This window comes from Granulicella aggregans, assembly GCF_025685565.1.
In the GTDB taxonomy this organism is placed as follows: domain Bacteria; phylum Acidobacteriota; class Terriglobia; order Terriglobales; family Acidobacteriaceae; genus Edaphobacter; species Edaphobacter aggregans_B.
The window spans coordinates 57,672-115,342 of record NZ_JAGSYE010000003.1; the positions used below are offsets into that span (position 1 = coordinate 57,672).

The 57,671-nt window shown below is 60.5% G+C and carries 43 protein-coding genes and 1 tRNA gene (2 of these 44 cut by a window edge); 13 read left to right on the forward strand and 31 right to left on the reverse strand.

The annotated features are described in order from the left end of the window. Nucleotides 1–825: the 5' end (the start) of a cohesin domain-containing protein gene (locus OHL18_RS15655; RefSeq protein ID WP_263375817.1), read on the reverse strand. 1,614 nt of this gene lie to the left of the window's left edge; only the first 825 of its 2,439 coding nucleotides appear in the window; the start codon lies at nucleotides 823–825; its stop codon lies beyond the left edge, outside the window. Between the two features lie 347 nt (nucleotides 826–1,172). Here OHL18_RS15655 and smpB point away from each other — a divergent pair, with 347 nt between their 5' ends. Continuing rightward, nucleotides 1,173–1,712 carry an SsrA-binding protein SmpB gene (smpB, locus tag OHL18_RS15660; RefSeq protein WP_263375818.1) on the forward strand — a complete coding sequence of 180 codons (540 nt, stop codon included), beginning with the start codon at nucleotides 1,173–1,175 and terminating at the stop codon, nucleotides 1,710–1,712. A gap of 205 nt (nucleotides 1,713–1,917) precedes the next feature. On the opposite strand, the gene OHL18_RS15665 is transcribed toward smpB, so the two are convergent. After that, the gene (locus OHL18_RS15665; RefSeq protein ID WP_263375819.1) at nucleotides 1,918–4,602 is read right to left on the reverse strand and encodes a beta-glucosidase family protein; all 2,685 of its coding nucleotides are present in this window, start codon (nucleotides 4,600–4,602) and stop codon (nucleotides 1,918–1,920) included. A gap of 151 nt (nucleotides 4,603–4,753) precedes the next feature. Between OHL18_RS15665 and OHL18_RS15670 the strand changes: the two genes are divergently transcribed. Then, nucleotides 4,754–6,262: a leucyl aminopeptidase gene (locus OHL18_RS15670; protein WP_263375820.1), complete on the forward strand. Its 1,509-nt coding sequence runs from the start codon at nucleotides 4,754–4,756 to the stop codon at nucleotides 6,260–6,262. An 82-nt stretch (nucleotides 6,263–6,344) separates the two neighbouring features. Here OHL18_RS15670 and OHL18_RS15675 read toward each other — a convergent pair whose 3' ends face one another. The 12 genes from OHL18_RS15675 to OHL18_RS15730 form a co-directional block, all read right to left on the reverse strand. Continuing rightward, nucleotides 6,345–7,088, reverse strand: coding sequence for a hypothetical protein (locus OHL18_RS15675; protein WP_263375821.1), 744 nt, complete (start codon nucleotides 7,086–7,088; stop codon nucleotides 6,345–6,347). A 58-nt stretch (nucleotides 7,089–7,146) separates the two neighbouring features. Continuing rightward, entirely contained in the window at nucleotides 7,147–7,824 is a 678-nt protein-coding gene (locus OHL18_RS15680) for a hypothetical protein (protein ID WP_263375822.1), read from the reverse strand. A 617-nt stretch (nucleotides 7,825–8,441) separates the two neighbouring features. After that, a complete protein-coding gene (locus tag OHL18_RS15685; protein ID WP_263375823.1) occupies nucleotides 8,442–9,053 on the reverse strand; it encodes an RNA polymerase sigma factor in 612 nt (203 codons plus the stop codon). A gap of 48 nt (nucleotides 9,054–9,101) precedes the next feature. Continuing rightward, nucleotides 9,102–9,482, reverse strand: coding sequence for a RidA family protein (locus tag OHL18_RS15690; protein ID WP_263375824.1), 381 nt, complete (start codon nucleotides 9,480–9,482; stop codon nucleotides 9,102–9,104). A gap of 15 nt (nucleotides 9,483–9,497) precedes the next feature. Further along, nucleotides 9,498–11,015 (reverse strand): glycoside hydrolase family 1 protein, encoded by a 1,518-nt coding sequence (locus OHL18_RS15695; protein ID WP_263375825.1) that lies wholly within the window; start codon nucleotides 11,013–11,015, stop codon nucleotides 9,498–9,500. 87 nt (nucleotides 11,016–11,102) lie between these two features. Beyond that, nucleotides 11,103–13,100 (reverse strand): arginine--tRNA ligase, encoded by a 1,998-nt coding sequence (locus tag OHL18_RS15700; protein ID WP_263375826.1) that lies wholly within the window; start codon nucleotides 13,098–13,100, stop codon nucleotides 11,103–11,105. A 49-nt stretch (nucleotides 13,101–13,149) separates the two neighbouring features. Then, on the reverse strand, nucleotides 13,150–14,184 hold the full coding sequence (locus tag OHL18_RS15705; RefSeq protein WP_263375827.1) for a lysylphosphatidylglycerol synthase transmembrane domain-containing protein: 1,035 nt from the start codon (nucleotides 14,182–14,184) through the stop codon (nucleotides 13,150–13,152). 121 nt (nucleotides 14,185–14,305) lie between these two features. Continuing rightward, a complete protein-coding gene (locus OHL18_RS15710; RefSeq protein WP_263375828.1) occupies nucleotides 14,306–15,610 on the reverse strand; it encodes an aspartate aminotransferase family protein in 1,305 nt (434 codons plus the stop codon). A gap of 54 nt (nucleotides 15,611–15,664) precedes the next feature. Continuing rightward, entirely contained in the window at nucleotides 15,665–17,764 is a 2,100-nt protein-coding gene (locus OHL18_RS15715) for a DUF3857 domain-containing protein (protein ID WP_263375829.1), read from the reverse strand. Between the two features lie 69 nt (nucleotides 17,765–17,833). Beyond that, nucleotides 17,834–19,759: a DUF3857 domain-containing transglutaminase family protein gene (locus OHL18_RS15720; protein WP_263375830.1), complete on the reverse strand. Its 1,926-nt coding sequence runs from the start codon at nucleotides 19,757–19,759 to the stop codon at nucleotides 17,834–17,836. Between the two features lie 297 nt (nucleotides 19,760–20,056). Next, entirely contained in the window at nucleotides 20,057–23,743 is a 3,687-nt protein-coding gene (bcsA, locus tag OHL18_RS15725; protein WP_263375831.1) for a UDP-forming cellulose synthase catalytic subunit, read from the reverse strand. After that, complete coding sequence (locus OHL18_RS15730) at nucleotides 23,740–25,902, reverse strand: cellulose synthase operon protein YhjQ/BcsQ (RefSeq protein ID WP_263375832.1); 2,163 nt, start codon at nucleotides 25,900–25,902, stop codon at nucleotides 23,740–23,742. The genes bcsA and OHL18_RS15730 overlap by 4 nt, the downstream gene beginning before the upstream one ends. Nucleotides 25,903–26,172: 270 nt before the next feature. Between OHL18_RS15730 and OHL18_RS15735 the strand changes: the two genes are divergently transcribed. Beyond that, a tRNA-Lys gene (locus OHL18_RS15735) sits at nucleotides 26,173–26,248 on the forward strand. Nucleotides 26,249–26,280: 32 nt separating this feature from the next. Here the strand turns inward: OHL18_RS15735 and OHL18_RS15740 are convergent. The 4 genes from OHL18_RS15740 to OHL18_RS15755 are packed head-to-tail and all read right to left on the reverse strand — an operon-like array spanning nucleotide 26,281 to nucleotide 31,115. Further along, nucleotides 26,281–27,483, reverse strand: coding sequence for an ATP-grasp domain-containing protein (locus OHL18_RS15740; RefSeq protein WP_263375833.1), 1,203 nt, complete (start codon nucleotides 27,481–27,483; stop codon nucleotides 26,281–26,283). A 56-nt stretch (nucleotides 27,484–27,539) separates the two neighbouring features. Then, entirely contained in the window at nucleotides 27,540–28,520 is a 981-nt protein-coding gene (gene rfaD / locus OHL18_RS15745) for an ADP-glyceromanno-heptose 6-epimerase (protein ID WP_263375834.1), read from the reverse strand. Beyond that, nucleotides 28,517–30,016 (reverse strand): bifunctional D-glycero-beta-D-manno-heptose-7-phosphate kinase/D-glycero-beta-D-manno-heptose 1-phosphate adenylyltransferase HldE, encoded by a 1,500-nt coding sequence (hldE, locus tag OHL18_RS15750; RefSeq protein ID WP_263376562.1) that lies wholly within the window; start codon nucleotides 30,014–30,016, stop codon nucleotides 28,517–28,519. Before hldE ends, rfaD begins: the two co-directional genes overlap by 4 nt. A gap of 28 nt (nucleotides 30,017–30,044) precedes the next feature. Continuing rightward, complete coding sequence (locus OHL18_RS15755) at nucleotides 30,045–31,115, reverse strand: glycosyltransferase family 9 protein (RefSeq protein WP_263375835.1); 1,071 nt, start codon at nucleotides 31,113–31,115, stop codon at nucleotides 30,045–30,047. A 163-nt stretch (nucleotides 31,116–31,278) separates the two neighbouring features. Between OHL18_RS15755 and OHL18_RS15760 the strand changes: the two genes are divergently transcribed. From OHL18_RS15760 to OHL18_RS15770, 3 genes are all read left to right on the forward strand, one after another. Then, on the forward strand, nucleotides 31,279–31,929 hold the full coding sequence (locus OHL18_RS15760; protein ID WP_263375836.1) for a DUF4254 domain-containing protein: 651 nt from the start codon (nucleotides 31,279–31,281) through the stop codon (nucleotides 31,927–31,929). Between the two features lie 151 nt (nucleotides 31,930–32,080). Continuing rightward, nucleotides 32,081–32,644, forward strand: coding sequence for a TPR end-of-group domain-containing protein (locus OHL18_RS15765; RefSeq protein WP_263375837.1), 564 nt, complete (start codon nucleotides 32,081–32,083; stop codon nucleotides 32,642–32,644). Between the two features lie 129 nt (nucleotides 32,645–32,773). After that, on the forward strand, nucleotides 32,774–33,874 hold the full coding sequence (locus tag OHL18_RS15770) for a gluconeogenesis factor YvcK family protein (protein WP_263375838.1): 1,101 nt from the start codon (nucleotides 32,774–32,776) through the stop codon (nucleotides 33,872–33,874). A gap of 34 nt (nucleotides 33,875–33,908) precedes the next feature. Here the strand turns inward: OHL18_RS15770 and OHL18_RS15775 are convergent, their stop codons facing one another. The 8 genes from OHL18_RS15775 to OHL18_RS15810 all read right to left on the reverse strand — a co-directional run bounded on the left by OHL18_RS15775 (nucleotide 33,909) and on the right by OHL18_RS15810 (nucleotide 42,746). Beyond that, nucleotides 33,909–34,418, reverse strand: a complete 510-nt coding sequence (locus tag OHL18_RS15775; RefSeq protein WP_263375839.1) for a GNAT family N-acetyltransferase — start codon at nucleotides 34,416–34,418, stop codon at nucleotides 33,909–33,911. 4 nt (nucleotides 34,419–34,422) lie between these two features. Beyond that, nucleotides 34,423–35,223, reverse strand: coding sequence for a hypothetical protein (locus tag OHL18_RS15780; protein WP_263375840.1), 801 nt, complete (start codon nucleotides 35,221–35,223; stop codon nucleotides 34,423–34,425). A gap of 24 nt (nucleotides 35,224–35,247) precedes the next feature. Next, on the reverse strand, nucleotides 35,248–36,000 hold the full coding sequence (locus tag OHL18_RS15785) for a PspA/IM30 family protein (protein WP_263375841.1): 753 nt from the start codon (nucleotides 35,998–36,000) through the stop codon (nucleotides 35,248–35,250). Between the two features lie 89 nt (nucleotides 36,001–36,089). Then, a complete protein-coding gene (locus tag OHL18_RS15790; RefSeq protein WP_263375842.1) occupies nucleotides 36,090–37,283 on the reverse strand; it encodes a substrate-binding domain-containing protein in 1,194 nt (397 codons plus the stop codon). Nucleotides 37,284–37,308: 25 nt separating this feature from the next. After that, on the reverse strand, nucleotides 37,309–38,988 hold the full coding sequence (locus OHL18_RS15795; protein ID WP_263375843.1) for a vWA domain-containing protein: 1,680 nt from the start codon (nucleotides 38,986–38,988) through the stop codon (nucleotides 37,309–37,311). Nucleotides 38,989–39,084: 96 nt separating this feature from the next. Then, nucleotides 39,085–39,972, reverse strand: coding sequence for an MBL fold metallo-hydrolase (locus tag OHL18_RS15800; RefSeq protein ID WP_263375844.1), 888 nt, complete (start codon nucleotides 39,970–39,972; stop codon nucleotides 39,085–39,087). A gap of 27 nt (nucleotides 39,973–39,999) precedes the next feature. Next, on the reverse strand, nucleotides 40,000–40,752 hold the full coding sequence (locus OHL18_RS15805; protein ID WP_263375845.1) for a DUF928 domain-containing protein: 753 nt from the start codon (nucleotides 40,750–40,752) through the stop codon (nucleotides 40,000–40,002). Nucleotides 40,753–40,799: 47 nt separating this feature from the next. Beyond that, on the reverse strand, nucleotides 40,800–42,746 hold the full coding sequence (locus tag OHL18_RS15810) for a CHASE2 domain-containing protein (RefSeq protein WP_263375846.1): 1,947 nt from the start codon (nucleotides 42,744–42,746) through the stop codon (nucleotides 40,800–40,802). A gap of 213 nt (nucleotides 42,747–42,959) precedes the next feature. Between OHL18_RS15810 and OHL18_RS15815 the strand changes: the two genes are divergently transcribed. Then, nucleotides 42,960–44,528 carry a GlcG/HbpS family heme-binding protein gene (locus OHL18_RS15815; RefSeq protein ID WP_263375847.1) on the forward strand — a complete coding sequence of 523 codons (1,569 nt, stop codon included), beginning with the start codon at nucleotides 42,960–42,962 and terminating at the stop codon, nucleotides 44,526–44,528. A gap of 176 nt (nucleotides 44,529–44,704) precedes the next feature. Here the strand turns inward: OHL18_RS15815 and OHL18_RS15820 are convergent, their stop codons facing one another. Then, nucleotides 44,705–46,069 (reverse strand): cytochrome c family protein, encoded by a 1,365-nt coding sequence (locus OHL18_RS15820; RefSeq protein WP_263375848.1) that lies wholly within the window; start codon nucleotides 46,067–46,069, stop codon nucleotides 44,705–44,707. A gap of 209 nt (nucleotides 46,070–46,278) precedes the next feature. Between OHL18_RS15820 and OHL18_RS15825 the strand changes: the two genes are divergently transcribed. The 4 genes from OHL18_RS15825 to OHL18_RS15840 all read left to right on the forward strand — a co-directional run bounded on the left by OHL18_RS15825 (nucleotide 46,279) and on the right by OHL18_RS15840 (nucleotide 52,657). After that, entirely contained in the window at nucleotides 46,279–48,042 is a 1,764-nt protein-coding gene (locus tag OHL18_RS15825; RefSeq protein ID WP_263375849.1) for an NADH-ubiquinone oxidoreductase-F iron-sulfur binding region domain-containing protein, read from the forward strand. Next, nucleotides 48,039–50,336: a cyclic nucleotide-binding domain-containing protein gene (locus tag OHL18_RS15830; protein ID WP_263375850.1), complete on the forward strand. Its 2,298-nt coding sequence runs from the start codon at nucleotides 48,039–48,041 to the stop codon at nucleotides 50,334–50,336. Before OHL18_RS15825 ends, OHL18_RS15830 begins: the two co-directional genes overlap by 4 nt. Beyond that, on the forward strand, nucleotides 50,337–51,218 hold the full coding sequence (locus OHL18_RS15835; protein WP_263375851.1) for a hypothetical protein: 882 nt from the start codon (nucleotides 50,337–50,339) through the stop codon (nucleotides 51,216–51,218). It begins immediately after the preceding gene. A 71-nt stretch (nucleotides 51,219–51,289) separates the two neighbouring features. Continuing rightward, a complete protein-coding gene (locus OHL18_RS15840) occupies nucleotides 51,290–52,657 on the forward strand; it encodes a cytochrome c3 family protein (protein ID WP_263375852.1) in 1,368 nt (455 codons plus the stop codon). A 249-nt stretch (nucleotides 52,658–52,906) separates the two neighbouring features. On the opposite strand, the gene OHL18_RS15845 is transcribed toward OHL18_RS15840, so the two are convergent. Then, on the reverse strand, nucleotides 52,907–53,512 hold the full coding sequence (locus tag OHL18_RS15845; RefSeq protein ID WP_263375853.1) for a DUF4126 domain-containing protein: 606 nt from the start codon (nucleotides 53,510–53,512) through the stop codon (nucleotides 52,907–52,909). Between the two features lie 259 nt (nucleotides 53,513–53,771). Beyond that, nucleotides 53,772–54,275, reverse strand: a complete 504-nt coding sequence (gene nuoI / locus OHL18_RS15850) for an NADH-quinone oxidoreductase subunit NuoI (RefSeq protein ID WP_263375854.1) — start codon at nucleotides 54,273–54,275, stop codon at nucleotides 53,772–53,774. 60 nt (nucleotides 54,276–54,335) lie between these two features. Here nuoI and OHL18_RS15855 point away from each other — a divergent pair, with 60 nt between their 5' ends. Continuing rightward, nucleotides 54,336–54,923 (forward strand): molybdopterin-binding protein, encoded by a 588-nt coding sequence (locus tag OHL18_RS15855; protein WP_263375855.1) that lies wholly within the window; start codon nucleotides 54,336–54,338, stop codon nucleotides 54,921–54,923. Between the two features lie 68 nt (nucleotides 54,924–54,991). After that, complete coding sequence (locus tag OHL18_RS15860; protein WP_263375856.1) at nucleotides 54,992–55,381, forward strand: hypothetical protein; 390 nt, start codon at nucleotides 54,992–54,994, stop codon at nucleotides 55,379–55,381. A gap of 22 nt (nucleotides 55,382–55,403) precedes the next feature. On the opposite strand, the gene OHL18_RS15865 is transcribed toward OHL18_RS15860, so the two are convergent. After that, nucleotides 55,404–56,177: an acyloxyacyl hydrolase gene (locus OHL18_RS15865; RefSeq protein WP_263375857.1), complete on the reverse strand. Its 774-nt coding sequence runs from the start codon at nucleotides 56,175–56,177 to the stop codon at nucleotides 55,404–55,406. Beyond that, nucleotides 56,174–57,671 carry the 3' portion of a UbiD family decarboxylase gene (locus OHL18_RS15870; RefSeq protein ID WP_263375858.1) on the reverse strand. The gene runs 101 nt beyond the window's last position, so the window shows 1,498 of its 1,599 coding nt (coding positions 102–1,599); its start codon lies beyond the right edge, outside the window; its stop codon occupies nucleotides 56,174–56,176. The genes OHL18_RS15865 and OHL18_RS15870 overlap by 4 nt, the downstream gene beginning before the upstream one ends.

Below are 57,671 nucleotides of genomic sequence, written 5' to 3' on the forward strand. Positions count from 1 at the left end.
GTTCGCGGTACTGGTATTGCTCAGGTAGAAGGTTTGCACCGCCATCTCGTCGAGGTCGGTGCGCTTCTGCCGGGTGTTCTGGGCGACAAAGATCGTATTCGCCGTCACCGGCTTGTAAAACGTGTTCGAGATCGTTCCCACGATGCGCAAAGCATCCGAGAGAGTCACCGTCGTCAGATCCACCGGAATGCGCTTCGAGGTATAGTCTGGGTCGAAGAGAACATTCAGGCCAGCGGCCTTGCCGATCGCCTGGTAGATAACCTTTGTGTCCTCAATCATATGCAGCGTGATCGGATCGTTCGATACCGGCTTCAGTTCGACGATTCCGCTTACCGATCCAATCTTCTGCTGCGCCTCATTTTGTCCCCCGATCTTTCCCGGAGAAGGCATCTGCGCGGCCGCCTTCGGGTTGCGGATGATGTCGATCTCCTGCTGCGCGGTCTGGTTCGACGGATCGATCTCGAGCGCGCGGGTAAACTCCATCAGCGCGGCCCCAGAGTCTCCTCCCTGGAGGTAAACACGGCCACGGTCCACGTGCGCTGCACCTGCTTTGAAGCGCATGTTCTCGTAACGAGTCTTGAAGCGGATGTCTTTGGGTGCTTTCGCGGCGGCCTTCTTGTAGTCCTCGAAGGCGGCATCGTAGTCCTGCCGCGCCTCGGCTGCCTGGCCGCGCTTGTTCCAACCCGCTGCCGACTGCCCCTGGGCCGTGCGGCCCGAGAGTCCAACGGTCAGCGCAAGTCCGCCCACGATCAACAAAGATGCCGGAAGACCACCCAGAACGACGGGGAGACGCCTCGAAAGATATGTGCTGAACCAGCGTCCCATGTTGCTGATGGCTTCCTTTGCTTTTCCGTTAGGTTGAAGTGACCGGCGCGGCACGCTGGCAGTCGGCGGTCCAGGGAACGTTCTCTCCGGCGGGGCGATCGATGCCGTTGATTCGGCTGAGTATAGCATTTGAGGTGCACAGTTCTTGTGTTCAGATGCGGTTGGCTATCCCATTACGGGCCGTTTCGGCTTTTGCCGCCGACTCCTTTAGCCCCGGCCTCAACATATTCTTTCTCTATAAGATAGTGACCCGCAAGCTGTTTGACGTTCCAGCGTCGAAGTCGCCACTGCCTCTTTCGTGCTACTGACCAAAGTGGTACCCCATCCTGCTAAACTTAAAAGTTCTGATGCCTCGTTCTCTATCCAATCCGACCGTCGCCCACCAACCCAAGCCGGTGGTGAAGGAAAAGGACCGCGATCCTGTCGCCGCTGGCCTGCGCGATGCCGCCTATAACCGATCGGCGAGCCATAACTACTTCCTTACTGACAAGTTCGAAGCCGGAGTGGCGCTGCGCGGCACCGAGGTCAAGAGCATTCGCGAAGGAAAAGCCAACCTGAAGGACGCCTACGGCCTGCTCAAAGATGGCGAATGCTTCCTGCTGAACGCCCACATCGGTCCCTTCTCCCACGGCAACGCCATGAACCACGAATCCCTCCGCACCCGCAAACTTCTGCTGCACAAACAAGAGGTGAGGAAGCTCGAAGGTATGACGAAACAGAAGGGCTTTACGCTCATTCCGACACGTCTTTATTTTCGGCATGGACGGGTGAAATGTGAGCTTGCTTTGGCTAAGGGCAAGCAGGAATGGGACAAGCGCGCGACCGAGCGCAAGCGCGAAGCGGATAACGAGGCCAAGTCCGCCATCGCCCGCAGCCAGCGGCGATAGCAGCCTAAATACCGGTAGCTCGAAATTGCCCTTTTTCAGCGCGGATTCGGCGTATTCACAGGCCAATTCGGGAGTCGATGGCGGAATTCCCAATGTTTTTGCAGGCAGGATGTTCTATCTGCGGTTCACACCGGTTAATGTTCCACGTGGAACATTAACCGGTGTGACATGAAAGCGGTAATACTTCCGTAAAAGATTGTCCGACTTACTTCACCTCCGCCTTCAAGGTCAGGTCGCGCGACGAATCCCCCACCCATACCATCCGCGTCCCTTCAGGCCTAATCCACGTCTTCTTCTCGACCGACCAGTACTCAAACGCGCGCGGAGCAATCGTCAGTTTGACCTCACGCTCCTCACCCGGCTTGAGCGAGATCCGGTCGAATGCCGCCAGCGTCTTCGGCGCGAACTGCACGCCTTCAGGCTTCGACTTCGGTGCTTCGAGATAGACCTCTGCCACTTCATCGCCCGCGACCGCTCCCGTGTTCTTTACCTTCACGGAAACTTCAGCACCACCGCCTGCACTCGGCTTCACCTTCACGTCCGACATGGCGAACTTCGTATACGACAGCCCGAACCCGAACGGGAACAGCGGCTCAATCTTCTGGTCGTCGAACCAGCGGTAGCCGACCAGTACGCCTTCCGAGAAGGTCGTCTTGCCATCGACGCCCGCTGACGACCGCTCCGGATGAGCAGGCGAGGTTGCCGGATAGTCCCCAAGCGTCTTGCCCCAGGTCATCGGCAGCTTGCCGCCGGGATTCGCCAGCCCGAGCAGGATCTTCGCCTCGGCTGGTCCACCCTCGTCACCGGTCCACCACATCTCCACCACGCCCTTCACCTTATCGATCCAGGGCATCGCCACCGGCTGGCTCGAGTTCAGAACAACCACCGTGTTCGGATTCACCGCAGCGATGTCCTCAATCAGCTTGTCCTGATCTCCCGGCAGTCGGAAGTGCGGCTTGTCACGCGTCCATACAAAGACGACAGCGGTCTTTGAAGACTTCGCCGCCGCAACCGCCGCATCGTGATCGCGCTCGCGAGCCTCGGGAGTGGACCAGTTCAGGCGAACCTGCACCGGAGCGCTGGAGGTGTCGAGGGACGTCCTGATCTCGATTGCGTGTGCTCCCTTGGTGAGTTGGATTGAGCGCCGGACGTTGTCGAGACCGTCCGTGGTCGGAAGACCGCCGTCCTGGGTGGCGTACTGGATGTCGCCGTGCACTGCGCCCTTGGCAGCGCCGGTGCGGCCGATCTCCTTGCCGTCGATGCTGAGGATCGCGCGGGTTCCGAGGACCTGCAGGTAGAGCCAGTAGTCCCCATCAGCGGGGACGGTCAGGTCGCCCTTCCATATGGCTACCGTGTTGGGCGGCAGCGGCTTACCGTTCGTCTGCGTAAAGTCCACCGACAAATCGACCATCGCGCTGCCCGAAGCGTCCGTCCGCTCCAATCCAGGCTGTCCGCCGTGGCTCAAAGCGCTGGCAGGGATGGTGGCTCCAGTGAGATCGTCGGCCACGGCGAAGTTGACCTCCGTCTTTGGCGCGAGCTTTTTCATGGCTGCCAGCGGCGATACTTGCCGGGCAGGGATGCCAGGCGAGCGCTCGCCAAAGGTGCCGATGGCATCCACCTGCCCTGCGGTAGGGCCAATCAGCGCGACGCTTTCGCTCTGCTTGAGCGGGAGAATGCCGCCCTCATTCTTCAGCAGAACAGCAGCGTCTTCGGCGGTCTTTTCGATGATCGCGCCGTTGCCTTCAAGATCCTGCGGAGTGACATCGTGTTTCTGCTTGCCATCCAGATATCCAAAGCGCGCAATCTCGTAGAGCACACGCCGCGCGGCCGCTGTGATGGTCGCCTCGGTGATCGAACCATCCTTGAGCGCGTCTTTCATCGTCGCCGGGTCGGAGTCCATCGGGAAGGCGTTGACGTCCATGCCTGCCGCGCCCTTCTCTTCAGGGATGGAACCGCCGAGCATCCCTGCAAGCGCTGCGGGGTCGAGCGGAGCAGGAGGAGGCCCCTGCGGCGGAACGGTCACGAAGTAGTTGTGGATCAGCGAAGCGAGCGGGCTTACCGGATCGGCTGCCCCTGGCATCTCCATCGTCAGACCTTCGTTCAGGAAATGGACGTTGTGTACCCCGCCCCAGTCCGAGGTGATGAAGCCTTTGAAACCGAGTTCGTCGCGCAAGATCGTCTTCAGCCCGTCGGAGTTACCGCAGGCAAACTTGCCATTCAGCCGGTTGTAGGAACACATGATCGACGCCACGCCTGCTTTGATCGCGGCGTCAAAGGGCGCGACATAGACTTCGTGGAGTGCTTGTTGATCGACGAAGACGTTATAAGAATCGGAGTCATAGGCAACAAAGTGTTTGGCCTGCGACATCACTCCCTGCGCTTGTTCGCCCTTGATCTCGGCCGCGCCCATCGCTCCGTTCAAGAGAGGGTCCTCGCCCAGCGTGTTGTAAGCGCGCGCAAAGGTGATGTCGCGATCGATGTTGATGAAGGGCTGCAGCACAACATCTATCCCCAGCGACCGCGCCTGCCGGCCAATGGCCACGCCATTCTGTTCGGCGTCCTTTGTGCTCCACGTTGCGGCAACGCCCATGGTCGCCGTCTGCGCCTGCCCTGCATTCTTCGTCAACACGCCCGGAGGCCCATCGGCCATGCGCAGCGACGGCACTCCAAGGCGCGGCACTCCCGGCAGATAGCCCGCCTGTCCCTGGTACGTCGCGTCCGGCTCCACAGCGCCGCGGATCAGGTTCATCTTCTCTTCCAGCGTCATCTGTTGCAGCAGCTTGTCGATTCGGGCCTCGTCCACCTTCTCGGGCGGCGTCACCTGGGCGCCCACCGATACGGCGATCGCGGTTGAAAGAACGGCAAAGACAGCAAGATGGCGGAAGTTCATCGAATAAGGCTCCTTAGATCAAACTGCAGGAAACAAAACCTGATATGAAACTCAACCTGAAGCTGGGAGTATAGCGCCCGAAGTGGAGTTTGGTCTCCTCCAGCCAGAATGTAGGAAAAAGGCCACCAGCGCGACGCGATACGATAGACAGATGGATACGAAGCTGATCAGCCAGGACCTCGCCACCGTTGCAACGCCTCTGCTTGCCGTCTTTGCCGTCGACACCGCCGAACCAAAGAGCGAGAAGCCTTCGCTGAGCTTGCTGACGACCAATGAAGCGGTGTCGGCTGCCGTAGCGGCCGTCCTCACTTCGGGCGAATTCAAGGCCGCAGTTGGCGACACCGTCGTGATCCACGCGCCCGCTGGCCTTGCCGCAGAGCGCCTGCTGATCATCGGGCTTGGCAAGAAAAAGTCTCTCTCGCTCGATGAGCTTCGCAAGGGCGGCGGCACCGCCGTTCGCGCCGCGAAACCTCGTGGCCTGCGCGAGGTCGCCATCGCCTTCCCCACGCTCGAGACGATTTCGGCTGCCCATGCTGCTCGCGTCATCGCCGAAGGTATTGAGCTCTCGGACATCGACTACGACACGTACAAGAGCGACCGCAAGGACCTCTCCGTTACCACAGCAACTGTCGTCATCTCCGCACCCAGCGCTGAGATTGAGGCGGGCGTCGAAGAAGGCCGCATAATCGGAGCCTCCCAGAACTTCACCCGCGAGCTGGTCAATGAGCCGGGAAACATTTTGACCCCGACGGTGCTCGGCCAGCGGGCCGCCGCCATGTGCGCGGAGGTCGGCCTGAAGTGCGAGGTCTACTCCACCGAAAAGCTGCACGAGTTGAAGATGGGCTCGTTCTGGGCCGTCTCGCAGGGATCAGCCGAACCACCCGCGCTCATCGTCATGACCTACGAGCCGGAAGTGGCCCAGGCAGAAGGCGCACCCGTCATCGGACTCGTCGGTAAGGGCATCACCTTCGACACCGGCGGCATCTCCATCAAGCCCGCCGACGGCATGGAGAAGATGAAGTACGACATGGCCGGCGCTGGAGCGATGATCGGCGCGATGCGCGCCATCGCGCTGCTGAAGCCCGCCGTCAAGGTCATCAGCGTTGTCTGTTCTGCTGAGAATATGCCCGATGGGAAGGCCTTCAAGCCGGGCGACGTGGTCACCGCCATGTCGGGCAAGACCATCGAGATCGTCAACACCGACGCTGAAGGCCGGCTTGTACTCGCCGATGGTTTGCACTATGCGAAGACGCTCGGCTGCACCCATCTCATCAACGCGGCTACTCTCACGGGTGCTGTAGCTATTGCGTTGGGCAAGCTCAACGTCGGGTTGTTCTCAAACGACGACGCGACGGTAGAAAAGTTCACCAGCGGCCTCGCCGTCTCGGGCGAAAAGTACTGGCGTCTCCCCTGCACCGACGACTACGCCGACCAGATCAAGAGCCCCATCGCCGATATCCAGAACACCGGCATCACGCGCTATGGCGGGTCGATTACGGCGGCAATGTTCCTCAAGGAGTTCGTCGGAGAGACGCCGTGGATCCACCTCGATATCGCAGCTATGGCCTGGAACGACGAGACCAAACCTTGGCTCGCCAAAGGCCCATCCGGGATTGCAGTCCGCTCCATCACAGAGTGGGTCAGAAGCTACGCGGAGTAGCTTATGTCCATCTCTGTTGGAGGGCTGTTCTGACCGTCGTGACCATGTTGAATCTGTGAACTATGCTTCACATGGGATCCGACTAGTGCTTCTTTCCCCTACCGAACGTGTAGGTCACGGAAAGAGTGGGCTGACTGCTGACAGTAACCAGACGACCAGCAAGGCCAGAGTAGTTCGGATACTTATAAAGCAGGCCACGGTATTCGGCACGAAGGGCCAGGTGAGAGTTGAAGTAATAGTCCACCCCGACTCCAGCCACGCCAAGCTGCCTGAATAAGACGGACGGGACAGTGGACGTCGATGTAGGAAGAGAAGCTGATGCAGTGGATCCGCGGTGGACCGGAAGAAAGGTGAGCACGCCCGCACCAAGATCGGCGAAGCCGGTCAGCCTGGGTGTAATGTGCTTCTGGATCATGTAGGCGAGGCTCAACTCATATACGTTGCTCGGGATCGCCAAACGGGATGCAAAGTATGACAAACTTCCGTTCTCCTCTGTAGTTCGCGTATAGCCAAAGTTTGCGGAGTACCCAAGCCACGGGCGGAAGCTCTGTCGCACAGAGCCTAGTACACAAACCGAGGGATCGAACGATTGCGACCCAAGCGGCTGGGTCACCCGTGTCGCGGTCAACTGAGCCGCAGCACCGAGCGACACGGAGGTCTCGATCGGGTGGCGCTTTACAGGCCCTGCGGGTTGTGCCGCGACGTTAGCACTCTGCGGTGCCTGAGGAAGAGCCTGATCCTGCGCCTGGACATCGGAGGCGGAAAGAGCGGCGGCAAGGAGAAGCATAAAAACGGCGTGGCGAGGGCAGAACTGTGCGTAGCTCAATGGAAGTCTCCGTGATGATCGTGGGGGATGACAGTGAGGGTTGCAGGCGTTCGAACAGCTACTTTTTGCCGAAGTTATAGACAATGCCGAGCGACGGCTCATTGCTGATGGTGACGCCATCTATGTCAGGGATGAAGTTTGTGGCAGAGCTGAAGTTGGGGCTCTTATAGACCTGTGCCCGGTAGGAGGCTCGCGCCCCCCAGTGCTTGTTGATGGCATAGTCAAGGTTCGCTCCCACGACGCCGGCAGCTCGATAGGCATGTCCAGAGAACTGCGAGGCAACAGTAGGCAAAAAGGCGAGAAGGCCGACGCCCGCTTCGGCCGACGTCTTGAATCGGCGAAGGTGCGGTCCTTGAATGACGTACGTTCCGGCGGCCTCGTAGATGCGACTATTGACGATCACCGCGCCATCGTCGGTGTAGATAAAGTCGGGCCGAGAATAGGACATCGTAACGCGGTAGCCGAGGGTACGACGAAACTGCTGATGCAGCGAGGCGAGCGCGATGACAGCGGGGGAGGAGGTCTCCGTGACGCGCCCGATGCCAGCTGGTTCGACAGAATGGGGCAGGATCAAATTGGCACCGATACCAAGCATCAGGTCCAGGTCATGTGGGCGACCGGACCTGTCAATGCTCTTTGTCCGTCCGTTGCGGGCCATGCTCACGGCGCTTTGTCCCGGATCTGAGGACGGCTCCGGCAAAGGCATACCGCCCAGGATCGGCTCCGCCGTTGCCAAGAGAGGTACGTCCGACAGGACTGGCTGAGAAATATCCGCGGAAGGCGGAGACGCCAATGGAACAGAAGGCGTCGGAATTGGATGAAGGGCAGAAGACGGGTGTGGGGTCTCGGAATGAAAGAGACCGGACCTCAGACTGAGCGCAAGGAGGCGCTGCGGCGGCAGCTTGGAAGATCCATACCGTCCTGCAGGCTCCTGGCTTGGGCTCGCGGGCCGCGGGGGCGATGTTGCCAGACCTGCCAGGTCATGTTTTGGGGAGTGGAAAAATGGGTGGGTAGTGGCAAGGAACGCGAGGGCAGCGGCACTTGCCATGAGTGCTCCGCCGAATACCGCCAGACGCCACCTGGGCGCTCGCAGAGGCGGAGGAGGGTATTGAACCAGGGAGCGACTGAGCGCCTTCCAATTACGATCCAGTACTGTGTCGTCGATCTGCATGGAAACATCCTTGACAGCGCTGAGTGAAGCGACAATGAGGTCCGACTCGGCAGCCAGGGAGGCACTCGATTCAATGGCTCGAAGAACGGCCTGCTCCCTGCGTGGCGAAAGCTCGTGAAGGTGGAGGGCGATGAGGTCGCCTTCGGTGATTTGTTCTGAACTGTGTAAGTGAAATGGGTTCATTACGACTCCCTCGCGAAACGGGATGGAGAAAAGGTTGTGGATGAGACCGGAGTCACGGGCGCGAACTGGCGGCGCAGCTTGGATACGGCACGAAAGATTGTCTGGCGAGCAGTATTTGCGGTAACGTCCAGCGCCGCAGCGACGACGACGATGGGTTGCTCCTCGAAATGGCGAAGGACAAAGGCGCTGCGTTCCATCGGTGTGAGGCAATTTAGCAGAGCATCTCGCCGGAGGAGTGCCTCAGCATGAAGCACCTCCGCCTCAGGATCTGGCCGCTCCGACAGGAGGACACTTTCGGCTTGAGGAGTGCCATCGATTGGCACCGCATTCCAGGACGGATCGCGGTGCCGACGCTCGATCAGGTTGAGTGCGCAGTTGGCTGCGATGCGGTAGACCCAGGTACCGAAATTAGCGTCCTTCCGAAACGAAGCGAGGTTGTTGTATGCGCGAAGAAACGCCTCCTGCGCCGCCTCTTCCGCATCCTCGACCGATCCGGTGATCCGGAGGGTCATACGGAGAACGGTGGGCAGATGCCGATCCATCAGGATGCGATACCTGTCGGTATCACCGGCGAGGATTCGCTTGATGACGTCTTGCTCAGCTTTGTCCATTCGCAGGATTAGACAAGCTAGTGGCAAGATCTGTTAGTAGCCTTGTGATCAGGCTTCGGCGACCGCCGCAATCGATACCTTGAGTCCTGGAATCCTGGCTGGAAGTTTGGCTCCTTGCCGAGCAGGCGGATTAACGGGAAACCATCTGAGCCACTCCTCATTCATCCCCGCGAAGTCTTCTTCCTCAGCCAGTACGACCGTCACACTGACGATCTTGTCCATGGAACTGCCTGCCTCCTCAAGAATTGCGGAGATGTTCTCAAGGCATTGCCGGGTTTGCTCCTGAATGGTCGTGCCCTTGATCGTCCCTGTCGCGGGATCATGCGGTGCCGTACCCGATACGAAGACCAACCCGGCAGCCTTGACTGCCTGACTGTAGGTCGCTGGCGGCTTTGCGGCCTTCGGAGTAAATACGATTTGTCTTGGCATCAGATCTCCTTCGCGTTACACGTCGAGGCGGTTAGAAGCAGCAACCTTCGCATACCAGTGGCCGGAGTCCTTTATCGTCCGCTTCTGGCTGCGGAAGTCGGTGTAGATGAGTCCGTAGCGTTCGGTGTAGCCCTCGCCCCATTGGAAGTTATCGAGCAGCGTCCAGGCGTGGTAGGCGCGGACTTTGGCTCCGTCGGCGATGGCGCGGGAGAGTTCCGCGAGGACTTGGCGGTACCAGTCGATGCGGCGGGTGTCGGGGACGCGGCCTTGTTCGTTTGGGGAGTCGAGATAGCCGCAGCCGCTCTCGGTGATCTCGAGGAATGGGTGGTCGTACTCCTTCGTGATGCGGGTGACGAGGTCGTAGATGCCACGCGGCCAGATCTCGATGCCGGACTCGGTGAGCGGGCCTTCGGTGGGCATGCCGGCGCGGAAGCGAGTGTAAGGGTCGCGACCACCGGGGGTGTTGCTTTCGATCTCGGTGCCGGAGAAGGCCCCGCCGCTGGCGAAGATCTCCTTGCTGGCGTCGGAGACGAGGCGGCGGCCGTAGAAGTGGAAGCCGATCCAGTCGAGCGGGGCGAGGAGGAGCTTCTCGTCGCCGGGTTTGAAGCCCATCTGCTCGAGCGGCGGCTCGCCGACGAAGGCGTTGGGGTAGCGGCCCTTCATGGTCGCTTCGAGGAAGAAGACGTTGTTCATGTTGTGGTAACGGTCAGCGGCGGCGTGGTCTTCCGGCGAGTTCGTCTTGGGGTAGGATGGGGCCATCTCGAAGGCGCTTCCGACTGTGGCTTTGGGCGAGGCTGCCTTCACAACCCGGTTGGCTTCCGCTTGGGCGAGGGCGAGGGTGTGCGCGGCTTTGAGGTAGTCCGTAAAACTAGTGCGCTGGGGCGGGAAGGCACCGGCGGCGTAGGACATGAAGGCGACGGCCCAGGGCATGTTGAAGGGAGCCCAGGTGGTGATGCGATCGCCGAGATGTTTGCCGAGAATGCCGGCGTAGTCCGCGAAGTATCCAGCGAGATCGCGGTTCGGCCAGCCGCCCTTGTCTTCGAGCGCCTGCGGCAGGTCCCAGTGGTACATCGTGCACCAGGGGCGGATGCCCGCTGCCAGCAGCGTGTCGACGAAGCGGCTGTAGTGGTCGATGCCCTTCATGTTGGGCGCACCGATGCCGCTCGGCTGGATGCGCGGCCAGGAGATAGAGAAGCGATGACTCTTGACGTTGAGGCTCTTCGCGAGGGCGATGTCCTGCGGGTAGAGGTGGTACTGATCGCAGGAGACATCGCCGGTTACGCCGCCGCGCACTTTGCCAGGAGTGTGGGTGAAACGGTCCCAGATGGATTCGCCCTTGCCGTCTTCCTTCCATGCGCCTTCGTTTTGATAAGAGGCGCTGGCAGTTCCCCACAGAAAGCCATCGGGAAAACGCGCCTGCTTGATGACTGATTCCGCGATCGCACCCGGCACAGGAGCGGCAATTTGTCCAGCCGCTAATGAAGTCTTTCCTGCAAGAGTGGCACCTGCCGCTGCCGCTAACGAAGAAGCCATAAACTCGCGACGGTTCAAGGTTCACCTCACCGTATGAAATCGTTGAGGTGAACTTTATAGGACACATGGCCGGTTGTCATGCGGCTTCTACATGACTGGTGGGGCTTCGATGCCCAGGTATCCCAGCGCGCGCACCATCTCACGCTTTGCAACCGCGGCCGTCGCCAGCAGTAGAGCCTTCTTCGCAGCGTCGGTTTCGTTCAACACATGGTGACGGTGGTAGAAGTTGTTGAACTGCTGCGCGAGTTGGAAGGCGTACTTCGCGAGATACGCTGGCTCCGCCGTCGCAATGCACTGCTCCAGCAGAAGAGTGAGTTTGGAGCACGCGAGCCATGTCTCCCACATCACAGTTCCCTCTTCGGTCGAGAGCACAGAGAGATCAAGATCGGCGATCGCAGCCAGCGCAGACTCCTCTGTGGTGTCGGACTTGCGGAGGATATTCGCGGCACGAACGATGGCGTATTGAATGTAAGGCCCGGTCTCGCCCTCGAAGCTCAGTGCGTCTTTGAAGTCAAACGCAATGACCGTGTTCCGTGTGAAGCGGAGCATGAAGTAGCGCAACGCTCCGACGGCGATCTGCGTGGAGATCGACAGCCGTTCGGCCTCGGTCAGTTCGGGATTGCGGACGTCGACTTGCGCTTTAGCAGCCGCGATCAGCTTGTCCAGCAGATCGTCGGCTTTCACGCCGAAGCCCTTGCGACCGCTTACCTCGAGGTACGACTTCTTCTGGTCTTCCTCGCTCACCGTGTAGCCGAGATCCATCGCGCAGCGCGGCGTCAGCGCCACCATCTCGTAGCTGAAGTGCGTATACCGGTCGGCAGCTTCGGTGTATCCCATGCCGCGCAACGCCGCGATGACATTGTTTTGCGGATCGTTCTGGCGCGAGTCGATCACGTTATAGATTGCGTCGGCCTTGCCGAAGGTCGGTGCGCCTTCATCACTCGCACCTGCCGTAGATATCCAGCAGCAGTGGCTTGGGTACTCGTGGAAGCGCACATAGCCAAAGTCCTTGCCAGGCAGGAGGCCAAACTTCCAGAGGTGGTACGCGATGTCCTTGCCCACGTATGTGACGGTGCCGTTCGAGCGCACGATCACCTTCGCGTCTTCATCTGGGCCGGTCACTTCTTCGTCTGAAGACCCCGCGCGCTTCATCACCAGGCAGCCCTTGTTCTTGCCCTCGGTCTCTAGGTAAAGCACGCCCTTGGCCAGCATCAACTCGCGAGCAGCATCCCAGAAGTGCAGCGAGAGGATCTCGCTCTCGCGGGGAAGGAAGTCGTACTCGATGCTGAGTCGCTCCATGGTTTCGAGGTGACGACGCAGCACGGCGGTTGCGATGAGGTCGGCGATCTCCGCTGTCTCGTTATTCCCTTCTTCAAGCGCATGCAGTGTGTCCAGGCGGATCTGCTTGCGGGCGGCGAGCTGCTCCGAATCGGCTGTGTACCACTGCGAGACGCGGGCATACAGGCCCCAGCAGTAATAATCGATCAGCGTGTTGGACTCCATCAACTCTGTCAGAAGTTCGCGGACGCCGAGAAGGGTCTTGCCTTCAAGATGCACGAGGCCGACAACGACATCGGCCACCTGCACGCCGGTGTTGTCGATGTAGTTCTGCACGCCGACTTCGTAGCCAGTCTTATATGAGTCAGGCCGCAGTAACCGCTGAAACGTGTCGCCAAGAATCGCGTTCCGCAGGTGCCCAATGTGGGCCGCTTTGTTCGGGTTGATGCTCGTATGCTCCACCAGCCGGAAGCCAGGGCCGCCGACGTTCGCGTGGACATCGCTCGCGATCTTGCGCACGGCAGCAGCGCGGTCGAGCTTCACATTCAGATAGCCAGCGCCAGCGATCTCTACACTGGCAATCCCTTCGAGATTAGCCGCGCTCAGCTCTGTTGCAAGCTCGGTGGCAATCGCTCGGGGAGCCTTGCGCAGACGCTTCGCCAGCTCGAACGCTACGGGCAGGGCAAGCTCGCCCATCGCGATCTGCGGCGGCTGTTCCACCGCAAGCTGCGCCAGGGTTACGTCGTACTTTTCAAGAAGAATGGCCTGAATGCGGGCCAGAAGCTGCTGCTGAACGATGCGATACATGCGTGCGTCTTCACCTTATCAATCTGTCTTAAGTCTACGTGAAGAGCGGCTACGGTAGCTCGGTCGGCAATGTCTCAATCTCTTCGATCAGCGGCTTATGCTCCGGTCGCCGCGCGCGATGAATGAGGAAGATAAGGCCGCCTGCGCCGGTCACCGAGATCAGCAGCCACGCATGGACCAGAAGAGCAAACGGCGCGGCCTGAGCGGCCACGGCTCCGTGCAGCTCCAGGTCAGTCGTCACGGCAAGGTCGAGTGTTCCAATCGCGCCTGGGGAGCTAGGAATCAGGTACGAAAGATTCGCCACCGAGACCGCGGCCCACGGGCCAATCTTGTCTGAGACAAGGCCGATCAGCTTCGCCGCCGAAACAAAGATCATGCCCTCGCAGGTCCAGATGATCGCTGACTGCACGAGCAGCAGGACCGATCCCGGAATGCCTATCTCCACCAAACAGTCGATCGCCAGCATGATGAAGTGCTCCAGTTTGGCGATCTTTGCGTTGCTGGAATGCTTGGCGAAGAAACGCTCCAGCGGCCCCTTCAACGTCCGGGCACCGACAATCAGGACGAGTAGTCCGACTGTCGAGATGGCAAGCAGCGTCTTCGCCAAAGCCTTCGAGTGCGGCGAGGCGTCGGCGCCCATCGTCACCGTGAACAAAAGAACGAGGATGAAGATGTCGAGAAGTTTCTCGAGGATGACCGTGCTGAGAATGACAGACGGCGACGCGCCAAGATCTCCCGCGTAGGTGAAGACCCGCATGATATCGCCGATGCGCAGCGGCAGGATATTGTTCGCCGCCAGCGAGGTCATCAGCACCCGCGCGCAGACGCCGAACTTCGCGCCCGTGCTGCGCATCATCCGCGTCCATCGAACACAACGGAGCGTGTAGCTGGCCAGCGTAAACGCCAGCACGCCGAGCACCCACACCGGCGCGACCATGCGCACCGCGCGCAGATCGGAGAAGCTGATCTTGCTGAAGGTGTACCAGAGGAAGCCCGCGCTGATTAGAAGTCCCGGAAGGGTCTTCAGCAGATTGCGGCCCTTGCTCGCACTTGCCTTCGGGGCGGCGACGTTGACTTCGCTCATCGGGAACCCGCGCTGGAGATCGTGTCAGTAGAGGTCGCTGAAGACGGCTTCTGGGAGTGGGAAAGGGCAATCATCGGTACAACCATTGTACTTTGTCCCGATATTGCCTCGATCAATCCTTCTAGGCGGTGGCGTAAGTTGCTGCCATGACAGCGGCGAAGCTCTCTGCCAGAATCGCAGCCGCCTCATCCACATCCGACTTGCTGATGTTCATCGGCGGGGCCATACGCAGGACGTTGTTGTAGACGCCGCCCTTGCCGATCAGCAGACCGCGCTCCCGGGCAGCCTCCATCACTTCTACAGCAAGTGCCGTTGCGGGCTCTTTTGTGACCGGATTGGTTACAAGCTCCATCGCCTGCATCAGGCCCATTCCGCGGACCTCGCCGATGCAGTGATACTTGTCCTGCAGCTCCTTTAGTTTCTCCTGCAGGTATCCGCCGACAACATCGCAGTTCGTGATCAGGTCGTCCTCTTCAATGAGGTCGATGACCGCCTTTGCCGTCACCATGGCGATCGGGTTGCCGCCGAAGGTGGAGATGGTCGGCCCCTCGTAAGCATTGGCGATCTCGGGCGTCGCCGCGGTCAGGCCAATCGGATATCCGTTGCCGAGACTCTTGGCTCCAGTGATGATGTCGGGAGTGACCTCCCAGTGCTCGATGCCGAACCACTTCTTCCCGGTCCGCCCCCAACCGGTCTGTACCTCGTCCGAGATGAAGTCGCCACCGTACTCTTTCACGGTCTTGAAGGCGATCTTGAAGAACTCCTTTGGAGGAACGATGTAGCCGCCGACGCCCTGAATGGGCTCGGCCAGCATGCCTGCGATCGCGCCGGAGGTCGAAGACTGGATGACGTTCTCGATGTCTTTCGCGCATGCGACCTCGCACGAGGGGTACTTCAGGCCGATGGGGCAGCGATAGCAATACGGGCTCATCGTGTGCACGATGCCTACTTCATAGTTCGCCTTGCGCCACGTGCTGATGCCGCCCATGGAGCGCGTCAGCGACGACCGCCCGCTGTAGGAGTGGCGAAGGGTGATGATCTCCGTATTGCCAGTGTGCATCCGCGCCGACTGGATCGCCGTCTCGTTCGCCTCCGTACCGCTCGCCGTGAAGAAGCTCTTGCTGATCCGGCCGGGCGTAATCTGCGCGATCTTCTCGGCCAGCTCCACCATCGTCTGGTGGGGATAGAGCGTCGAGGTATGGCCGAGCTTGTCCATCTGCGCCTTCACCGGCCCGTTGATGCGCGGGTTGGCATGGCCCACGCCCACCGTCACGATGCCGCCGAAGAAGTCGAGATACTTCCTGCCCTCGACGTCCCAGACATGCTGCATCTCGCCGCGCTCGATCGGCAGCGGATCGGCGTAGTAGTTCGAGGTCGCGGGATAGACGAACTCCTGCTTCTTGCGGATGATCTCTTTACGGTCCATGAGATGGCTCCCCTTTCCCTGAAAGATACATCACAGTCGGCACCCGTCGAGGGGTTAAGGCTTCTGCGTCTGGGATTGCGTGGTGGGCAAGGTGATGCTCTCCACCGATGTGGCCTGCCCTGATCCGGTCGTGGCCTGCACCGGTCCAGCTACCTTCAGAATCACAGGCTCCTGGTCCTTCGCCTCAAACTGCCCGTAGAAGGCCTTCAGGTCAGGATATTCCGCGGGCAGGTAGATAATCTCTCCCACCAGGAGATTTCGCCGGATGGTAACGCCGGTGCCGTCCGCAACGGCCTTGATATCGTAGGCCGCTGTCTTCCCCATCTTCACATCCTTATTCACCGGCACCGACTCAACCTCAAATCCCGGGGGAAGGTTGATCCGGATCGCATCCCGAGCGTTGTAAGGATAAGGGAAGTAGACCGCCATCTCGCGTTTGTCACGACTGAAGGTTGGCTTTGAGTTGCATTCGAACAAGTCACCCGTGACCAGCAGCCGTTTGCCGGTGGACGAACCGATCGGCCCCTTGATCGAGAGTGCCACGGTGAGAGGCTCCTCGTACTGGTCCAGCTTGTCGATGGAGAGCACCTTCACATCCATTCCGCCGGGCAACATGTGTTCTGCGTGCTCCTTCATCTCTCGTTCGACCGTCTCTTTGTCGTCGGTGAGCGCCTTCTGCCGCCACTTCAGGGCAGGTGCCCCGGTGAACTTGAGGTCCACCTTGCCAGTGACCACGCCCGTCTCATCCATCTTCAGATTGGCGACACGGATAATCCCGGAAGCCTGATAACTCTCGCCTGGCGTTCCGGCAAGGGTCGATCCCCCCTCTGTCTGCCGCAGTCCTGCTGATTCCGAGTGCTTCCACGCCAAGTGGCCAAACGGACAGTAGCGCGAACCCGGATCGAACGCCCGCTCTTTACCGTCGACCTCCACAATCGCAATATCGTCGTCTAGTTGGTCGAAGCTCAGGAAGTTTTTCAGGAAGATGGTGCGATCCCGATTCGTGACCAGCATCAGATACGCCTTCATTCCAGCTGCGCGGGCCATGGCAACGAAGAGTTGCGCAAGCTGGTCGCTCGATCCTCGCTTACGGGCCAGAATATCGTCGGTCGTATGTACCGCGTTGAGCCCTTCGGCCTTATCTTCGTTCCGCGACCGTTCACGGGTGTAGTCCGTATTCTCAAGTCCTTCGACGGCAGCGTAAAGCTTCTTCAACTTCTGTTCCTGGGTGTCGGAGGGGCTCACCAGTTCCTGGACGGCAGCCTGCACTCCTTTGCCCGGCCCGATGAACTTGTCGCGACGCTTCGACCAGTATTTACCCTCACCCTTCCAGAACTCTTCAGGATTCCGGTAGGGGGATGAGTAAAACAGCACCCTGTATCCGAGGCTGGATATCGGGGGCATGAACTCCTCTTCAATCGATGGAGCAATGTCGTGAACGACAAGATCGATCTGCGAGGACCCATCATGCGAAAGGTTCGATCCCGGCAGTTCGGTCCTTTTAACTTCGGCACCGGGCGGAAGAATCGGAGTCCAGGCAAGCGTGCTTACCATCTGTCCGCGTTCATCGCTTGTAACCAGTTCCCTGTCGGTCGGAAACCATGAAAAGTGCCCGCGCCGCAGATACAGGTCATTCTGGACAATCCAGTGTGGCGACGTGTACATATTGTCTTCCCAGCGCACTTTGTAGCGGTACTCGATGATGCTTCCAACGGTTACGTCGGGCAATGTAAAGACCTTGGCCTTTTCCTTGAACCCCTGCGCCTTCACAACCATTCGTTCATAGGGTTTGCCCGTGAACGGAATCACCGTGCCATCGGGATGGATCGTCCGGCCCGCAACGTCGGTGATAGAGAAACCCATGTCACCGCCAGCGACGTACTTCACCTCGACGTTGGCATGGTCCTTTCCGCCATCGGTCAGAATCTTCAGGCGGACGTACTCGCTATACATATGCAGGTGGTCCACCGTGATCTCCTCGCGGAAGAGGTAGACCGCGGGTGCTCCCGGAGCTCCGGCCTGCGAGGTCATCGAGAGCTCCTCCTGCGTTGGAGCAGTCCACTGGTCGGCTCGCGCGATGGCGCTCGAGAGTACACAAAGAAGCGATAGCGCGAACGAGATGCGAAGACGTGCAAACGAAACCGTGGAGACCATGCCTGCTCACTTTCAGTGTTTTGCTGCCATTGATGAAATCGTTTGACCGGGAGACTCTCGGCAACCTGGTTACTGTTTCTTCTTCAATACCGCGCTGCTTTGCTCGTCGTTCGAGATAACCGTGGCCAGCTTCTGCAGCTCGCCGTAGCGTTCCGGGGGCAGCGTCAACTCCCGCACCGTATACGTGCGCGTGTAACGCAGCGTGTTCCCATCCATCTTCGAAGAGCTGGTGTAGGCCGCAAATCCCATGTCGATCGACACCGGATCGGGGATCTCATCGACCGCATATCCGGCTGGCAGTTCGATCGAATAGTCGTCCTGCACCTGCATCGTCTGTTTCAGGTCGATCGGAACCGTTCGCGGCTCGTGGTCCAGCTCAAGATCCTGACGACCAAGGACCCGGGGACGAACCATCAGTAGTCCGCCCATGGTCTTGCCAAAGCGCGACGCTTCCAGCGTGTAGGTTGTCGTCAGCTCCTTGTTCAGCGATTCGACGTTCTCGACCTTCACATCGGCGACCTTGAAGCTGGTGAAGTCCTGCTGCAGCACGTGGTCGAGGAACTCCTGCTGCTCCTTGGCGTTGCCTGAGGTGTAGAGGCGGCGGCGATGCTCCGAGAGGTCTCCGAAGCGCTTCTCGGTGATACTTCCCTTCAGCGATCCATCCTCCAGAAGCTGAAAACTTGCAGATCGGTGAATCGTATTGAGCGTGGGGCTAAGAACGGGAAACTGAATGACCTGGCTATCGTTGCCTTCGACCAGGACGCCATAGCCGCCCTGAAGGTTGTGCTCCAACTGCCCGAACGCGGTCTTATCCCAGGTCGGATCGAAGATCAGATAGCGGCGGCCCGTCTTCGCGGTCACTACGCTCTTCAGCTTTGGCGACTCATATCCTTTCGGAATCTCGATGGCCGCGATGACATGGTTTCCCATCAGCGAAGGCGCGTCAGGATCGACAAAGCCGCGGTTGGTGTCGACCATCACCAGCGCCGAGTGCACACCGAGTGTCGAAAGCATCGCGGAGATAAGGGTCGCCTTGTCCTTGCAGTCGCCATAACGATTGCGGAAGATGTCTCCCGCCGCGTGCGGTTGCAGGCCCCCGATGCCCTGCTCGATGACGAAGTAGCGGATGTCCTTCTGCACAAACTCCGCAATGGCCTCAGTCTTGTCGTAGAAGTCGGTCTTGCCCGCGGTAAGCGATGCAGCCTTGGCCGCGATCTCGGGTGTCGCTACCAGCCGGTCCTTCGCGAGCTGCTGATACCACTCGCCAATGCTCTGCCACGTTCCCCCGACCGGACTCGGGATTGTGGGGCCCTCAAAGTGGATCGCCATCCTACCGGCTATCGCTCCCTCGGAAGGCGCCATCGAGACTTTCTTCAAGTCGACCGCGGGAACGTCCTTGAACTCCCAGCGCCAGCGCTGGTTCTCAAGATCGATGGGCGCAAGTGGCTTGTGATGCACCCAGTTTGTGCCGAAGGTGAAGCCAGGAGGAAGTGCGATGGTGAAGCTCTGGCTGACGCTGGGGATACTTCCCTGGAAGATCCAGTCATCCTCGGTCATGTACCCTGGCAGCCGCTGATCGCACTCATAGGCTACGATGCCGCCGGGATCTCGTCCCGGAGGCCGGGCCGCCTTGTAGCGCGCGTCATCATAGAGGCCGCCGCCGCCCTCGTAACCAAATTCCAAAATTTCGTTATCCTTCATCGCATACTCGTGCCCGTCCGCGCCGATGCTCCAGATGTGCAGCGAGAGAATCTTGCTGTCTTTGTCGAACTGCACCACGACGTCGGCATCGTCCCGGCCCGCCTGCCGCAGGATCTTCACGGCGCGGCGATGATGTTCCACGGCGTGTCCGTCGGGGGAGACGGTCAATGTCGTGTCATCGAGCAGCACGACTGCGTTTGTCGTTGCGGGGTAGGTTGGCAGGGTGTGCTGAGCGGCGGTACGCACCCAATCCGGAACGCTATCTTTTCCCGCCAGCGCTGAACGCTGGGTCACAACCCCAAGCAGAGAAAGAATCAGAAAACGAGAGGCAAATCGAAGCAAAGCAGATTGCGTCATGAAATACCCTATTGGACGCGGCGGTAGGTACGAATCAAGAAACGACACGAGAGAGGCAAAGCCTTCTCTAAGAATGATGGCGGCTGTAGGAGTTTTATACGTGGCGGAACAGACAAGTGCAAGGAGAAGATAGAACACCGAAGATCGCACAAAGGCAGCTTTTGGGAACGATTCTCTTCAGACAAACAAGACAAAAGGAGAGCAGCAGGCTATCGCCTATCCGCCACTGCAGGGCTACGCTGCAACCAGGAGTCTTTCTTTCGCCTTCTGCCGGAGCATGGTCCTCACCATTCCCGCCATCACCACCGAGACAGCCGTGACCGCGAGGATCAGGAGCCAGGGAAACGCCGCAAGAATCAATCTTGTGGCCATCCAGGGAGAGCGCGAACCGTTGTAGTAGACCTCGTCCCCGATTCTGTAGGAGGTGAACTTTCCTCCGTCCAGCACGCTGACCGACCCGGTTATCTCCGACGCCTTCGAGGGGTCAGGATAGGCCGCCAGCAACCTGGCTGCGGACTGCTTGTCTCGAACCGAGACGACTACGACCGAGCGACCAGAACCGGCAGGCCATTCAGCACCTTCTATCACGGCCTCGGGCAGTCTACCGGAGGTATCGAGCTTGCCCGAATCTCCATTTTCCCAATCACGAAGTCTCCACCAGGCGTGCCGAACCGGCGCGAAGAATCCCTGCGGATCCCGGGGATGCAGACCGTCGCCGTCGATGGCGACCGGCAGACTTGAATTCAACGCGTCCACTGCGGGCTGGTCTGCACCGACAGCGAGCACGAGGAGGTCTCTCTTCCCTTCACCCTTCAGGCCGTCCGGGCCGCTTACATCTACATTCAGAAGCGGGTGACCGGCCTGGACCCCTAGCCGCCCCAATATCGTCAGGTAGACCTCCATCACCTCCGGCGTAATCGAAGCTGGCAACACCACGGTTGTCTCCGACAAGCCGGCCTTCTGGATAAACGGAAATCCGGTGGTCGCAAACAGTTGCAGGTCAGGCAGCGCGGTCCATGGAGCGTTTTCATCGCTCTGGAGACAGCAATTGATATTGTCTGGGTCTGGATCAAGGTTAGGGAGGCGGCTGAACTGCACATGGTCGCCCTTGAGCGCCCTGCCCTGCATCGCGAGTGACCTGGCGGCGTCTACCGCCTCCGCGCCATTACTCCCGGAGACCACGAGCAGCTTCGACGACGGATTCTCGGGATTTGTCCGCATAGCTGCCGCTGGCCCGCTGGCCCCATCGATATGGAGTGACGGCGGCAGGTCGCTCTCGTTCTCCACGACCAGGATCGCGTTGCCGGTCGGAATCTTCCCAAACGTGACTGAATAACGTACCGGGCGTTTGCCAGCCTCCACCGCAAGCCACGACGCGATGATTCCCGCAGCCTTCAGGGCTTCCTGCGACGGTTCACTAAGAAACACGAGAGAGATTTCCGGATTCACTCTTGCCGCGCTGTCAAGAAAGGGCTCGGGCAGCTTTGCCAGATCGTCTGGCGCCACTGACGCTTCTTGCGAGACGGACGACGGCTTGGAAGCGTTGGGCGCAGGAACCGCACCTGACGGTTTCCGGCGGTCGGACGCGGCCTCGGCCTCGGCCTGGTAGACCGGAACCGCTTCAACGCGTTTGAGATGGGACGAGTGGAACTGCGCCGCCGCGGCAGTCAGTCCCAGAAAAACCGCGACCAGTACGAACGCCTGCACCGCTCCGGCTGCCAGCTTCGGATTGTCCGGCGGCTCGACCACCGCCCAGGCAGCGTCGAGCGTTCGCCACACGCCCCGGAGCGCCAGGACAAAGATCCTCCCCAGGCTCTTCAACGGCCGGTCCGAGACCCGTGAATCTCCCCATCCCAGCCATGTGTCGGCACGGGAGTAGAGCACCATCGTCAGCGCTTCTTCTTCGAGGATCGTCAAGGAATCGAACTGCGCCCGCATGACGCCATCCGAAATGTCGATCACGGTGGCCGGCAGCCCGGCTTCTCCATCCAGCACCGGAAAGATCAACTGCACCGGATCTCCATTTTCCACATTGAGCGCGTAGTCGATTTTTAGCAGGACGCCGCTGTTCGAGATATCCGCCGTCAGTCCCTCTTCGAGGGTGCCATCGGCGAACAACACGTCAACCGGAACCGCCATCCTGAGACGGACTGTAGACCGCCGCTGATGGCTCTCCCACGCAACCGACGCGCACACTCCAAGGATCACCAGGTTGAAGAGCACCCAAAGCATATTCATGAGGACGGTGCCCGGATTGTCCCCGCGATGCAACCAGAGCAGCGGCTGCCAGGGAATCCGAACCATGCGCGCCGCTCCGAAGACCAGTCCCATCAACTGAAAGGCCATCAAGAGCAGGATTGGGATCGCGGTCTTTCCGTCGAAGTAACTTCGCTCGAACTGGCCCCCTTTCGAAGTCACATGGAACCCGCCGGCCTTCGGCCTCAATAACGCGATCAGTGTGGGGATCAGAATGTAGGGGGCGAGGATCGTCTCGTAGATCTCGTTCCAGAAGGGGTGACGGTGCTGGCCCTGGATGCGCGAGTTCACGACGCTCGACAAAAGAAGATGCGGAAGAGCGAAGGCCAGGATCGCCGGCCAGGAACCGGGGAGTATGACGCGGCCGAAGATCAGAAACGCCAAAGGCGCGACCAGGAAGATCAGCCGCGGCAATGCGTAAAGAAAGTGGAACATGGAGTTGAAGTAGCACAGCCTCTGCGCGAAGGTAAGACCTCGCGCGAAGAGTGGATTGTCGATCCGGAAGATCTGAATCATCCCTCGCGCCCATCGAATGCGCTGCTTCACATGCCCATCGAGGCTCTCGGTTGCAAGCCCCGCTGCCTGCGGAATGTTGACGTACGCCGTATTCCATCCTGCCATCTGCATGCGAAGCGATGTGTGCACGTCTTCGGTCAGCGTCTCCGGCGCAAACCCTCCCAACTCATCCAGTACAGACCGCCTCAACACCGCACAGGAGCCGCAGAATAACGTCGCGTTCCAGAAGTCGTTGCCATCCTGCAGGATTCCATAGAACAGCTCGCCCTCATTCGGAATCCTGCGAAACTGGCCAAGATTGCGATCGAAGGGATCAGGCGAGTAAAGATGCTGCGGTGTCTGCAGCATGCCGAGCCGCTCATCGCGGAGAAACCATCCCAGGGTCATCTGCAGGAAGCTGCGGGTTGGCACATGGTCGCAATCGAAGACGGCGACGAACGGCGCGGAGAGCTGCTTCAACGCGGAGTTCAGGTTGCCTGCCTTGGCGTGCTCGTTGCCCTCGCGCGTGATGTAGCCGATGCCGGCGTCTTCGGCGAACTTGCGGAACTCCTCTCGATCGCCATCGTCGAGGATGTAGACATTCAATTTATCCGCGGGCCAGTCGATGTTCATCGCCGCAAGCGCCGTGTAACGGACGATGCTCAGCGGCTCGTTGAACGTCGGAATCAGCAGGTCCACGCGGGGCCAGTCGCCAGGATCATCCGGCAGCGGGACCGTTGTCCGGCGCAGCGGCCACAACGTCTGCATATAGCCGAGAAGCAGCGTCACCGCGGCATAGCTTTCGGCGAGCAGAAGCGCCACAACGAAGGCCGCCGGCAACCATTCCACCTTGCTCCTGGTCGCGTGGAGATGGCTACTCGTCAAGTAGCTAAACGTCGTGGTGACCCGCCAGTAGCCATAGCGGAAGGTCGAGTAGATCGAGAGGAAGATGAGCGTGAGCGTGACCAGATACGAAGTGGAACCTCGATCCATCCACATCGCGAGCAACGCCGTTACCACACCCAGCAGGGCCTGTTGGCGCCAGTCCAGATGGTAGCCGACTGCGAAGGCGAGAAAGCAGACCCCGGCCAGGAGAGTGACAAACCTCAGGAAACGTACCAACGGGCCTGGCGTGGAGTCCGCCGCCTCGCTGGCCTCGCCCAGGATCATTGCTCGCTCCAGCGCTGATTGCGGAAGCCGACGGAGACCGGGGCGGAGACGCTGCGCAGCCAGTTCGCCACACGCATATAGTCTTCGGCGATCGCGGAACCAGGATCGTAGTCCACGATGGTCATGCCCTCGGCCAACGCCTCGCCCACGGCCGGAGACCGGCGAATCACAAAGGGCAGGAGACGTTCGCCAAGCTGCTGCTTGAGCACCTCACGAATGTCGAGATGCAGCGGCAGCGAGGTGTCGAACTGGTTCAGGAGATAGACCGGCTGTAGAGGACGCCCCTCAGCGTCGAGCATCGAGCTGAAGAGCTTCTCCACCGCGTCGATGCTAATCACCGAGTTCATATCCGCCATCAGCGGGATCAGGACAGTGGGCTTGAACTGGCTCAGACCCGCAGCCATTCGCGAGCAGTTGACGCTCAGGTCCAGCAGAACGCGATTGGCCCGCTGGCTGTTCTCCAGAAGGTCTTCAAGGATTCCCGTCTGCCCTTCCAGCTCTTCGCTCTCCCGGACGAGGTCGTAGCTGACCAGGTGGATGGGAGCATCGTTGCTGCCGGGTGGAGGAGAGAACGTTCGCACCACACCCGAGACCAATTGGCTCGCTCCAAAGTAAAAGGGCAGCAGGCCGTGAGAGGTCGTGTCGCTCAACAGGACTCTTTCGCCCAGGAACGACAGCGCACGCCCCAGTGTCGCTACGAGACTCGTCTTTCCGGTTCCGCCGGCCAGGGCGTACACGGCCACGATCGGAGCGTGCCGGGTCTCGGACTTCGCCACGAGCCGGTCCGTCGAGCGTTCTGCGTCATGCCGAGCAAAGACCCCGCGAAGAGCGAACCAGCGTGCCGCGATCCTCTCCTTCGAGTGCTCGAGCGGCTCCGCGGATTCCGCAGCGTGGGACGCGACAACGGGACGGTGCCCGGAAGACGGTTGTTTTGGATAGAGCCACGCCGGCCCGGGCACGTCGGGTGCCCATCCGGGCGAACCAGCAGCCCGCGCTGTCCTTGAGTCCGGGGCGTTCTTCGCCGGTATCACGGCTGTAGGCGGGACAGTGGAAGCAACAGAGGCCTTCGTCTCCGGGTCATCGTGCTTGACGGGTGCTGCTTCGAAGAGCTCGCTCATGGCATGAGCGTTAATCTCGTAGGGTGTCTCAAGCTCACTCGCAATCCGCGACACCGATATCTCGGCAGCTTCAGTGGGCTCCGTCGCCTCCTGTGGAAGCTGCGGAATCTGGCGCACCACCTCGGCGTTGGAGTCTCCCTGCTTCCGAGCAGGCGCGTGGGCCCCTCCCGCACCGTTCCCGTTTACCGCTTCAACTTGCCGTTCAGGCGCACGGTGAACGGCGCGCGTTGCCGGAGCCAGAGGGAACGCTGGCGGTTTCGGCTGCGGCGATGAGTCAGTTGACGCACCCCAAGCGGTATCCCGCAGATCGCCATCAAACTCGACTACCGGGTGGCTCTCTCGTCTTGCTCTGTCGGAAAACTCCTCCTCGTCCTCGACCCAACGCGAAGAGTAAGGATCCTCGATCTTTCCGGGAATCGTCACACCAGCACCGTTCCCGGATAAACTGCGGGTCCTGATTCCAGCCTCGGCGTAGCGCGCTGCCTGGCGTATCGCGGAGGCCTGGGCGACTGCGATCTCTTCCTGCTCCCGGCCTGCCATGGACTGCGCCAGGGCGGCAGCTTCGGCCCGTCGCGCGGCCTCCTCGCGCTCCGCGGCGGCCTTCCTTGCCTGGTGCGCGGCGGCACGCAACGAGGCGTGCTTGACCTGCTCATCCTGATCGAGCCCACCCGGGCGGCTTCCAACCGAGTCTTTCCAGGCGTGCCCACCGAGTTCATGCGACTGGAGGCGGGCCTGGGACGCCTGCTTCGCCGCAAGCTTGGCTGCGGCCGCGTCTGCCTCGGCATGCGCCGCCGCAGCTTCCGCCTCGGCCTGTTTCGCTGCCGCCTCTGCCTCGGACTGCGCGCGCAGTTCGGCGAGTCTCAGTTGCTCCGCGGCGCGCTGACGCATCTGTGCGCGATGCTCACGCCGGTTAGCGGAGAAGTCGCGGTACTTGGCCCCTTGCAAATTCGCCCACGAATACAGAATGGCGACGTCTTCAGGGACCTCAGAGGCATAGTCTTCAGCCAGGTCTTCGAAGTCTTCGAGCGGATGCATCTCCATCTTGCCCCGTTCCACCAATCTTGAAAATTCTTTTTGTCCGCTTTGGCAGGCATCTACATCGCCGCAAGGATGCCCTGCTGTATAAGTCAGGCTAACGGCGGGGTCAGGCCAAGTCAATGCAACCGCACTGCGACTAACGTGTAATGAACACGCGGAAAATATTGCATTCGGGCATCGCTTGGGTCAGAAGGAAAAAGGTGTCTCGAAACGAGACATGGAGCCGGAAAGGTTCTTCTCCACGCCCGGTGTGCTACCGTAAAAGAGTGGTCTGAGAGCGTAGCTCAGTTGGTAGAGCATCGCCCTTTTAAGGCGTTGGTCCTGGGTTCGAGCCCCAGCGCTCTCACCATCTCCCTCAAATCTGGATATCCTGGCGACAGCTTACGCTGAGGGCTTGTCCGGCACCGGCTGAGACGTGCAGAAGTCCTCCAGAAACCTCTCTCCGTAGGACTCCAGCAGCGCTTCTACGCGCTCTGCAGACGCGGACTTCACCATCAGGCCTGCGTGGTGGTGCTTCTTCATTCTTCGAACGATCTCCGGATCGGTATATCCGCTCAGGTCCGGCTCCTCCTGCTTCGCCAGGCAGATCACGTTGCCCGCAAAGTCGTCTCGTGTCGTAGGCAGCGTGTACTCCATCTTTAGGAGCGTCGCCACTTCGATCCGCGCCCACTCAATCCATGGATTGATGGCCTTCGAAGCCTCGACCATCTCCGCGATGTAAGCGCCGCCGACCCGCGCCGCCGTCTCGAGGAAGTAGAACCTCCCATCTGCCTTCGACTTAATGAACTCCGTATGTGTCACGCCGGAGTACATCCCCAACGCCTTCAGCGTTGCCGCATGGATCGCCACAAGGCCCTTCGCGTCCTCTGACGACGGATGCAGCGACCGCGTCGTGAAGACTCCTCCCTTGTGCATCGTCTGCATCGGGGGATGGCCGTACTTGTGCGGAGCGGCGAAGAGGACCTCCCCCTTCCAGCTCACGCCTTCAACATGATAGACCTCGCCTGCGACAAATCGCTCAAGCACATAGTGACTTTGGAGATCGCCGAGCTGATCGAGAATGGGCCATAGTTCATCGGCATTTTCAATGGGCTTGATGCCGATCGCCGAGGCGTTCGTCCTCGGCTTCAGCAGCCAGGGCCCAGGAACCGCAGCCATGTACGCTCGCACGTCGTCGTAGTTGAAGACGCCGGTAAACTCCGGCACGGCGACTCCATAGGCCCGCGCTTGCACCCGCATCGCCAGCTTGTCGCGAAAGAACCGCGTCGCCGTCTCGCCCATGCCGGGCAGCCGCATGTGTTCGCGCAGCAAGGCCGCGACTTCGAGGTCGAACTCATCGAGAGCGACGATGCGCTCAAATCGGCGGCTCCGAGCCAGGTAGCAAACAGTGTTCAGGACCTGCCCAGGCGTAAGCCCCTCGGGCATCGTGATCAGTTCGTTCAAGGACTCGTGCGGCCAGTTGGCGTTCGCCAGCTTATCCACCGTCAGCAGCGTAACAGCACAGCCAAGGCGCGCAGCCTCTTTGAGAAACGCCTGTCCTTTTTCATACGTGCTGATACACAAGATCCCCGGCGCTTCACTCATCCCCACCTCCTAAATTCATCTCAACTTGCAACGGCGAACGTCCACCTTAGAACGCCTCACCCAACCGGCTCTACTCCAAACGTCTTACGCACTCCCTCTTCCAGCGGAGTAAAACTCTCCTCGTACCCCGCCTCGCGCAAACCTGCTGTGTCCGCCTCGGTGAAGTGCTGATACCTATCCTTCAGATCTCCCGGAAACGGGATGTACTCGATCTGTCCCGGCCCATGTACCTGCATCAGCGCATTCGCCACGGCTTTGAAGGTCCGTGCCTCACCGGTCCCTGCGTTCACGATAGCCTTTACGGGACGCTTCGGGCTCTCCGGCAGCAGCCCGCCAAAGAACCGGTTGATCCGCGCCAAGTCATCGACGAAGACAAAGTCCCGGCGCTGCTCTCCATTCGCATAACCGCCCGAGCCCTCGAACATCCGTATCGTACCCGACTCCTTCAACTGCTTCGTGAAGTGATGGATCACGCTCGCCATGCGGCCCTTGTGCTGCTCACGTGGCCCATAGACGTTGAAGTACCGCAGCCCGACTACGGTGCTCTGAAACTGCGGCGCGAGTCGTCTTACAAAGTCATCGAAGACGAGCTTTGAATAGCCGTAGATATTAAGCGGCCGCTCGTTCTTCGCTACCGGCGCGAACTCCAGGCTTGCTCCGTACACCGCCGCCGTCGAGGCATAGACAAACGGCACCCGCCGCTCTACCGCGAAGCGCAGCAGCTCCTTCGAGTAGGTGAAGTTGTTGTCCATCATGTAGCGGCCATCGTCTTCGAGCGTATTCGAGCAGGCACCCTGGTGCAGGATCGCCCGCACCTTTACGCCCTCGAACTCGCCAGCCTTCAGCGCCGCGCGGAACTCATGCTTGTCCATGTAGTCCATGAACTTCGCGCCGTGCAGATTGAGAAACTTCGGCCCGCTCAGGTTTGCGGCAGGAGCGAAGTTGTCCACCAGCAGAATCTCCCGTTCGCCCGCCACATTGAGTTGATGAATCAGGTTGCTGCCAATAAACCCGGCGCCGCCGGTGACGATGATCAACGCAACACCTCGACCATCTCGTTCTGCTTCGTCCCTTCGGCCATCTTCCTTACGATGTTCGTCGTCGAGAATCCCTCGACCGTCGGCACAATCTCCACCCGGCCACCCGAGGCGATCACGTCCTCGTGGCCCACCACCGTCTCCACTGAGTAATCTCCGCCCTTCACCAGGACGTTCGGCTTCAGCGCGCGGATCAACTCCAGCGGCGTGTCCTCGTCGAAGAGCACCACCGCGTCTACCGCAGCCAGTGCGGACATCACTCTCGCCCGCTCCCGCTCGCCCACAATCGGTCGCGAAGGCCCTTTCAAACGTGACACGGACGCATCGGTATTCAGGCCAAGGATGAGCTTCGAGCCAAAGCGCCTGCAGTCTTCCAGCAGCGTGATGTGTCCCACGTGCAGCAGATCGAAGCAGCCGTTCGTGAAGACGATCGTGTCTCCCGCCGCGCGCCACTCCGCGACACGTTTCGTAACGCGCTCCAGGTCGACAACCTTGTCGCCCGCCGCAGTGCGCGAACTCGGCGTCAGCGCCGCGATCAGTTCATGCCGGGCCACCGGCACCGTTCCTACCTTCGCCACTACGATCCCCGCTGCAAGATTCGCAAGCTCAACAGCCGTCCGAACCGTTAGCCCACCCGCAACCCCTGCCGCCAGCGTCGCGATCACCGTATCGCCCGCTCCCGAGACATCGAAGACCTCCCGCGCCCGCGCCGGCGAGTGATAGCTCCCGCCCGGCTCAACCACGGTGATTCCCTTCTCGCTCATCGTGACCGTCAGGAAGCTCAGATCATGCTCCGTCAGGAGATTCTTCGACGCAGCGATCAGCTCGTCCGTCTTGTGCGCCGGCACTCCGGTCGCCAGCGACAGCTCCTTCAAATTAGGGCACACCGTGGTCGCGCCCGAGTACTTGCTGAAGTCCGGCGTCTTCGGGTCGACGAAGACTGGAACTCCTGCAGCCTTCGCAGCCCGAATGACCGCCTCGCACAGCCCCGGCGTCAGAGCGCCTTTGGCGTAGTCCGACAGGATGACGGCGCTCATCTTCCCCACAAGCCCGACGACGCGTTCCAGAAGGCGTTCGTTCTCCACCTCGGGACGGTCTTCCTGGCTCTCGATGTCCAGCCGCAGAAGCTGTTGCACCCGGCCCACGATGCGGGTCTTTGAGATCGTCGGCAAGGTTCCGGAGACTACGCCTAGCGTGTCGACTCCACCCTGCTTCAGGATCGCCGCCAGTTCGTTCTTTTCACCGTCATCGCCCCAGAACCCGGCAAGATATGTCTGGCACCCCAGACCGGCGAGGTTCATCGCAACGTTTGCCGCGCCACCGGCCCGCTCATACCGTCGAGCATGTCGCAGCACCGGAACAGGCGCTTCGGGAGAGATGCGGTCCACCTCGCCGAAGATGTACCGATCAAGCATCAGATCGCCGACGACGAGTATCTTCAGCCGGCCAAAACCACCTTCAAGTAGATCCAGAATTGCGGAGAGTTCAGGCAACATTTCCGTCGAGTCTACCACTCCAGCCTGCTCAGCTTTTTCCCAGAACGTCTCTCACCGCAGCCATCACCTCGGCCACCGTGATCGACGTGATGCACTTTTTGCGCTCGACGACGCACGTCTCGAGGCCACATCCCCAGCAATCCACCTGGTGATAGATCACCTTGTGTTGGCGGCCATACGGGAACCACACCCGGGGTCTGTTCCGAGCCGCGAAGATCGCCACGCAGGGCGTCTGGACTGCTGCGGCAAGGTGCATCGGCCCGCTGTCGTGACCAAGGAACATCCTTGCCCGCTCAAAGACCGCCGCACTCTCGCGAGGTGTCAGTTTTCCGCACAGATTGATCGTCAACGTTCCGCCAGCCTCAAGCCATCCCGCTGCAGCGGCCTCGCTCGCGGCAAACTCCTCCGCAGCGCCGCACAGCACCAACGCATGACCCTTCGCCGCTACCGCCAACTCGCGCAGGAGATTGCGCCAGTTCTCCGCGCCCCAGTCCTTCGACTGCACCTTAGTCCCCACGCTGACAGCGATCACCGGCATCTCCCCGGCCGCTGCTAACGCCTCTCGCGCACGCGCACGCTCGACCTCCGTCAACCGCAGGTCCCAGCTCTCCGGGTCATCGACCAGACCATCGCCTAACTCGCTGAGATTCCGCGCCAGTCGGCTCGCCTCGGGTTCGAGTCCACCCTCTCCCGGAAGGTTCTCCTGCATCGGCCTCGTCAGCGGAACTCCAACCTGCGACCGAATTCCGCATAGCGAGAAAAAACGGCTGTCCCGCACCACCGCTGCTTCGCTTCGAAACGCTGCCAGGTAGACGACCACCTGTGGCCGCCAGCGCGCCAGCTGCCACCATAACGAAGCCAGCTCGCGCAGGCTCCTCGTTCCCACCTTGTAGCTTAGGTAGCCGTGTACCAGCCCGGTCCCACGAAGAATCGCCTCCGCCGCAGGTGCCTTCGAGTTCACCGGGATGTTCGTCAGCATCCGCCGCTCGGCGTTCGGATACGCCCGCTCCACCAGATGAAGCGCGGGCAACGCCACGACCGTATCGCCAAGACTGCCCAGCCTGTAGATCAACACGCGCTTCTTCGATTCGTTCGCCAATGTACTCAAGTTATTCAGTTTGCTTGATTGCGGCGCTTCGCGGCAACTCGCGCCCATCACGCTCGCTCGCCCAATCCTGATACAGTTTTGTTGCGGACATATTGGCCAAAGCCCGCAATTCAACTCCGATCGGTTCCTAAATAGCGGTTCAAGACTAAAAAATATGATCGATGCAACTGAGATAACCCGGACCCAGGATCGCGCTACGCTCCTCTGGCATGATCATGCGTCCCACTTCGAAGTCGGCGACTATCATCTTTCGTTGCCGGACGAAGAAGCTGGAACAACCATCCCCCCTGACGGCATCATGGCATCGATCGTCGCCCAGCACCGCGCGAACTTCGACCTCTGGCACCAGGAAGATCTGGCCCGCGACGCCAGCGCAACGGCCGAGAACATCGCCACGGTCAAGCACGCCATCGACCTGCTCAACCAGAACCGGAACGACCTGGTCGAGACGATCGACCAGACGTTGCTCTGCGCGGTGCCTCAGGAGCACAAGGACGCGCCGCTGAACTCCGAGCCGCCCGGCCTGATCATCGACCGCCTTAGCATTCTTTCGCTGAAGATCTATCACACCCGCGAGGAGGCCCAGCGCGAGACCGCCACCGACGCGCACCGATTCCGCAATCTTGCCCGCCTCAACATCCTGGAAGAGCAGCGCTCGGACCTTGCCTGTTGTCTCGACACCCTATGGAAACAGGTTCTTGCGGGCGAACGTCGTTTTAAGCTTTACCGGCAGATGAAGATGTACAACGACCCACAGCTCAATCCTGTCCTCTACGGCGGACCGGGAGTGTATAAGGGTTGTTGACCGCGCACCCTCTTCTGCGTATAAAACCGGAACGGGCTCGCGCACGTTATACAACCAGCTGCCGGGAGCTTTCCCGCGACGGGTTGAACAAACAAACGGATTCAGTCATCATGCTGGCTGTGGAAGTACAAGAAGGAAGAATAGGAAGAGCATGACCCAAGGGAAGTCGGCAAACACCCTTAATGCCAAGCGTGCTCCGAGAACGCTTGCTGGAACCTTGCCAGCGGCGCAGGACGACTCGCGCAATCGCTCGCTCGCGCACTATGAGTCCGCCCTGCGCTTGATGCAGACCGGCAAGTACGAGGCTGCGCACGAAGCCTTCGACAAGCTCCTCGCCGAAGGGCCACCAGAACTTGGCGATCGCATCCGCATGTACATTAGCGCCTGCCTGCTGCAGGTGAGCAAGGGCAAGACGGAGTTCGCCAGCCACGAAGAGCGCTACGACTACGCCATCTCCCTGCTGAACAACGGCCACTACGAAGACGCACGCGAAGAGTTCAAGGCCATCCTGGCCGAGAAGCAGAACGCCGACTACGCCTTCTACGGCCTCGCCGTGCTCGCCAGCATGACCGGCGACTCGCACACCTGCCTCGAACACCTCACCGAAGCCATCCGTCTCAACAGCCGCAACCGCATACAGGCGCGCTCGGACTCCGACTTCCAGGACATGGCCGACGATCCCCGCTTCACCGACCTCCTCTACCCCGAGGTCTAATCCCCTTGCACCACACTCCGGCGCAATCCCCTCGATTCGCCTAAACTGGATGAGGTCCGGCGCGCCACCAGAGCATCCGCGCGTCGAACACTTAGCCTCCGGCCTCCAGCGAACTGCGATAGACCCCTCTTGCCCACGCTCCCCGTCTCCACTACTACGCGCGCTCCGCTTCGTGTCGTCGCCATCGGCGGAGGCACGGGGCTATCAACCCTGTTGCGCGGACTGAAGCGATACGTCGCTGCACCCTCCGGTTCTTCGGCTGTCTCCGACTGCGCCGACCACCTATGCATGATCCGCGACCTCACCGCAATCGTGACGGTGACCGATGACGGCGGCTCCTCCGGCCGGCTGCGAGAGGATTTGAAGATCCTTCCCCCGGGCGACGTCCGCAACTGCATGGTCGCGCTATCGGAAGACGAGCTTCTGCTCTCGAAGCTCTTCCGCCACCGGTTCGAGACTGGCGACCTCCAGGGCCACAGCTTTGGCAACCTCTTTGTCGCCGCGCTCACCGAGATCACCGGGGACTTTGCCCAGGCTGTGCAGATGTCCTCGCAGATTCTCGCCACGCGCGGCCGCATCTATCCCGCCACCAACACGAACGTTACCCTTGCCGCACAGATGGACGACGGTACTCTCGTCCAGGGCGAGACCAACATCACCGCCAGCCGCCGCAGCATCGTCGAGTTGATGCTCGAGCCGCCGACCGCCGAGCCGCTCCCGGAGACCCTGGATGCCATCGCCCAGGCCGACCTCATCACCCTCGGTCCCGGTTCGCTCTACACCTCGCTCATCACCAACCTGCTGGTACGCGGCATCCCGGAGGCCATTGCGGCGTCAAAAGCCACCCGCGTCTACGTCTGCAACCTGATGACCCAGGCCAACGAGTCGCTTGGCCTCACCGCATCGCAACATATCGAAAAGATCCTCGCCCACACCGGCAAGGAGCGGTTGCCCATCTTCGACTACGCGCTAATCAACACTGCGCCGATCTCGCCCGCGCTGCTCGCACGATACGCCCGCGAAGGCCAGCAGCCGATCGAGGCCGACCTTGATCGCGTCCGCGCTCTCGGCGTCGAACCAATCACCGGAAATTTTGTTCACGAAGGCAACGTGCTTCGCCACGATCACGATCGCGTGACGGAACGATTACTGGAGCTCGGGCTGGCTGCTCGCTCCGCGAAAGTGCCTGTTGCTGCCACGCCGCGCCAGTTCCATAGCCGTGCGAAGTAGCGCCGTAGGCTGTGCCGGGCAGTTTTGATTTCGTTTAGCTCAAAGATCGCTGCATGAGCAGCACATCCAAGGCTCTGCCAAACTTCTCACCTACACCGCGCAGCACTCCTACCTCCTCAAATCCGAGCGAGCGATGCAGCATAACGGAAGCGGTGCTGCTCGAAGGCTCAGCAATCACCGCGATCATCTGGCGTATGCCCGCACTCGCAGACTGAGCGATCAGCTCTTGCATCAGGAGTCGCGCAACGCCGCGCCGTTGAAAACGTTCTGCAACGTAGACCGAATTCTCTACGGTGAAACGATAAGCCGCGCGGGGCCGGAACTGACCAGCATAGGCATAGCCGGCGAATTCTCCGTCGATCTCCGCTACCAGATACGGGAGTCCAAGCTCCAGAATGCCTGCCCTACGCCGCGAAATCTCAGCAGAATCCGGGACTTCAACCTCGAAGGAAGTCACGCCGTTCAACACGTGCGGCGCGTAGATCGCCGCAATGGCCATTGAATCCTCTGGAACCGCCGCGCGAACCCGAATAGTGGCTGACATACATCTAGGAGCCTGACCGCGCCGCGTCCAGGTCCCGCACCAGAGCGCTATGCGTGCCATACAGTTCTGGAGACCGCAGGTCGCTGGCGAACTCAATCTCGGTGTCGACCGCCGCGGGCTTGCCTTCAATCGCGGCATTCTCCCGCATCAACTCCACCTGTGCTTCGATTCGGCAAAGATCGCTCTCGTTCTCCGCGAGCAAGGTCTCCCGGTTTCGCAGATTCGCCATCCGCCGCTCCAGCAGATCCAGCGTAGCCATCTGCGACCTTTGCAAGGCGGTCGATACGCCGGAGCCATCCGGCAACTGCTTACGCAGAGCCGCGATGCGTCCATCAAGACTCTCCGCCGATTCCGAGCCGAGGTCGTTCACCAGATGATCCCGCGCAATCAGCAGCTTCAGATAGATCCACTCCAGCTTGTCGAGACTTGCTTGCGTACCGGCGATCGTCTCCGGCTCAGACCCGAGCTTCTGGCAGATCGCGATCACTCGCGTGGCTGTTTTATGCAGAGCCACCAACCTCGCATTCAGGTTGGTAGGCAGCGCAGCGATCAGCGCCGAACGCTTGTCCGCCTCCGCCTTCACAGATGCAGGCAGAGCCAGAGCATCAACCACATTCTGGAACCGCGAGTTGAACGCTAGCGACGAGACGACGGCGGCCTCGATGCCTAACCCGGCCAGCCAAACGCTCGGCTCGACAAAACCCAGCGCGGCGACCGCGAACGCCGCCATCGCGTTGACCGGAAGACGTCCGATGCCTGGAACATCGACTCCCACCAGAAACGCAGCTTTGAAGTAGCGCCACATAATTGCGGGCCCGGACGAGCCGGCCTACCGCTTCCTCACGTCATCGGTCGCAAGCGTCGTCGGCATCGTGGAAGGCACGGTCTCTACGCCGCCGCCAACCTGCTTCGGAGCCTGTTGCGCTTCGAACGCTGCCAAGGCCTGCTCGGCCAGCGCGCTCTGTTCGGCTTCCTTGATGTGGACGTCATGCAGATCGAGGCTGTCGACCGCAACGCGCACCCGACCGGAAGCTTTATAGCGCTCCTCCTGCACCATCGCTTCGAGGCGATTCAGGGTGTCGCCCGACCCGCCAAGCTCCGTCACCATGCCCGACGCCATCTCGGTGATCTCGGCCATCGCGCGCTTCATCTTCAGGTCGCTGATGCCCGCCTTGAGCGATTCGATCTTCTGCCGCGCAATGGAGAAGGCCACGTCCCGCGCGCGCACCAGCTCTTTATAAGTGGTCTCCGCCTGCTCCATCTGCTTGCGGTTCTCTTCGAGCTCGCGGTCGATCGTCTGCAGACGTAGAGCGTACTGCCCCGCCGCGTCGCGATTGCCCAGCTTCAGGTTCGCCGAGGTCTTCGCGCGAAGATCGGCTTGGTCGGACTCCAGCTTCCGCACCTGCCCAATCAGGCGCTCGACTAACGCTGCGTGCGCCGCCAGGCCACTGTTGAACTTACCTACCTGCTTGCGAAGGTTCTCCTGCTCTACTTCGAGCAGGGCCTCGGGGTTGCGCCGCTCCAGCCCCGACACGAACAGCCCCAGAAACCCCTTGAACAGATTGCCAATCCGACTGAACATAAAACTCCTTATGTAACTCTCACGGCTACAAACTTTGTGCCCCATTCATCGCAGCCTTATCGCGATGAGTGGGACTGACACAGATCTACCTACCGCTGATCTCTCCTCTGCCAGCTAGCCAGCAGATTGGTCACCACTTCGGCCTTCGGAGGCGGGCATATCTTTCCCAAATCGATCTTAACCCCATTGTCCGCAAATCGAGTCCACGGACTATCCGGCGTCCGCGTCGGAACATTGGTATTTACCGGGCGGAAACCATGCACGATCGACTCCTTCTGCACCGGCTCACTCAACAGAAAATCGAGAAATTTACCGGCAGCACGCTGCTGGTCTTCGCTGCTCCACGACGCGTTCAGCACATAGTACGGGCTATCGTTCCAGGTGTTGTACTCGGGATAGATCACGTGGATCGCTCCCCATCGCCCCTCCGCATTCTTCAGGTAATCGATGGCCACGCTCTCATACACCAGCAGCGCGTCGTAGGAGGACGGCCCCTTCAGCACCATCTCCTTCATCAGGTTGCCGGTGCTGTTCGAGTCGCTGTTCGTCGCCGCCTCGAGCCTTCCCAGCCACGTCTGGAAGCCAGCGTCCGTTACATCGCTCACCGTCAATTCGGTCGACTTCTTGAAGTAGCTATTGCCGGCCAGCACCAGAGTCTGTATGCCGGAGTTCGACTCCCCCGGATTCGTGTGCCCGAACTTGAACAGCCCCCAGTCTGCATGACTGCCAATCGTCTGCCATCCGCCCGTCTCGTGAAGAGCCTTGTTCACGGTGTCGAAGTCGACGCTTCCATAGTGCTTCTGAAAGGCCTGGTAACGCTCTTCCCACATCACAAAGACCATCGGCGTCAGCGCGAGCGGCTCCTCGCGAACGATGGGGTTGCTGCCGTACTTCGCCTGCCAGTCTTCAACGAAGGTGTCCTTGTAGACGGAACTGGCGGGCGACCAGACCTGGATGCGTTTGTCGCCCGCGACCGCCGCGTGAGCGCCTTCCATCGATCCCATGGGAATCAGATGGATCGTGACGTTCTTGCCCTCCGGGGTCGCCTTGTACTGCTCGACCGCCCACTCCAGCCAGCGTTGCTTCTCCGTGCCATAGGCGATGCCGAACTCGACTGCCTTGCCGCCACCAACCGAGGCTAGGCCGCTGCTCGATACCGCATCCGGCAGCACATGCCGCTTGTTCGCTAGCAGATATGCGCCCGCGACACAGCCCACCACGAAGATCGCAATGACCAACTTACCCAGCCACGTCAATGAAGGTGTTCCAGAACTTCCAGCCATAACTCCCTCAAACCCTCAAGAACACTTAGAAGAACGTCGAAATATCCCGAAACACCTCAACGATATTTCCGGGAGTTCCCTCATACGCTTTGCCCTGCGTCGCAGTCGCAATCTGCTCTAGCACCGTCTTCTGCGCATCACTCCCGTAAGCAATCGTGAATATGCGAATCGTATGCGTCTCGCCGTCTGCGTGAATCTTCTTGATCAGATCGCTCAGCGCCTCTTTGCTCGTGTTGTCATCGCCATCGGTCAGCACGATCAGCGCACGGATGTGGTCCGCAGGCCGTTCCTGCAAGTGAGTGTAGGCCTGATCCACTGCGTCGTAGAGTGCCGTCTGGCCTCCCGGAAACAGCGAGTCCACCGCGCGGTTCGATTCCTTGCGCGACTCGCCCAGCGACTGGTCCTTCGTCGCCCAGCCCGAGGTGTCGCTGAACTGAAGCAGTGAAAACTCGTCTTTATCACCCAGCAGCGAGACCAACTGCTTCGCTCCCGCCTTCGCGTTGGTCAGCTTGTTATCGTCCTGCATGCTGCCCGAGGTATCCATTACCAGCGCTATGTCTGCAGGCTTCTTCTCGCTGTCATCCCACTGCGACTGGATCGCCGCAATCACATCCGGCGGCGGAACCTCGAGCGTCGTCGTCGGCTGCTTCGGATCGACACCATGCGCCTCATCAATCGGATTGCCGACGGCGACATCGGTCGATCCAGGGCGGAAGCCGTACTCGAGCGCCTTCTCCTGCTGTGGCTTGGCGAGCAGGTAGTCGATGTAGATTTGCGCGGCAGCTTTACGCTCCGGCGTCACCCACTCGCGATTCACGATGCCCACAGGATGATCGCTCCAGAACGTGCCTTCCTTCGGATAGATCGCCACCACTGGGAACGGCATCGAGTTCGGCTGCTTGTAGCTCTCGACGACCATGCTCTCGTAGAGCACCGCCGCCGAAAGGTACTCCGGCCCGCTGTCGAAGAGCTTCCGCCCGAAGAACCCGGTCGAGCTGCCGTAGTGCACCACGGAGTTCTCAATCCCCTGCACAAACGTCTTGGTCTTCGGGTTGTTGACGTCGGCCAGCGTCAGACCATGTACCTTGCCCGTTGCCGCGTAGTTCTCCGCAATCAGCGAGATGATGCCGCTATTACTGTATGCAGGATGCGTGTGGCCAAACTTGAAGGCTCCCCACTGCGGGTAGCCGTAGCTGGACCACCCTTTCTTGTCCCGCGCCAGCGTCAGGATGTCGTTCCAGCCAATCGGCTTCTTGCCCCAGCCGATCGCCTCCGCCATTGGCTTCCACATCGCGATGACTACCGGCGACAGCAGAAGATTTTGCGTGCTGCCGATCAGGTCCTGCCCCGTCGCCGCCTTCGACTTCGCATTGCCCAGCTTCACGAAGACGCCCGAAGCCGGACTGGTCACATCGGCGTGGTCGCGCCCGCTGAGCAGGTCCTCGACTACCTCGCCGGACCCCTTCGGAATCCCCTGCACGGTAATGTGTTTGCCGGTAGCCGACTTCACCCCGCTCTGATTGAACGCAGCGGTGACGTCCTCGACCCACTTCTGCTTCTCGGATCCATAGGTGAAGATCAGCCGGATCTCATCGGCTCCTGCTGGCTTCAGCGCATCTCCATCCCCACTCGACGGAGCCTTTGCCTTCTTGCATCCCACCGCAAGCAGCAGCGCACAGACCACAACAAACTTCGATACCCGCATCGGAGACCTCGGCCTTCGCAGCTTCAGCATACAGCCAGTTGCTTCAGCCGCGATCCTGCCGTTCTCTTCTACGCAACCCAGAGATAAAAGTTCCAGCTATCGCACGATCAGCGTCTCACCCTCGCGCGCAGCGATCGTGCAGGCGAACTTCGACCGCGCATCGGCGAGGATCGCCTCCATCTTCACGTCGTCGTGGCTCGGGTCATGATGAAACAGCACAAGCTGCTTCACCTCCGCCGCCGTCGCCACCCGCGTCGCCTGCAGCCATGTCCCGTGCCCCCAACCCATCCGGTTTGGATACTCCTCGGGCGTGTACTGCGCGTCGTAGAAGAGCAGATCCGCTCCTCTCGCCGCATTCAGCAGCCGCAGATCGGCGTCTTCCTGGCCGTGTTCATGGTCGGTCGCATACACGATCTTCTTGCCCCGATAGGTAACGCGGAATCCGCTCGATCCCTGCGGATGGGTCAGGCAGAAGGAGTTAACCTTGACTTCGCCCAGCACCAGAGGAGCTTCCAGAATCTGAACGAAGTGAACCGTCGCCGCGATGTCGCTGAAGCGCACTGGAAAGTAAGGCGTTACCATCTGCCCCCAGAGAATCTCCTTGAGTTCCTCGGGCGTCCGGTTGGAATAGAAAGTGATCGTCGTTTCCTTCCTATAGAGCGCCTGAAAGAAAGGTAGACCCTGCACATGGTCCCAGTGGAAGTGCGTCAGGAAGACATGGAAGCTGGTGTCCGTGCATTGCGACTTAAGCAAATGCATGCCAAGGTTCCGAATGCCGGTACCGGCGTCGAAGATGAGCCGCTGACGGCATCCAGCCTCATTACCGAACTTCAGTTCGACGCATGGAGTGTTGCCGCCAAAACCTAACACTTCAATGGCCGGTGTAGGCAGAGAGCCACGAACACCCCAGGCTCGAACTTCGATCCTGGGGTCTTCCATCGACTCGGAATGCTGCGACGACTCAGGCGTGACTGGCTCGCTCAAAGGGCACAACTCCCGTGGAGTTCCTGGCTACTTCTGTCCTTTGGCTGCAGCCGCCGCATCCGCATCCGCTAACGGGCGCGTCTCCGGAAGCTGGTCGTACAACTGGGCACGGGCCTCTCGATACTGCGACATCTCGGGGTGCTTCTCGATCAGAGCAGTGTACTCGGCGATGGCATCGAACCAAAGCCGGTTATCGACATAAATCTTTGCCGCTTCAGGTGAAGGCTGATCGGAAATCACCTTGGCGCTGGATAGAGCACTCGCCACGGAGTTCCGGGTGCTGCCACCTACCACCAGCAGGCTCGCCGACGCCATGCCGCCCATCAGGTCATTCTCCGGCTGCACCGACCAGATATACGTCTCGGATGGCTTCAATGCGGGAGCATCGGGTGGATAGGTGAACTTTCCGCCCGTCACTTTCTTCACATAGATCGGGCTCTCCTGCGAGGAGAGCGCCGCCAGTTTGAACGTGAACTCCGCCTTGTCGTCCTCCGCGCTCCAGAAGAACGTGGGGGTAAGCGTGTAGGCCTTCGCCAGCTTCGGCGCATACAGGGTCAGCGCTCCGAGATCGCGAGACGCTCCACCAATCTGGTTCGGAGCTTTGCCCGAGGTGGGCGCGATATCGAAGCCATCCAGCTTGGCGCGCACTCTCGTACTCTTCGCCGGGGGCGGAGCGCTCTGTGATTGGCCCGCAACTCCGAACAGCAAAACGGAGCACATCGCGGCCGCAGTGATCGATCGCACAAAAGAAACTCTTCCGCTCTTGATGAGGTAACGCATGGCAGCAAGCTCTCCAGAACTATTTCCAAATCTCTTCCCAAACCTGTTCATTGATGTACCCTCTCGTTCCTGTCGATCAGGGCCCGGTACTTCGGTTCTGGCTTCGGCTGCGGATCGACTGTGAACACCTCGATCTGCTCCTCAAGTCCTGCGACACTTGTCATGCCCAGCGACCGCACACCTACAAAGTCACGGGCAATCATATCGCGCGTCGCCTGGCTCATCAGTATCTCCGTCTTGAAGGGCTTGTTCAAGCTTTCAAGACGCGAGGCCAGGTTAACGGTAGACCCAATTACGGAATACTCCTGGCGGCTGGCCGAACCGATACTACCAGCCATCAGGCTTCCTGTATGCATCCCGATTCCTATACGCAACTGTGGTATCTCCGGATTTCCGGCGTTCAGCTCGTTGAGCTTCGTCACCGCCTCCAGCATGGCCAGCGACGCCTCTACGGCGAGCCTCGCGTCCTCCGATGGCCCGTGGCTCAACGGCAGACCGAAGATGATCATCAGACCGTCGCCAATGAACTTGTTCAGGAAGCCATCGTACCTGCGGATCACCTGGTCCATCGCCGTCAGGTATTGGTTGAGCCAACGCAGGACTTCGGCCGGTGGTCGTCCCGCGCTCATCTTGGTGAAGTTACGGATGTCCGTGAACACGACCGTTGCAATCCGCTCCTCGCCGCTTAGCGAGACCTCGGACCGGCGGTCCCAGATGGTGTTCGCCACCGCGGGATCGACGTAGCTGGAGAACAGCTTCATCAACTGCTTCCTCTGCTCGCGCGCCTCGTGGGAGACAAGTTGCTCCAGCACATACTGCAACCCCAGGGACATTGGAAGTGCAATCCCTACGCCCGCCTGCACGGGAAGGAAGGGCAGCCAGTAGCGATACTTCGCATAGAGCCACACCGCCAGTACGCTTGGGAGTGCAGCAAGCACTAAAGCAAAGCCCACCCCCACCGATGTCCGCAACGCAAGAATTAGAAAAGCCGACAGCCAGCATACGAGCAGCACCGTCGTCCACCTCACCAGCGGGTTCGCTGGCCGGACTACCTTACCTTCGAGCAGGCTCCGGATCGCGGCCGCCAGCACCTCCGTACCTCCCAGACGCAACCGTCGCCCGTCTGGCTCGGCGTGGCGGAATACCGGTGTCAGCAGTCGATCGTGGGCGGCGTCGTTTGTCTGCCCGATCAAGACCAGCTTGCCCGTCAGCGCATCGGGCGGCACCGCTCCCGCTAACAGCTTCCACGCCGGGATCGTCGTTACGGGCTGGTGCGACCACGACCCGATCAGGACCGAGCCCGTAACCGAATCGGCAAAGTAAAGCGTATGACCCAGGAAGCTGCCGCGGTTGCGGTCGATCGGGGTATAAGAGGAACCTGAATACTGTTCTGCCAGAAAGAGTGGAAACGATTCAGATGGAGGGGGACCTCCATAGATAAGGAACATCTGCCGGATATAGCCGTCTTGGTCAAACGGCAGGTTGATGAAGGCATACCCTTCAGCGCCCGGTGCACCCTCCGGGCAGAATCCCGATGCCGCTTTCGCATTCTCCGGCTGACAAAACATGAGGAGCGGCAACTCCGGCGGCAGACCGCCTTCTGAGGTCTGGCTTGCCACAATCACCACCCCCGCAGAGGTCAATGCCGCCTGCATCGCCTGATTATCCTCTGGCGTCCGCGCCTCAGAAAGAAGCATATCCATCCCGACGATCTTGGGGTGCTGCGCCCCGATCTTCGTCACCAAGTCCGCAACCGTCGTCCAGGGGATCGGATACTTCCCGATACGGGCAAAGCTCTCCTCGTCAATGTCCACCAGCACGATATCCTTCGACACCGAGTTGTCGCCGCCCGTAGTCGAAGTGAAGTCAAACGTCCACGCATCCAAGTCCATAAACGCGGTATAGCGGGACGCAAAGAGCACGACTATGCAGGCGACCACAGCGATCGCCGCGGACTGCCATACAAACTTGAAATACTTCCTGCGCCAGCTCATCTCATGCTTCATTCGATTGCGCCCATCATACTAGGCAGCAATTCTCGGCACGAGTTACGAATGAGCCAACGCCAATCGCTCCCGCCCCGCCCAGACTTGCAAAAACACTGTGCAACCCGGCTGGGATCGGTTAAGCTGTGTGCGACCCAACGGAGCCAAGTTTTGCCTATCCGTCACGCACTCACTCGCGCCGTTCCATGGCGCGCTCGTACGTTGCCTTTCAGTCGCCGCACCGGTACGCGCGCTGCGTACGCTCTATGCCTCGCCCTTAGTCTTGCGATCATCTCCTGCGGCAGCGGGACGAACTCCAAGGCTGTCCCGCCGCCGGTCTCCGCGCCGCTCTCGAACCTCCTCACCCAGCTCGATGTCGAGAACATCGTCCAGGCCGCCGCCGGGTCCATCAACGTCCCGCTCACGATCGCCGTCAGCGACCGCCGGGGCCAGATCATCGCCGTTTACTCCAGCACCTTCGCTGATCCTCACGCGCTCGTCCCCGGAAACTTCGGCATCCTCCGCCCCGCCGATGAAGTCGCCGCCGCGCTCGCCCGCACCGCCGCCTTCTTCTCCAACGATCAGGCCCCCATCGGCAGCCGCACTGTCCGTTATCTCAGCGGCATCCACTTTCCGCCGGGCATCATGAACACCGAGTCCGCGCCGCTCTACGGTATCGAGAACACGAACCGAGGATGCGGCTTCAACACCACCTATCTCCCCGGCCAGAGCCTGCCTGTTCCGAAGCTGCTGAACCAACCCACGCAGCCCGGTCTGGGCATCCTTACCGGCAAGGCTGATCTGCTTGACTCCGATCCCACTGCGGTAAACCCCGGCGGAGTTCCGATCTTCAAGAACAACCGCGTCGCCGGTGGCATTGGTGTGGTCACCGCGTATCCGACGGCGAACTACAACGCTGTCGTCGAATACGCCGCAGTTGTCGGCACGATCGGCATTGGATTCACGCCGATCGTTCCTTATCCCGGCGCGGTCGTCCTTGGCGGCATCACGCTTCCGTTCGTCAACCAGACGACCATGCCCGACGGATACTTCCCCGGCAACTCACAAGGCACCTTCAGCATTGGCCCTGTCGATGCCTCCGGCGCGGCACCTGAGGGCGACCTCATCGCGGAGCGCGGGAGCACCCTTGGCGGTCTAACCCAGGCGCAGGTCGAGCAGATCGTCGCCAACACCGTCGCCACCGGCAACCTGACGCGCGCCGCGATTCGCCTTCCCGTCGGCGTCCGTGCGCGCTTCGTCATCGCTGTCGCAGATCTCGACGGCTCGCTCCTGGCGCTCTACCGCATGCCCGACGCCACCATGTTCAGCGTCGATGTCGCCGTCGCTAAGTCCCGAAACGTCGTCTACTTCAGCGGCACACCGAACCCGGCCGACCTCCCCGGAGGCCCACCTGCGGGCACGGCCATCACCAACCGCACCCTCGACTTCGCAGCGCAGCCACTCTACCCGGAAGGAATCGATGGCACCCAACCTGGCCCGTTCTACCCACTCTTCGTAAATGACGTGAACAATCCCTGCACCAACGGATCGCAGCCGACGAACCCGAACCAGAACGGCATCGTCTTCTTCCCTGGCAGCACTCCGCTTTATATCAATGGAAAACTCGTCGGCGGCCTCGGCGTCTCAGGTGACGGCGTCGACCAGGACGACTACGCTGCCGCTGGGGGAGCCATAGGCTTCGCAGCTCCTACCGCCATCCGCGCCGACAACTACTTCGACCGCAGCGTCCGCCTCACCTATCAGAAATTTCCGCCCAACCCCACCGACTAATCCCCAACACGACCCTCGTCATCCTTCGCCGCAGGCGGAGGATCTGCTGTTGCACTTGTCCTTGTTGTTGTCTGTTCTTGCCGTCATCCTTAGCGAAGCGAAGGACCCCGAGGCCGCTTACGTCACCACAACCGCTCGAACCTTTCATCCACCGAAGACCAATATCGCAGAAATAGCTACCGCACCGAGTTCCCCACCCGTTTCATCGACTCCGCAAACATCGGCCCATTGAACGCCGAAGGATTCTTCACCTGCACAAACAGCGCATCGATCGCCGACCGCGTCTCCGCATTCACCGCCCCGGCCTTCGCCGTAGCGATATACAGCGAGTCCACCGTCATAGTCGCCTGCTCCGCCGCGCGCTCTCCCTGCTTGGAGATCGCATCTGCTTCGCTGGCAATGCTCTTAATCAGCCGCTGCGTTCGCGCTCGATCGTACTGCGCCGACTGCACCTCGCCCAGCAGCTTGTTCGAAAGCTCCGCCGCTCGATTCGCCGCCGTCTGAACGGCCTCGCGATCAGGACTCATCGTCGTGATCAGCATCGCGACCTTCGCCGTTGCATCGGCCAACTCGCTGTTCGTCGAAGGATCGATCTCTTCCGCAAACTTCCTAAACACGATGTACCGCGAGACGTTATAGGGAGCATCTCCCGGCCTGTGTCCGGCGTAGCCTTCCTTCTGCCGCCAGCTCTCCGGCCCGGTCAGCGAGTGGTGGCAGGTAATGCAATCCATCTCGCTGAACTCCGGCCACGGTCCGCTCTTGGCCGCGCGCGAGACCCGCAGCATGCTCTCCCGCAGTTGCACCGCCTGCCCAATTCCCCACGCCCGCATGCCGAAGAGAGGATCGGTGTTCTTCTCCACCCAGTGCGGCGGCTCAATCGCCGTAAACGAATCCAGCTCGAACCGCAGGTCCGGATGCCCTGCCGCGATCAACTCGTGATCGACCTTCAGCCCCGGCGCTCCCAGGTGGCAGGTCAAACACTTCTCGCTGCGAATCGTAAGGTTTTTGCTGTCCACCAGCCCAAGCCTCACCATGTCGGCGTGTTTCGCTGTCGGTTGAATGTGCGGCCCCAGCCACTCCGACGCCGGCCCATGGCAGCTCTCGCAGCTCACCCCCTCGGACATGTCGAACTCTCGCGCCTTGTGCGCCGCCGGCTCGCTGATCGCGTGACACACCAGGCACCGTTGCGACTTCTCCGCCGGGCCGATCTTCAAAATCGCGGACATCTGCCGTCCAAGGCTTCCCGTCAGCGATGCGTAAGCCCGCGCATGGCTGTCTTCCGTCACCCAGGTGCTGTACTCGTTCTGCAAAACCTTGGTCGTGTTCCTCGGGGCGATCGATCCGTGGCAAGCGCTCGCCGAGCACGATCCCGGACCGACATACTTACCTACCGCGACCGGATCGGTCGCCGACTCCTTCAACATCGCATGAAGACGCTCCGGAGCAACACCCTGCGCCCTTGCCTGTGTGCCCGTCGCCACAAACATCCAGCCCCACACGAACACCGTACTTAGGAAGCCGATCTCTTTCAGCGAACGCACAAGCGCCGTCCTCACAGGTTGATTTAGTTGCAGCCGTTATATCCTGAGCCCCGCCCTATTGCAACCAACTTATTTTTCAATTCCCGCGTAACGAATGATGCGAAACGATCACGAAAGTTAGTAGACTCGCACCGGTCTCTCTGCTAAATTGACCCGCAAGCCCAGAAGAGAATTTCCCCCTCGCCGAAACCTGTTGGAGCGTAAGTACGATGAGCGCCATGCCTGAAGTCCTGACGAGCATCGAACCAGGACGGAACAAACTCGGTGTCTTCGAAGACCTGCGCCATGTGCAGGAACAGATCGGCTTCGTTCCCATCCGCGAGATCGAGCGCATCGCTACGCGCCGAAACGTCGGCGTCAAGGATGTTCACACCGTCGCCAGCTTCTATCCGCACTTCCGTTTGAAGCCGCCCATCCGCGTCGATGTCCGCGTGTGCGACGACATGAGCTGCCATCTCAACGGCTCGCGCCAGCTCAAAAAGTCACTCGAACTGCAGTACGCGAATGCAACTGACCTCGTGCAAGTCCGCGACATCTCCTGCGTCGGCCGCTGCGATCATGCCCCCGTCGTCAGCATCAACGAGCACTATAAAGAACACTGCAACTTCCGCGACGTCGTCGCGATGGTCGACAAAGAGATCCTTGCCCCGCGCGAGTACGGCCACAGCCCCGCACCGCGCAGCCCCGAAGAGCGCGGTCTCGCCATCCAGTGCGATCCCTACGCCACCGAGGAGGAGCACTACGGCATCTTCCGCAAGCTTCTCGCCGAGAAGAACTTCGACGAGACCCTCGGCAAGCTCAAGACCGGCGAACTCCGCGGAATGGGCGGTGCAGGCTTCCCGGCCCACATCAAGTGGGAAGGAGCGCGCAAATCACCAGGCAAAGAGAAGTTTGTCGTCTGCAACGCCGACGAGAGCGAGCCCGGAACCATCAAGGACCGCTTCATCCTGCAATACCTTCCCCATATGGTCTTCGAGGGAATGATGGTCTGCGGTGCTATCGTCGGCGCGCAGCGCGGCTATCTCTACATCCGCCACGAGTACGAGCTTCAGACCGAAGTCCTCGAAGAAGAACTCAAGCACATCTACTCCCTCGGGCTTCTGGGCAAGAACATCCTTGGCACCGGCTTCGACTTCGATCTCGAAGTCTTCGTATCGCCTGGCGGCTACATCTGCGGCGAAGAGACCGCGCTGATGGAAGCGATTCAGGGCAATCGCTCCGAGCCGCGCAATAAGCCGCCGCGCACGGTCAACTCCGGCGTCTGGGGCAAGCCCACCGCGCTCAACAACGTGGAGACCTTCTGCCATGCCATTACCATCCTCGGCAAAGGCGGCGACTGGTATCACAACGCCGGTCTTCCTGGTTCCCCGGGCATCAAGTTCGTCGGGGTCACCGGCCACGTGAAACATCCCGGCGTCTTCGAGGTTCCCATGGGCACCAGCTACCGCGACCTCGTTTATAAATACGCTGGCGGCCCGCCCGACGGCCATGAGGTGATCGGCTTCGCCCCGTCCGGTCCATCCTCCGGCTATCTTCCCGCATCGATGCTCGACATCGAGATGAACTGGGACAAGCTGAAGGCGCTCAACTCCATGGTGGGTTCGGGTGCCGTAGTCGTCGTGGCCGATCACGGCTGCATGCTCGACATGGCACTGAACTCGACGGCCTTCTATCGCAACGAGAGCTGCGGCAAATGCTCGCCCTGCCGCATCGGCACGCAAAAGCTCGTCGATCTGCTTGAGGGCTGGACGAACGGTCACGTCGGCGCGGGCGATAAAGACATGCTTCGCGATCTCTCGAACGTCCTCCGCACGGCCTCGCTCTGCGGCCTCGGCCAGATCTCACCCGCGCCCATACAGTCCGTCATCAAACACTTTCCGGAGATCGTCCGGCAGCATCTTGAAGACGGCTACTGCAGCGCGAACATCTGCTTCCCGAACGGCTCTCCGCAAAGACAACGGAGCGCCCAATGAGCGCCCAGACAAACGAGCACGCATCTGGCACTTCGCACGAGATGATGACCCTCACGATCGACGATCGCGAGGTCACCGTTCCTCACGGCACCTCCGTCTTTGACGCCGCGCGCATCCTCGGCATCACCATCCCCGTTCTATGCCATCAGCAGAACCAGACCCCCGTCGGCGCGTGCCGTATCTGTCTCTGCGACGTCGGCGAGCGCGCCTTGCAGGCGGCCTGTGTCTTCAAGGCTGAGCCCGGCATGGTGGTTCACACCAACACCGAGCCCATCAAGGCAGTCCGCAAGACGCTCTATGAGTTGATGCTCACCGACCACCCATCGCCCTGCCTGCGCCAGCAGCAGAGCGGAGATTGCGAACTCGAAACCCAGGCCGCGGCGGCAGGCATGTTGCCTCCCGATGTGCGCTTCAAGAAGCGCGCCGTCCCTGTGATGAGCGAGGACGACACCTCACCAGCCATCCACGTCGACTACTCCGCCTGCATCCTCTGCGACCGATGCATCCGCGGCTGTTCGGAGATCCGTCACAACAACGTCATCGCGAGACAGGGCAAGGGCTACTTCACCACCATCGCCTTCGACGCCAACGAGCCGATGGGCAACTCCTCCTGCGTGACCTGCGGAGAGTGCATGGTCAGTTGCCCCACCGGCGCGCTGACCAACAAGAAAGTCCTCGGCCAGAACCTCCTTCAACAGCTCATCCAAGAGAACGGCCCGAAGGTCGAAGCCTTCTCCGTCGAGACCGAAGAACTGCTCGCTCTTCCCATCTTCAAAGGCGTCTCTGGAACCTTCCTGGAGCTGAACGCGGGAGCCGTCGTCCGCCGCAACTACTCGGCCGGCGAGATAATAGTCCGCGAAGGCGACAACGGTTCCACCGCCTTCTACATCCTCGAAGGCACGGTCGATGTCTTCCTCGGCAGCCCTCGCGCCCACGTCACAACATCGAGCGAGCCAGAAGGCTTCTTCAGCAAGATGCGCAGCGCGCTCATGCCCATCAAGACGAACAAGCGCGACGAGGAACGCCCCGAAAATCCCACACACATCCGCATCGATGCTCCCGTCGACCTGCCTTATGACAACCCCATCGCGCAGCTCGGCCAGGGCGATCTCTTCGGCGAGATGACCTGCATGAGCTTCTATCCGCGCTCGGCCACGGTTCGCGCCAAGACCGATTGCGTCATGCTCGAGATGCTGCGCAACGTCCTCGACGTGATGCAGAAGAACAAGACCTTCCGCAGCCAGCTCGAAGCCAACTATCGCGGCCGCGCCCTCGGCACGCATCTCCGCAGCGTGCCTATCTTCTCGACCATCAGCGAAGACTTCATCGACGTACTTCGCGACCGTGTCGAACTGGTCCGCTACGCTCCGGGCCAGGTGATCTGCACCGAAGGCGACGTCGCCGACTCCTTCTATCTTGTCCGCATCGGCTTCGTCCGCGTCAGCCAGATGCGCAACGACGAAGAGATGGTGCTCGCCTACCTGCCACGCGGTGGCTACTTCGGTGAGATGGGCCTTCTGCGCGAAGTGCCACGCACCGCGACCTGCACCGCGCTCGACCACGTCGAGGTCGTGAAGATCTACGCCCCTGACTTCGCGGCCATGCTTGAGCGCTTCCCCGAAGTCCGCATGCAGATCGAGAACGTTGCTCGGCAGCGCGACCGTGAGAACCTCTTCCATCTCAAGCGCTCCAACGAGCGCATCGCCAACGAGCCGCTGCACAGCTTCCTGGCCCAGGGGCTGATGGACGCACAGAGCCTGCTGATACTGGATCTCGAAAAATGTACGAGATGTGATCAGTGCGTCAAAGCCTGCGCCGAAGCGCACGACGGCGTCACTCGCCTCCTTCGCGACGGCGTTCGCTTCGACAAATATCTCGTCGCCACATCCTGCCGCCAGTGCCGCGATCCGCTCTGCATGGTCGGCTGCCCGGTCGGCTCCATCCGCCGCCGCAACTCGCTCGAAGTCATCATTGAAGACTGGTGTGTCGGCTGCGGCCTCTGCGCCAAGAACTGCCCCTACGGCAACATCACGGTGCATGAGTTCGACCGCGAAGACGCCGGCGGCAAATATAAAGACATGGCTCTCCAGGGCAAGGTTCGCAAGGCCACATCCTGCGATCTCTGCCACGACCTCGAAGAGCCAAGCTGCGTCTACGCCTGCCCCCACGACGCCGCCCACCGCGTCAACCCGACCGAGTTCTTCTCGAACCTCCTCGGCCAGGACATCAACACCGGCGTCCCCCTCGGAATCAACTCGGCCCTTAGCAGCTCAACCGCAGAGGTCAAGAGATAGATGCGCATCGACGAGACGCACCGTCCGTGGCTCTGGTTCTCCATCGCGCTCCTCGCGGTGTCAACGGCAATCTATGTTCCCTACGCGAACATGACCACGCCTGCGGGCAGCACTGCTATCGGGCTAACCTTCGGCGTCATCGCTCTCGGCTTCATGGTCTTCGCCGCGCTGCTCGCCGTGCGCAAGCGTTATCGCATTATCCGCATCGGCTCCGCCCGCGTCTGGATGAAGGCCCACCTCTGGCTCGGCACGCTCGCCCTGCCCATGGTGCTCTTCCACGCCGCCTTCCACGCCCGCGGCCTGCTTGCCTTTATCTTGATGACGCTCACCTTCATCGTCGTCTTCAGCGGCATCTACGGAGCGTATCTCCAGCACACGCTGCCCACGCGCATGTTTCGCGAAGTCCCCTACGAGACCATCTACGACCAGATCGGCGTCATCCGTGAGCAACTCATCGCCGAAGCCCGCCAGCACGCAACGAATGTGACGCAGATGCTGGCGCCTGCGCGCGGCCCAGGCGCTACGGTCACCATGACCCTCGTCGAGATTCCTGAGTACAGCGCTGAAGTCGCCTCCTTCGACCGCTTTTTTGAGTCCCGCGTCGAACCTTACCTCCGCGCTGACGGCAAAGATTCAAGGTCCATGGATCTACGCCATCGCGCCAACGCGGAGCGCGAGTTCGAAGACTATCGCAAGCTCTTCCCTTCGACCGCCTGGCAACCAATCTCCGCGCTCGAAGAGATCTGCAACGAGAAACGCCAACTCGACCACCAAGTACGCCTCCACCACTGGCTGCACGGATGGCTGCTGATTCATCTACCCATCTCCGCCGCGCTCTTATTGCTTGCGTTCATCCACGCCGTAGTAGCGCTGCATTACTAGCCTCTTTGTTTGTCATTCCCGAAGGGAATCCGCTCTTAGTAGCTGCACTGAACTTGAAAGGAGGTCACCGCATGGCAATCCGCAAACGCACCACAAAACTGCTCGCCAAGCGGCACGACCTCAACTACTTCAAGAAGGGCTCGCCCATCCGCATGTGGCAGTGGCGGCTGGCCGCCGTCGCGCTGGTCGCCGCCGTCGTTTGGATCATCGCCTCCTCGGTCCACAGCGCACAGGCGTTCTCTTCCGGCCCCATCTCTTCGTCCCACGCCGTCTTCGGCCAGAGGTGCGAGACCTGCCACAAACCCGTCATCGAAGGCGCGGGCTTCCTTCCCGTCGGCTTCGGCTCGGCGCGCAAGGTGCCGGACTCCGCCTGTGAGAGCTGCCACACCGTCGGCCTCCATCACGCGAACCAGACCATCGCGACGAAGCAATGCAGCACCTGCCACGTCGAGCACGTAGGAGCGATGCACCTCGCCGCCGCTCCCGTCACCGGCTGCACCCAGTGCCACGCGAATCTTGAAGTCAAGAATGTTCCCGCCAATATCGCGACGAACATTCAAGGCTTCACCAAGGGCCATCCCGACTTCCGCATCCTCCGCACAGCTAGCCCCGAGATTCGCGAGGCCGCATACGGCCTGAAGTACAACCACGCCGTCCATATGAAGAAGGACCTCACCGGCCCGAACAACAGTAAGATCACGCTCCAGTGCTCCTACTGTCACCAGGTCGAAGACCCCGCCGGTAAAGACACGGCTCATTCGGGCCGCATGGCCAACGTGAGCTTCGAGCGCTCTTGCCAGTCCTGCCACTCGCTCGACTTCAGCACCAAAGTGAAAGAGCAGGCGCCCCACGCCGAAGCCGCCAAGGCGCTTGCGTTTGTCCAGATGAAGATGGCCGAAGCCGCGCCCGGAGACAAAGCGGCGCTCCTGAAAGCGGAGACGATCCTTTTTCGCGGAAAGTGCGCTCTCTGCCACACCGTCTCGAACATCGACGACCTGCCCGGAATGGCTCTGCCCGCTCCAAACGGCGGCGCGCCCACCTTTGTAAGCTCGACCCAGGCTCGCTTCGTGAACGCCAGCTTCGATAGTTCGGGATCGATCTCCACCCCGATGATCGCCCCATCCCACGCGCCGCAGCGCTTCTTCTCGGCCGCTCTCTTCAGCCACACCGCGCACGATACAGTGCAATGCGAAGAGTGCCACACCCAGGCGCTCACCAGCATCTCCGGCAAAGACAATCTGATGCCTAACATCGCTGTCTGCCAGAAATGCCACGACGGCCAGAGCCGCCCGCAAGGCCCCGCGCTTTCATCAGGCCACGCCGAGAGCGGCTGCAGCCTCTGCCACGAGTACCACGAGACCCTCAAGGCCGAGCTCCGCACCGGCACCAACGAAGGCCATCAGCCAGCCTTCCGAATCGACCAGCTCAGCAGCAAATAATGGTCACCTGCAATGAAAATGGCCTCTCCGTAGAGAGGCCATTTCTGTTATGGCCGTTCAATTCTAAATCGCGCTGATGACTACCAGGTCACTGGGTGAAAGGACACCAGCAGCGTAAGGAAGATCAATCCAAACGCGATCACGAATGCCTGCCAGTAGTTTTCCCACCACGGCGTTGACTTGTGTTCCTCTGACATCTCGAAGTTCTCCCTTCCAACAATCAGATGCTACCGTACATCGCGCCTTTGCTCAATGCGATGTCGGCCTTCGAACCAGCCTGCGTACGCCGCTTCGGGCCAGCCGGTATCCCCACCACATCAGCCCGATTCCACCCACGGCCAGCGCAGCCACAACCGCCGCGCCGGTCAAGGGATGATGTACCGCGACCCAGCTCAGGCCAACCGCTCCCGCATCCTCCGCCGTACTCAGCGCAATGTTTGAGACCGGCTCCGGGCTCGGCGTCACCGCCACCCGCGCTGCGGACTTCGATCCATGGGCGATCGCTGCGAATCCCGCACCCAGGCACGTAGCCAGTACATGCGCGGCTGGTGGCAACTGCGATCCCGCCGCATACGCCATCAGTGCCGCCACCGGAATCCGTACGAATGTATGGAGAGCGTTCCAGATCAAATCGAAGCCCGGAATCTTGTCCGCGACACCCTCAATCGCGAACAGCACCCCGCTCGCTGAAAGTATCCATGTATTCGCCAGCAATTCCAGGCCGACCGGAAGCTCGATCCAATGCAGCCGGGCCATCGCTCCCAGCGCCAGAGCTGTCGCATACACGTTCAGGCCCGCGGCAAACCCCGTCGCCACCACGAACGAGAGGATGTCGCCCTGTGAAAACTCAGGCATCTGCATATCGAGACCCTAGCACGGCGCTCACTACCTCGGTACCGGAGCGCCAGGCGCTACTTCCAAAGTGCCATTGTTGGCCGCCATCGCGGTGGCCTATAACCGCCGCATGACCTTGACGATCCTCAAATGCGTCGCTTGCGGAAAAACGATCCTGGTTCGCGATGAACCCAACGAGAAACGCCAGAAGACCTGCACCTGCAGCGCCTCGATGGTCGAACGAGACCGCCTTCGCCCTGCCTGCTAAGTAACTCGTACTCTAAGCGAGCGACTCCGCTACGTCCTTCTGCGAGCCAATCGCGCCCGGTGCCACCTGCACCTGGACTAGAAGATCTTCCTTCCGCATCACAAGGTTCGTCGCGTTCAGCGAAGCCAGTTCAAATCCATGTCCGTGCGTGATCGCGTCCGTCGGGCAGGCCTCTACGCAATAGCCGCAGAAGATGCACCGGTTGTAGTCGATGTTGTAGACCTTCGCGTACCGCTCCGCACTCGAGATCCGCACCGTCTCCGTGTTCTCTGCCGCCTCAATGTAGATGCAGTTCGAAGGACAGGCAGCCGCGCACAGAAAGCACGCCACGCACTTCTCCAGGCCGTTCTCATCGCGCTGCAACTGATGCTTGCCGCGGAAACGCTCCTGGAACTTCGCGCCGCGCATCGGCCCCTTGCCGTCCGGATAGTTCTCGACCTCGGTGGGCTGGAACATCTGGCCGAAGGTGATACCCATTCCTTTGGCGATAGCGGCGGCGTTCTTCACGATAGACATAGCCAAAGTATAAACCGCGCACGATCAAGCCAGTAGCCCGGCTCCGTCTAAAATAGCCGCATGAAGATCTCTGGCCTGTTCCGCTCCCGGAATGCAGTTCTCACTTTGGCGTTGTTTTGCTCCGCCTTATCCGTCGCTCCGGCCCAGGCACAGGACGCCACCGGCAACAAGCCCGAGATGATGGCCCCTGCGGACTCGCAGATGCACTCCGCCAAGCCAAAGGCTCCCTCGACGGCCCTAACCCTCACGCTCGGCGATAAGACTCTGACCCTCTCGCCCGCCGACGTGGCTGCGATGCCCCATGAGACCGTCACCGTCGTCAACGGCCACACCAAAGCATCCGAGACCTACTCGGGCGTCCCCATCGCCGCCATCCTTACCAAACTCGGCCTCCCCTTCGAGAAGGCGAATGAGCACACTCTGCTCAAAACCTACGTCGTCGCCGAAGGCACAGATGGCTACCGAAGCCTGGTCTCCACCTACGAAACCCTCTCGACTATCCGCGGGACCAGCGTCATTGTCGCCGACACGCTTGCCGGAAAGCCCCTCGACAAGGACGGCATCTTCAAGCTCGTCATCCCCGGCGACACCCGCCCGCAACGCTGGGTCCAGAACCTTAAGTCCCTCACGTTCAAGACCATCGATTAGGGCAAGAGCCGCCTTTTCCAGGCTAAACCGAAGACATCCTCCCAGACACGAACTCCGAAAGCTCTCTCATGAAGAGGTCCTCCGCCCGCATTCTCCTGCTCTCCAGCGCCCTCCTGATGGCCGCTCTCGGCTTCGTCGCAACCTTTGCACCGGAGAAAGTCCTCGGCCCGGGCACGATCGGTTCTATGCCAACCCTGGTCGCACAGATTGCCGGGGCCCTCTATCTTGGCTTTGCAATGCTCAACTGGATGGCGAAGGACAATGCCATCGGAGGCATCTACAGTCGCCCCGTGGCCCTGGGAAACCTGCTGCACTTCTTCGCCGTGGCGATGGCTCTGCTACACCTTGTTAGCGCTGGAAACAACCAGGGCATCCTGCTGACGGTCACTTTGATCTACGTAATCTTTGCAGGCGGGTTCGGCCTTCTCGTCTTCGGAAAGAGCCCCGGCTCAGCTTAGACGACATCCGCACGTTAGAGGTTCACCGCCCGAAGCTGTAGCTCAGCTTGAAGAGACCGCTGTCCACTCCGGGGTTTGTCTCGGCGGTATAGCCATTCGAGTAGTGCTGCAACTGGTACTCCAGCCGGACCGAGCGCTTTGGCGCAAGGTAATACTCCAGCCCCGCGCCAAGCTCAAAGGCAAAGTTGAACGATCCCGCGGTTGCTATCGGCAGCGGCTTCGTCGAGAAGATATATCCCTCCAGCGTGCTGAAGGTTGGCTGTAGCCGGTGCCGGGGACGAAAGTTCACCCGGAAGCCCGCTGGCGAAAGCCCTTGTGCATAATTCGTCTGCCTGCCGCAAGTGGTAGCAATCTGAGAGGTATAGATGGACGGAACCTCAGGAGGGGGAGCAAACTCAACAACTCCCGCTACGCATCTGGCGGTCAGTGCCGGCGGCGCGGTGTATGTCTCCGGCGGGAATGTCGGAGGATTAAAGGTCTGAGTGAATGTCTGTGTTGCCGTGGGAATGCTCTCCAGTATCACCGGGCGAAACTCCGCTGCGTACGAGAAGACAAAGTAGCGCGTAGCAAAGAGTCGCCTTTGATACTGCACGCCCACCGATCCCAGCTTGATGTTCTCCGACTGCCCCAGAATGATGTGGCTCGAATCGTTCGAATACTCCACCATCGCGCCGAACTTGTTCTTCGCTCCGTAGAGGTCCGGCCCATCCGGCTTCACCTGCGCTTCAACTCCCTGTAAAGAAACTCCAAAGCATAAAACCAAGACAAGGCGCTTCAACAACTCAGCTAGCGTCATTCAATCCCCAGTTTTTTCCATATAGCGTCCACCTTAGACTTTACCTCCTTGTCCATGGTGAGCATCGGTGGCCACTCTCTCGTAAACCCTTCGGCGGCCCACTTCCGTGTTGCATCGATTCCCATCTTGCTCCCGTAGTTCGGCAGCCGCGAAGCATGGTCCAGAGAGTCGACGGGCCCTAGAGTGAACTGGATGTCGCGCTCGGGGTCGATATTGTTGGCAACACGTAAAGTCACCTCGGCCACGTCCTGCACGTCGCAGTCTTCATCGACTACGATGACGCACTTGGTGAACATCGCCTGCCCCATGGCCCACACGCCGCTCATCACTTTTCTTGCCTGACCTGCATAAGATTTTCTTATCGCCACAACCATCAGGTTGTGGAAGACGCCTTCCGCGGGAAGGTTTACGTCCACGATCTCCGGCATGGTGAGCTGCATCAGTGGCAGGAAGATCCTCTCCACCGCCTTGCCCATCCACGCGTCCTCCATCGGAGGCTTGCCCACCAGCGTCGCCGCCCACACAGGGTCCTTGCGATGCGTGATGCAGGTGATGTGGAAGACCGGGTACTCGTCCTGCATGGTGTAGAAGCCCGTATGGTCGCCGAATGGCCCTTCGGTGCGAAGTTCTCCAAGCTCCACGTAGCCTTCGAGAATGATCTCCGCATGGGCCGGAACTTCGAGGTCAACCGTCTCGCACTTCACCAACTCCACGGGTTTCTGCCGCAGGAAGCCCGCGATCAGGTATTCCTCGACATCGGGCGGCGCGGGCACGATCGCCGAAAACGTGGTCGCGGGATCGGTACCGATCGCCACGGCGACCTCCATCCGCTCACCACGAATCTTCGTCTGCGTCACCGAAGGGATGCTGCCGGTGGAACTCGCCGCAGCCGTTCCTCCTGCCGTCAACGCCATCAGGTCCACGCCTGCTGCCGCATCACCCGCGGCCTCGCGAAGCCGCTCGCGCATGTGCTCCGCAGCGACCTTTTGCCGCTGCCAGTGCATGCCCGTGGTCTGCCCGTCGTAGACCTGCATCCGGTACATGCCGACGTTGCGCTTGCCGGACTTCGGATCGCGCGTGATCACGCACGGCAGCGTGATAAACCGGCCACCATCCTGCGGCCACGTTTGTAGTACCGGGAAGCTCAGCAGGTCGATCACATCGCCACGATCCGCCCGCTTGATCACCTGCTTGCACGCAGCGTCTCTGCTGCTGATGACCTTGGGAAAGAAGCTGCCTATCTCAGCCAGCATCGGCAGCATCTTCAGCTTGTCCATCAACCCGGTTGGCATCACCGGCTTGATGAGCACTCGAATCCGCTCGGCGATCGCATCCAGCGAATCGGTCTCTAAGGCCAACTTCATCCGGTCGAGGCTGCCGAACTGGTTCATCAGCACACGAGCGCCGGGATACCCCTTCACGTTCTCGAACAGCAGTGCCGGCCCACCAGCCTTTGCCGTTCCCTTGCCCAGCTTCGCGGCCCGGTCGGCGATC

Coding starts and splice junctions, on each gene's coding strand:
- smpB (WP_263375818.1), top strand. CDS start 1,173: ATGCCTCGTTCTCTATCCAATCCGACCGTCGCCCACCAACCCAAGCCG.
- OHL18_RS15665 (WP_263375819.1), bottom strand. CDS start 4,602: ATGAACTTCCGCCATCTTGCTGTCTTTGCCGTTCTTTCAACCGCGATC.
- OHL18_RS15670 (WP_263375820.1), top strand. CDS start 4,754: ATGGATACGAAGCTGATCAGCCAGGACCTCGCCACCGTTGCAACGCCT.
- OHL18_RS15685 (WP_263375823.1), bottom strand. CDS start 9,053: ATGGACAAAGCTGAGCAAGACGTCATCAAGCGAATCCTCGCCGGTGAT.
- OHL18_RS15690 (WP_263375824.1), bottom strand. CDS start 9,482: ATGCCAAGACAAATCGTATTTACTCCGAAGGCCGCAAAGCCGCCAGCG.
- OHL18_RS15695 (WP_263375825.1), bottom strand. CDS start 11,015: ATGGCTTCTTCGTTAGCGGCAGCGGCAGGTGCCACTCTTGCAGGAAAG.
- OHL18_RS15700 (WP_263375826.1), bottom strand. CDS start 13,100: ATGTATCGCATCGTTCAGCAGCAGCTTCTGGCCCGCATTCAGGCCATT.
- OHL18_RS15705 (WP_263375827.1), bottom strand. CDS start 14,184: ATGAGCGAAGTCAACGTCGCCGCCCCGAAGGCAAGTGCGAGCAAGGGC.
- OHL18_RS15710 (WP_263375828.1), bottom strand. CDS start 15,610: ATGGACCGTAAAGAGATCATCCGCAAGAAGCAGGAGTTCGTCTATCCC.
- OHL18_RS15715 (WP_263375829.1), bottom strand. CDS start 17,764: ATGGTCTCCACGGTTTCGTTTGCACGTCTTCGCATCTCGTTCGCGCTA.
- bcsA (WP_263375831.1), bottom strand. CDS start 23,743: ATGATCCTGGGCGAGGCCAGCGAGGCGGCGGACTCCACGCCAGGCCCG.
- OHL18_RS15730 (WP_263375832.1), bottom strand. CDS start 25,902: ATGGAGATGCATCCGCTCGAAGACTTCGAAGACCTGGCTGAAGACTAT.
- OHL18_RS15740 (WP_263375833.1), bottom strand. CDS start 27,483: ATGAGTGAAGCGCCGGGGATCTTGTGTATCAGCACGTATGAAAAAGGA.
- hldE (WP_263376562.1), bottom strand. CDS start 30,016: ATGTTGCCTGAACTCTCCGCAATTCTGGATCTACTTGAAGGTGGTTTT.
- OHL18_RS15760 (WP_263375836.1), top strand. CDS start 31,279: ATGATCGATGCAACTGAGATAACCCGGACCCAGGATCGCGCTACGCTC.
- OHL18_RS15765 (WP_263375837.1), top strand. CDS start 32,081: ATGACCCAAGGGAAGTCGGCAAACACCCTTAATGCCAAGCGTGCTCCG.
- OHL18_RS15775 (WP_263375839.1), bottom strand. CDS start 34,418: ATGTCAGCCACTATTCGGGTTCGCGCGGCGGTTCCAGAGGATTCAATG.
- OHL18_RS15780 (WP_263375840.1), bottom strand. CDS start 35,223: ATGTGGCGCTACTTCAAAGCTGCGTTTCTGGTGGGAGTCGATGTTCCA.
- OHL18_RS15785 (WP_263375841.1), bottom strand. CDS start 36,000: ATGTTCAGTCGGATTGGCAATCTGTTCAAGGGGTTTCTGGGGCTGTTC.
- OHL18_RS15790 (WP_263375842.1), bottom strand. CDS start 37,283: ATGGCTGGAAGTTCTGGAACACCTTCATTGACGTGGCTGGGTAAGTTG.
- OHL18_RS15795 (WP_263375843.1), bottom strand. CDS start 38,988: ATGCGGGTATCGAAGTTTGTTGTGGTCTGTGCGCTGCTGCTTGCGGTG.
- OHL18_RS15805 (WP_263375845.1), bottom strand. CDS start 40,752: ATGCGTTACCTCATCAAGAGCGGAAGAGTTTCTTTTGTGCGATCGATC.
- OHL18_RS15810 (WP_263375846.1), bottom strand. CDS start 42,746: ATGAGCTGGCGCAGGAAGTATTTCAAGTTTGTATGGCAGTCCGCGGCG.
- OHL18_RS15825 (WP_263375849.1), top strand. CDS start 46,279: ATGAGCGCCATGCCTGAAGTCCTGACGAGCATCGAACCAGGACGGAAC.
- OHL18_RS15830 (WP_263375850.1), top strand. CDS start 48,039: ATGAGCGCCCAGACAAACGAGCACGCATCTGGCACTTCGCACGAGATG.
- OHL18_RS15835 (WP_263375851.1), top strand. CDS start 50,337: ATGCGCATCGACGAGACGCACCGTCCGTGGCTCTGGTTCTCCATCGCG.
- OHL18_RS15840 (WP_263375852.1), top strand. CDS start 51,290: ATGGCAATCCGCAAACGCACCACAAAACTGCTCGCCAAGCGGCACGAC.
- OHL18_RS15845 (WP_263375853.1), bottom strand. CDS start 53,512: ATGCCTGAGTTTTCACAGGGCGACATCCTCTCGTTCGTGGTGGCGACG.
- nuoI (WP_263375854.1), bottom strand. CDS start 54,275: ATGTCTATCGTGAAGAACGCCGCCGCTATCGCCAAAGGAATGGGTATC.
- OHL18_RS15855 (WP_263375855.1), top strand. CDS start 54,336: ATGAAGATCTCTGGCCTGTTCCGCTCCCGGAATGCAGTTCTCACTTTG.
- OHL18_RS15860 (WP_263375856.1), top strand. CDS start 54,992: ATGAAGAGGTCCTCCGCCCGCATTCTCCTGCTCTCCAGCGCCCTCCTG.
- OHL18_RS15865 (WP_263375857.1), bottom strand. CDS start 56,177: ATGACGCTAGCTGAGTTGTTGAAGCGCCTTGTCTTGGTTTTATGCTTT.